At 70.3% G+C, this 57,671-nt stretch carries 49 protein-coding genes (1 of these 49 only partly in view); 17 read left to right on the top strand and 32 right to left on the bottom strand.

What is annotated here, in order from left to right; genetic code table 11:
- Positions 1–11: 11 nt before the first annotated feature.
- The 3 genes from aroA to bcp are packed head-to-tail and all read left to right on the top strand — an operon-like array spanning position 12 to position 2,858.
- Positions 12–1,334: a 3-phosphoshikimate 1-carboxyvinyltransferase gene (aroA, locus tag MRBLMI1x_RS08150; protein WP_363458020.1), complete on the top strand. Its 1,323-nt coding sequence runs from the start codon at positions 12–14 to the stop codon at positions 1,332–1,334.
- Complete coding sequence (rsgA, locus tag MRBLMI1x_RS08145) at positions 1,331–2,371, top strand: ribosome small subunit-dependent GTPase A (RefSeq protein WP_020665408.1); 1,041 nt, start codon at positions 1,331–1,333, stop codon at positions 2,369–2,371. The genes aroA and rsgA overlap by 4 nt, the downstream gene beginning before the upstream one ends.
- Positions 2,372–2,393: 22 nt before the next feature.
- The gene (bcp, locus tag MRBLMI1x_RS08140) at positions 2,394–2,858 is read left to right on the top strand and encodes a thioredoxin-dependent thiol peroxidase (protein WP_311869942.1); all 465 of its coding nucleotides are present in this window, start codon (positions 2,394–2,396) and stop codon (positions 2,856–2,858) included.
- On the opposite strand, the gene MRBLMI1x_RS08135 is transcribed toward bcp, so the two are convergent.
- Positions 2,859–3,260 carry a hypothetical protein gene (locus tag MRBLMI1x_RS08135; protein ID WP_018188705.1) on the bottom strand — a complete coding sequence of 134 codons (402 nt, stop codon included), beginning with the start codon at positions 3,258–3,260 and terminating at the stop codon, positions 2,859–2,861.
- Positions 3,261–3,468: 208 nt separating this feature from the next.
- On the opposite strand from MRBLMI1x_RS08135, the gene MRBLMI1x_RS08130 reads away from it, so the two are divergent.
- Complete coding sequence (locus MRBLMI1x_RS08130) at positions 3,469–3,717, top strand: WhiB family transcriptional regulator (RefSeq protein WP_018188706.1); 249 nt, start codon at positions 3,469–3,471, stop codon at positions 3,715–3,717.
- Between the two features lie 18 nt (positions 3,718–3,735).
- Here the strand turns inward: MRBLMI1x_RS08130 and MRBLMI1x_RS08125 are convergent, their stop codons facing one another.
- From MRBLMI1x_RS08125 to MRBLMI1x_RS08115, 3 genes are read right to left on the bottom strand one after another with little or no spacing between them, the layout of a single operon-like run.
- A complete protein-coding gene (locus tag MRBLMI1x_RS08125) occupies positions 3,736–5,229 on the bottom strand; it encodes a sensor histidine kinase (protein WP_020096771.1) in 1,494 nt (497 codons plus the stop codon).
- 44 nt (positions 5,230–5,273) lie between these two features.
- Complete coding sequence (locus tag MRBLMI1x_RS08120; protein ID WP_363458014.1) at positions 5,274–6,512, bottom strand: AAA family ATPase; 1,239 nt, start codon at positions 6,510–6,512, stop codon at positions 5,274–5,276.
- Positions 6,509–7,138, bottom strand: a complete 630-nt coding sequence (locus tag MRBLMI1x_RS08115; RefSeq protein WP_363458011.1) for an SAF domain-containing protein — start codon at positions 7,136–7,138, stop codon at positions 6,509–6,511. Before MRBLMI1x_RS08115 ends, MRBLMI1x_RS08120 begins: the two co-directional genes overlap by 4 nt.
- A 121-nt stretch (positions 7,139–7,259) precedes the next feature.
- Between MRBLMI1x_RS08115 and MRBLMI1x_RS08110 the strand changes: the two genes are divergently transcribed.
- Positions 7,260–7,508, top strand: coding sequence for a helix-turn-helix domain-containing protein (locus MRBLMI1x_RS08110; protein WP_018188710.1), 249 nt, complete (start codon positions 7,260–7,262; stop codon positions 7,506–7,508).
- 11 nt (positions 7,509–7,519) lie between these two features.
- Here the strand turns inward: MRBLMI1x_RS08110 and MRBLMI1x_RS08105 are convergent, their stop codons facing one another.
- Entirely contained in the window at positions 7,520–8,113 is a 594-nt protein-coding gene (locus MRBLMI1x_RS08105; RefSeq protein WP_363458008.1) for a hypothetical protein, read from the bottom strand.
- A gap of 141 nt (positions 8,114–8,254) precedes the next feature.
- Here MRBLMI1x_RS08105 and MRBLMI1x_RS08100 point away from each other — a divergent pair, with 141 nt between their 5' ends.
- Positions 8,255–8,692, top strand: coding sequence for an Rv3235 family protein (locus tag MRBLMI1x_RS08100; RefSeq protein WP_018188712.1), 438 nt, complete (start codon positions 8,255–8,257; stop codon positions 8,690–8,692).
- Positions 8,693–8,698: 6 nt separating this feature from the next.
- Here MRBLMI1x_RS08100 and MRBLMI1x_RS08095 read toward each other — a convergent pair whose 3' ends face one another.
- Positions 8,699–9,922 carry a pyridoxal phosphate-dependent aminotransferase gene (locus tag MRBLMI1x_RS08095; RefSeq protein ID WP_363458004.1) on the bottom strand — a complete coding sequence of 408 codons (1,224 nt, stop codon included), beginning with the start codon at positions 9,920–9,922 and terminating at the stop codon, positions 8,699–8,701.
- A gap of 72 nt (positions 9,923–9,994) precedes the next feature.
- The gene (secA, locus tag MRBLMI1x_RS08090; RefSeq protein ID WP_311857583.1) at positions 9,995–12,778 is read right to left on the bottom strand and encodes a preprotein translocase subunit SecA; all 2,784 of its coding nucleotides are present in this window, start codon (positions 12,776–12,778) and stop codon (positions 9,995–9,997) included.
- A gap of 175 nt (positions 12,779–12,953) precedes the next feature.
- On the opposite strand from secA, the gene MRBLMI1x_RS08085 reads away from it, so the two are divergent.
- Positions 12,954–14,282, top strand: a complete 1,329-nt coding sequence (locus tag MRBLMI1x_RS08085) for a hypothetical protein (RefSeq protein WP_018188715.1) — start codon at positions 12,954–12,956, stop codon at positions 14,280–14,282.
- Entirely contained in the window at positions 14,282–15,112 is an 831-nt protein-coding gene (locus MRBLMI1x_RS08080) for a serine hydrolase domain-containing protein (RefSeq protein ID WP_363457999.1), read from the top strand. Before MRBLMI1x_RS08085 ends, MRBLMI1x_RS08080 begins: the two co-directional genes overlap by 1 nt.
- A 75-nt stretch (positions 15,113–15,187) precedes the next feature.
- Here MRBLMI1x_RS08080 and hpf read toward each other — a convergent pair whose 3' ends face one another.
- The 12 genes from hpf to MRBLMI1x_RS08020 form a co-directional block, all read right to left on the bottom strand.
- Entirely contained in the window at positions 15,188–15,847 is a 660-nt protein-coding gene (gene hpf, locus MRBLMI1x_RS08075; protein WP_026303037.1) for a ribosome hibernation-promoting factor, HPF/YfiA family, read from the bottom strand.
- Positions 15,848–15,963: 116 nt separating this feature from the next.
- Positions 15,964–16,638, bottom strand: a complete 675-nt coding sequence (locus MRBLMI1x_RS08070; protein ID WP_363457996.1) for a ComF family protein — start codon at positions 16,636–16,638, stop codon at positions 15,964–15,966.
- A 95-nt stretch (positions 16,639–16,733) separates the two neighbouring features.
- The gene (locus tag MRBLMI1x_RS08065; protein WP_116228621.1) at positions 16,734–18,407 is read right to left on the bottom strand and encodes an LpqB family beta-propeller domain-containing protein; all 1,674 of its coding nucleotides are present in this window, start codon (positions 18,405–18,407) and stop codon (positions 16,734–16,736) included.
- The gene (mtrB, locus tag MRBLMI1x_RS08060) at positions 18,404–20,083 is read right to left on the bottom strand and encodes an MtrAB system histidine kinase MtrB (RefSeq protein ID WP_020665407.1); all 1,680 of its coding nucleotides are present in this window, start codon (positions 20,081–20,083) and stop codon (positions 18,404–18,406) included. Before mtrB ends, MRBLMI1x_RS08065 begins: the two co-directional genes overlap by 4 nt.
- Before the next feature lie 19 nt (positions 20,084–20,102).
- On the bottom strand, positions 20,103–20,783 hold the full coding sequence (mtrA, locus tag MRBLMI1x_RS08055; protein WP_018188721.1) for an MtrAB system response regulator MtrA: 681 nt from the start codon (positions 20,781–20,783) through the stop codon (positions 20,103–20,105).
- 147 nt (positions 20,784–20,930) lie between these two features.
- Entirely contained in the window at positions 20,931–23,270 is a 2,340-nt protein-coding gene (gene katG / locus MRBLMI1x_RS08050; protein WP_363457991.1) for a catalase/peroxidase HPI, read from the bottom strand.
- A gap of 42 nt (positions 23,271–23,312) precedes the next feature.
- Positions 23,313–23,747, bottom strand: coding sequence for a Fur family transcriptional regulator (locus MRBLMI1x_RS08045; protein ID WP_018188723.1), 435 nt, complete (start codon positions 23,745–23,747; stop codon positions 23,313–23,315).
- A 61-nt stretch (positions 23,748–23,808) separates the two neighbouring features.
- The gene (gene ahcY, locus MRBLMI1x_RS08040; RefSeq protein WP_363457987.1) at positions 23,809–25,266 is read right to left on the bottom strand and encodes an adenosylhomocysteinase; all 1,458 of its coding nucleotides are present in this window, start codon (positions 25,264–25,266) and stop codon (positions 23,809–23,811) included.
- A gap of 22 nt (positions 25,267–25,288) precedes the next feature.
- Entirely contained in the window at positions 25,289–25,495 is a 207-nt protein-coding gene (locus MRBLMI1x_RS08035) for a DUF3499 family protein (protein WP_026303039.1), read from the bottom strand.
- 51 nt (positions 25,496–25,546) lie between these two features.
- Positions 25,547–26,140: a CbiQ family ECF transporter T component gene (locus MRBLMI1x_RS08030; protein WP_018188726.1), complete on the bottom strand. Its 594-nt coding sequence runs from the start codon at positions 26,138–26,140 to the stop codon at positions 25,547–25,549.
- Entirely contained in the window at positions 26,134–26,823 is a 690-nt protein-coding gene (locus tag MRBLMI1x_RS08025; protein WP_018188727.1) for an energy-coupling factor ABC transporter ATP-binding protein, read from the bottom strand. The genes MRBLMI1x_RS08030 and MRBLMI1x_RS08025 overlap by 7 nt, the downstream gene beginning before the upstream one ends.
- Positions 26,820–27,434: a biotin transporter BioY gene (locus MRBLMI1x_RS08020; RefSeq protein WP_363457982.1), complete on the bottom strand. Its 615-nt coding sequence runs from the start codon at positions 27,432–27,434 to the stop codon at positions 26,820–26,822. The genes MRBLMI1x_RS08025 and MRBLMI1x_RS08020 overlap by 4 nt, the downstream gene beginning before the upstream one ends.
- A 52-nt stretch (positions 27,435–27,486) precedes the next feature.
- Here MRBLMI1x_RS08020 and MRBLMI1x_RS08015 point away from each other — a divergent pair, with 52 nt between their 5' ends.
- Together MRBLMI1x_RS08015 and MRBLMI1x_RS08010 are read left to right on the top strand one after the other, a co-directional pair.
- Entirely contained in the window at positions 27,487–28,113 is a 627-nt protein-coding gene (locus tag MRBLMI1x_RS08015; RefSeq protein WP_020096754.1) for a TetR/AcrR family transcriptional regulator, read from the top strand.
- Positions 28,114–28,154: 41 nt separating this feature from the next.
- Positions 28,155–28,565 (top strand): metallopeptidase family protein, encoded by a 411-nt coding sequence (locus MRBLMI1x_RS08010; RefSeq protein WP_018188730.1) that lies wholly within the window; start codon positions 28,155–28,157, stop codon positions 28,563–28,565.
- Positions 28,566–28,615: 50 nt separating this feature from the next.
- On the opposite strand, the gene MRBLMI1x_RS08005 is transcribed toward MRBLMI1x_RS08010, so the two are convergent.
- The 4 genes from MRBLMI1x_RS08005 to manA form a co-directional block, all read right to left on the bottom strand.
- Positions 28,616–30,004, bottom strand: a complete 1,389-nt coding sequence (locus tag MRBLMI1x_RS08005) for a DUF5719 family protein (RefSeq protein ID WP_363457978.1) — start codon at positions 30,002–30,004, stop codon at positions 28,616–28,618.
- Entirely contained in the window at positions 30,001–32,859 is a 2,859-nt protein-coding gene (locus MRBLMI1x_RS08000) for a glycosyltransferase family 2 protein (protein WP_363457975.1), read from the bottom strand. The genes MRBLMI1x_RS08005 and MRBLMI1x_RS08000 overlap by 4 nt, the downstream gene beginning before the upstream one ends.
- A gap of 66 nt (positions 32,860–32,925) precedes the next feature.
- A complete protein-coding gene (locus MRBLMI1x_RS07995) occupies positions 32,926–33,246 on the bottom strand; it encodes a WhiB family transcriptional regulator (protein ID WP_018188733.1) in 321 nt (106 codons plus the stop codon).
- Positions 33,247–33,387: 141 nt separating this feature from the next.
- Positions 33,388–34,530: a mannose-6-phosphate isomerase, class I gene (gene manA, locus MRBLMI1x_RS07990; RefSeq protein WP_363457971.1), complete on the bottom strand. Its 1,143-nt coding sequence runs from the start codon at positions 34,528–34,530 to the stop codon at positions 33,388–33,390.
- Between the two features lie 59 nt (positions 34,531–34,589).
- Between manA and MRBLMI1x_RS07985 the strand changes: the two genes are divergently transcribed.
- The 4 genes from MRBLMI1x_RS07985 (at position 34,590) to MRBLMI1x_RS07970 (ending at position 41,198) form a co-directional block, all read left to right on the top strand.
- Positions 34,590–35,990, top strand: a complete 1,401-nt coding sequence (locus MRBLMI1x_RS07985; protein ID WP_363457968.1) for an O-antigen ligase family protein — start codon at positions 34,590–34,592, stop codon at positions 35,988–35,990.
- Positions 35,987–37,306, top strand: a complete 1,320-nt coding sequence (locus MRBLMI1x_RS07980; protein WP_363457965.1) for a hypothetical protein — start codon at positions 35,987–35,989, stop codon at positions 37,304–37,306. Before MRBLMI1x_RS07985 ends, MRBLMI1x_RS07980 begins: the two co-directional genes overlap by 4 nt.
- Positions 37,307–37,344: 38 nt before the next feature.
- Positions 37,345–39,729: a CDP-glycerol glycerophosphotransferase family protein gene (locus MRBLMI1x_RS07975; protein WP_363457962.1), complete on the top strand. Its 2,385-nt coding sequence runs from the start codon at positions 37,345–37,347 to the stop codon at positions 39,727–39,729.
- Between the two features lie 74 nt (positions 39,730–39,803).
- On the top strand, positions 39,804–41,198 hold the full coding sequence (locus tag MRBLMI1x_RS07970) for a bifunctional cytidylyltransferase/SDR family oxidoreductase (RefSeq protein WP_018188738.1): 1,395 nt from the start codon (positions 39,804–39,806) through the stop codon (positions 41,196–41,198).
- Between the two features lie 30 nt (positions 41,199–41,228).
- Here MRBLMI1x_RS07970 and MRBLMI1x_RS07965 read toward each other — a convergent pair whose 3' ends face one another.
- The 4 genes from MRBLMI1x_RS07965 to MRBLMI1x_RS07950 are packed head-to-tail and all read right to left on the bottom strand — an operon-like array spanning position 41,229 to position 46,857.
- The gene (locus MRBLMI1x_RS07965; protein WP_116228606.1) at positions 41,229–41,942 is read right to left on the bottom strand and encodes an IspD/TarI family cytidylyltransferase; all 714 of its coding nucleotides are present in this window, start codon (positions 41,940–41,942) and stop codon (positions 41,229–41,231) included.
- Positions 41,939–43,750, bottom strand: a complete 1,812-nt coding sequence (locus tag MRBLMI1x_RS07960; RefSeq protein ID WP_363457958.1) for a CDP-glycerol glycerophosphotransferase family protein — start codon at positions 43,748–43,750, stop codon at positions 41,939–41,941. The genes MRBLMI1x_RS07965 and MRBLMI1x_RS07960 overlap by 4 nt, the downstream gene beginning before the upstream one ends.
- Positions 43,747–44,868, bottom strand: coding sequence for an NAD-dependent epimerase/dehydratase family protein (locus tag MRBLMI1x_RS07955; RefSeq protein WP_363457955.1), 1,122 nt, complete (start codon positions 44,866–44,868; stop codon positions 43,747–43,749). The genes MRBLMI1x_RS07960 and MRBLMI1x_RS07955 overlap by 4 nt, the downstream gene beginning before the upstream one ends.
- Before the next feature lie 51 nt (positions 44,869–44,919).
- Positions 44,920–46,857 carry a glycosyltransferase family 2 protein gene (locus MRBLMI1x_RS07950; protein WP_018188742.1) on the bottom strand — a complete coding sequence of 646 codons (1,938 nt, stop codon included), beginning with the start codon at positions 46,855–46,857 and terminating at the stop codon, positions 44,920–44,922.
- 81 nt (positions 46,858–46,938) lie between these two features.
- On the opposite strand from MRBLMI1x_RS07950, the gene rfbA reads away from it, so the two are divergent.
- Genes rfbA through MRBLMI1x_RS07935 form a run of 3 tightly spaced genes read left to right on the top strand, consistent with a single transcriptional unit; the run spans position 46,939 to position 50,209 of the window.
- The gene (rfbA, locus tag MRBLMI1x_RS07945; protein WP_018188743.1) at positions 46,939–47,808 is read left to right on the top strand and encodes a glucose-1-phosphate thymidylyltransferase RfbA; all 870 of its coding nucleotides are present in this window, start codon (positions 46,939–46,941) and stop codon (positions 47,806–47,808) included.
- 2 nt (positions 47,809–47,810) lie between these two features.
- On the top strand, positions 47,811–48,809 hold the full coding sequence (gene rfbB / locus MRBLMI1x_RS07940; RefSeq protein ID WP_018188744.1) for a dTDP-glucose 4,6-dehydratase: 999 nt from the start codon (positions 47,811–47,813) through the stop codon (positions 48,807–48,809).
- Positions 48,806–50,209, top strand: a complete 1,404-nt coding sequence (locus MRBLMI1x_RS07935; protein ID WP_363457950.1) for a bifunctional dTDP-4-dehydrorhamnose 3,5-epimerase family protein/NAD(P)-dependent oxidoreductase — start codon at positions 48,806–48,808, stop codon at positions 50,207–50,209. The genes rfbB and MRBLMI1x_RS07935 overlap by 4 nt, the downstream gene beginning before the upstream one ends.
- 21 nt (positions 50,210–50,230) lie before the next feature.
- On the opposite strand, the gene MRBLMI1x_RS07930 is transcribed toward MRBLMI1x_RS07935, so the two are convergent.
- The 5 genes from MRBLMI1x_RS07930 to MRBLMI1x_RS07910 form a co-directional block, all read right to left on the bottom strand.
- Positions 50,231–50,980, bottom strand: a complete 750-nt coding sequence (locus MRBLMI1x_RS07930) for an ABC transporter ATP-binding protein (RefSeq protein ID WP_018188746.1) — start codon at positions 50,978–50,980, stop codon at positions 50,231–50,233.
- Positions 50,980–51,870, bottom strand: a complete 891-nt coding sequence (locus MRBLMI1x_RS07925; RefSeq protein WP_026303043.1) for an ABC transporter permease — start codon at positions 51,868–51,870, stop codon at positions 50,980–50,982. The genes MRBLMI1x_RS07930 and MRBLMI1x_RS07925 overlap by 1 nt, the downstream gene beginning before the upstream one ends.
- 93 nt (positions 51,871–51,963) lie before the next feature.
- The gene (locus tag MRBLMI1x_RS07920) at positions 51,964–55,053 is read right to left on the bottom strand and encodes an SH3 domain-containing protein (protein WP_363457945.1); all 3,090 of its coding nucleotides are present in this window, start codon (positions 55,051–55,053) and stop codon (positions 51,964–51,966) included.
- Between the two features lie 92 nt (positions 55,054–55,145).
- Positions 55,146–56,255: a glycosyltransferase gene (locus tag MRBLMI1x_RS07915; RefSeq protein WP_018188749.1), complete on the bottom strand. Its 1,110-nt coding sequence runs from the start codon at positions 56,253–56,255 to the stop codon at positions 55,146–55,148.
- Between the two features lie 19 nt (positions 56,256–56,274).
- Positions 56,275–57,671, bottom strand: the 3' portion of a protein-coding gene (locus MRBLMI1x_RS07910; protein WP_020096742.1) for an LCP family protein. It continues 64 nt past the right edge of the window; the window shows 1,397 of its 1,461 coding nt (coding positions 65–1,461); its start codon lies beyond the right edge, outside the window; the stop codon is at positions 56,275–56,277.

The following is a 57,671-nucleotide window of genomic DNA, read 5'->3' as shown; positions in this document are numbered from 1 at the left end:
GGCTGGACGCGATGAGCGACGCCCCTTCCTCCCCCGCCACCACCGCCGCGTCCGGGTCGTGGCCGGCTCCCACGCCGACCGAGCCGGTCCATGCGCGCGTCTCCGTCCCGGGGTCCAAGTCTCTGACGAACCGCGAGCTGGTCCTCGCGGCGATCGCCGACGGCCCGAGCCTTGTGAAGGGCGCGCTCCACTCCGACGACTCCGCGCGCATGATCGAGGCGCTGCGCGCCCTCGGCGTCTCGATCGAGCCCGTCCCCGGGGACTCGCCCTTCGGTCCCGACCTCGACGTCACCCCGCCCGCCCGCTTCACGGGAGGAACGACGATCGACTGCGGTCAGGCCGGGACGGTCATGCGTTTCGTCTCCCCCATCGCCGGTCTCGCGGTCGGGGACGTGCACGTGACGGCGCACCCCACCGCGATGCACCGCCCGATGGGCGCGATGATCCACGCCCTCCGCGAGGTCGGCGCCGACATCGATGACGCCGGAAGCTGGTCGCTCCCGTTCGAGGTCCGTGGCCATGGCCACATCCGCGGCGGCGAGGTGACGATCGACGCGAGCCAGTCCAGCCAGTTCGTCTCGGGCCTGCTCCTGGCCGCGGCCCGGTTCGACGTGGGACTCCGCCTGATCCACGACGGCGAACGCCTCCCGAGCCTGCCGCACATCGAGATGACGGTCGAAGCCCTCGCCCGCCGGGGTGTCCACGTCGAGCACCCGACTCCGAACGAGTGGGTCGTCCCCGCCGGGCCCGTCCGCGGCAAGGATGTCGCGATCGAACCCGACCTCTCGAACGCCGCGCCGTTCCTCGCTGCGGCGATCCTGACGGGAGGGTCGGTGACCGTGCCCGGATGGCCCGCCCACTCGACGCAGCCCGGTGCCCTGCTGGCCGACATCCTGCCCGTCATGGGCGCCCACGTCTCGCGCCGTGCGGGCGCGCTGACCGTCACCTCCGGCGACCGCATCGCGGGCGTCGACCTCGACCTCTCGGCCGCGAGCGAGCTCACCCCGACCCTGTTCGCCCTCGCGGCGTTCGCCGATGCTCCGACGACCTTCCACGGCATCGGGCACATCCGCGGTCACGAGACCGATCGCATCGCCGCTCTCGTCGCGAACCTCCGCGAGCTCGGTGGCGAGGCGGAGGAGCGGGAGGACGGCATCCACATCGCCCCCCGTCCGCTCCACGGCGGCGTCTGGCGCGCACACCACGATCACCGCATCGCGACAGCCGGAGCCGTCATCGGGCTCCGGGTGCCGGGAGTCGTGGTCGACGACATCGGGACGACGGCGAAGACCATGCCCGAATTCCCCCAGCTGTGGGCGGACATGCTCGCGTGAGCTGGCTCAACGACGACGACGATGACGACCTCGATTTCGACGAGGCCGACATCCGGATGCGCCCCAATCCGAAGGCCAACCGGCCTCGCACCAAACGCCGACCCGCTCACGCCGATGCCCGGATCGCCCGCGTCCTCGGCGTCGACCGTGGCCGCTACACGGTGCTCGTCGACGAGGACGGCCCCGACGAGCACCAGATCCTCGCCTCCCGGGCGCGGGAGCTCCGCAAGCAGCCGATCGTCAACGGCGACCGCGCCCGCGTGGTGGGCGACACGTCCGGAGACGACGGCACGCTCGCGCGCATCGTCGGCATCGAAGAGCGATCCTCGCTCCTGCGCCGCAGCGCGGACGACACCGACCACATCGAGCGGATCATCGTCGCCAATGCCGACCAGCTGCTCATCGTGGTCGCCGCCGCCGACCCCGAGCCGCGGCCGCGGCTGGTGGACCGCTATCTGATCGCCGCGTTGGATGCCGGGATGCATCCCATGCTCGTCGTCACCAAGACCGACCTCGCCGATCCGACCGCGTTCCTCGGCCATTTCGAAGGTCTCGACGATCTCGAGGTCTTCACGAGCGGTCGCGACGCGATGCCCGTGGATCTCATCGGCGAACGGCTGTCGGGCCACTCGACGGTCTTCGTCGGCCACTCCGGCGTCGGCAAGTCCACGCTCGTGAACGCCCTGGTCCCGGATGCGCTCCGCGCGATCGGACACGTGAACGAGGTCACCGGACGCGGGCGTCACACCTCGAGCTCGGCGGTCTCGCTGCGATACGCGGGTGAGAACGGCCGCGGATGGGTCATCGACACCCCGGGGGTCCGCTCGTTCGGCCTCGGACACGTCGACCCCGCCAACATCCTCCGCGCCTACACCGATTTGGCCGCCATCGCCGAGGAGTGCCCGCGCGGGTGCACGCACCTGCCCGACGCTCCCGATTGCGCGATCGCCGAGGCGGTGGCGGAGGGACGCCTGGGCGAGCGCGGACCGGCGCGGCTGGATTCCCTGCAACGGCTGCTGGCGACGTTCGCGACCTGATCGCCGCGCCTAAAATGGACGGATGCCGCGACTGACCACCGGATCCCCCGCCCCCGACTTCTCCCTCGTCGACCAGGACGGCCGCACCGTCGCCCTCGCCGACTTCCGCGGGACGCGTCTCATCGCCTTCTTCTACCCCGCCGCGATGACGCCGGGCTGCACGACCGAGGCCTGCGATTTCCGCGACAGCGTCGCGCCGCTACAGGCCGCGGGCTACACGGTGGTCGGGATCTCCCGCGACGAGCCCGCCAAACTCCAGGCCTTCCGCGAGCGCGACGCGCTCCCCTACGACCTGTTGAGCGACCCCGACCATGCCGTGCATGAGGCGTACGGGGCCTGGGGCGAGAAGATGAACTACGGCAAGGTCGTCGAGGGCGTCATCCGCTCGACCTTCGTCATCGACGAGGACGGCTCCGTCGCGCACGCGCTGTACAACGTCAAGGCGACCGGGCACGTCGCCCGCGTCCGCAGTCTGCTCAGCGTGTGATCAGACCTCGTCGACGGGGGTGTCGCGGGCCCTCCGGCCCGCCGCTCGTGCGGCGGCGATGAGGACGACGAGTCCGACGATGGCGGGGACGGCGATCGTCGCGGCGAGACGCGTGTCGGCTCCCTCACCCGTGAGGGTGCCGAGGGCGATCGACAACACGAGGAGTTGAGCAACGACGCCGCCGGATCGCCCCCAGGAACCATCGCGCCAGACAGCGACGGCGAACGCCCCGAGGGCCGCCGCGCCGACCGCGGTGAGGACCAGGAGGGCGATCGAACTGCCCACGCTCCCGCTGTCGCCTCGAAGGAGGGCCACGAGCTCCCAGACCACGAGGATCAGGATGCCGAGTGCCTCGAGCGCGAGCCAGCCGGCCGCGATCCTCTCGATGCGAGTGGTCCGCACGATGACTGCTCCTCCTGGCCGCCGGGGCACGGCGAGGCGCCGAAATACTCCGTTAACCCTTGATTCACATGCCCGAGCATGGGAATATTGACGGGCAAGTGTGCTCCCACAGCGGCGTGGGGCGAGCATCTGCTCGCACACCACCCAGGTTAGTCGACGTCGCCCGGCGTCGCATCCCGACTTCCGATCCCCTATTAGGAGCACCGCTATGGATTGGCGCGACAAAGCTGCCTGCCTGACCGTCGACCCCGAACTGTTCTTCCCCGTGGGGAACACCGGGCCCGCCGTCGACCAGATCGAGAAGGCGAAGTCCGTCTGCGCCCGGTGCACCGTCACCGAACTCTGCCTGCAGTACGCCCTCGAGACCGGCCAGGACTCGGGCGTCTGGGGCGGCCTCTCCGAAGACGAGCGTCGCGCCCTCAAGCGCCGCGCCGCCCGCGCCCGCCGCGCGTCCTGACGTCGCCGCGCGCGGGCGTCAGGCCCGCGCGCGCTCGATGTATCGCATCGGGATCTCGATCGTCACTTCGGTGCCACTGCCCATCAGGGTGTGCCAGTCGATCGTTCCGCTGAGCTCTCCCTGGATGAGCGTGCGCACGATCTGCGTACCGAGACCGCGGCCGACCTGACCCTCGGGAAGGCCGACCCCGGTGTCGCGCACGCGCACCAGGAGCTGGTCCTCATCGCGCTCGGCGATGATCTCGACCTCGCCCTCCTTGTCGGCGAGGCCGTGCTCCACCGCGTTCGTGACGAGCTCGGTCAGTGCGAGCGCGAGCGGCGTCGCGTACTCGCTGGGAAGAGTCCCGAACGTGCCGGTCTTGACGGTGCGCGCCCTCGTGTTGGGGGCAGCCGCCACCTCGGCGACGAGCTTCAGGACGCGCTCGAAGACGTCGTCGAAATCGACGCTCTGCATCAGTCCTTCCGACAGGGTGTCGTGGACCACCGCGATCGCGCTCACGCGCCGCATGGCCTGCGTGAGGGCGTCGCGCCCCTCGTCGGAGTGCGTGCGACGCGCCTGGATGCGCAGGAGCGAGGCGACCGTCTGCAGGTTGTTCTTCACCCGGTGGTGGATCTCGCGGATCGTCGCGTCCTTCGTGATGAGCTCCTGCTCCTGGTGCCGGATCTCGCTGACGTCGCGGCAGAGGACGATGGCGCCGATGCGGTTGCCGTTCTCGCGCAGCGGGATGGTGCGGAGGGACACCGTCACGCCCCGCGCCTCGACGTCGGCACGCCAGGGCGCCCGACCGGCCATCACGATCGGGAGCGACTCGTCGAACTGACGGGATGCCGGCATGATCGTCGTCGCCACCTGCATGAGCGACTCGCCCTCGAGCTCGTCGTCGAAGCCCAGACGGTTGAACGCGGACAGCGCGTTCGGGCTCGCGAAGGTCGTGATGCCGTCGACATCGAGGCGGATGAGGCCGTCCGATGCGCGGGGAGCGCCGCGGCGCGGCGATGTCGGCGCGGTGAGGTCGGGGAAGTCCGCCGACGCGATCATGCCGAACAGGTCGTCGGCGCAGTCGTTGAACGTGATCTGCTGGCGCGAGGGGGTGCGCGCCTCGCCGAGGTTGGTGTGACGTGTCACCACGCCGATCACCCGCGTCTCGCGACCCTCCCCCGCGCGTTCGCGCACGATCGGCACGGCCCGCACCCGCGTGGGGGTCTCCTCGAACCAGTCCGGGGATGCCGAATCGACCATTCGAACCTGCGTGAACGCGTCCTTGACCTGCGTCCGCCACTGCGGGCGCACGGCGTCGCCGACGATGTCCCGGTAGAAGAGGGTGGCGGCGCCGCTCGGCCGCGTGTGCGCCACCGCGATGAACGAGTCATCGGGTGTCGGCACCCACACGACGATGTCCGCGAACGCCAGGTCGGCGAGCAACTGACCATCCCCCGCGAGGCGGTGGAGCCATTCGACGTCCTCCGCGGTGGAACGGCCTTGGGCGTAGACGAGGTCGCTGAGGGTGGACACGCCTCCACCCTAATCCTCCGCCCGACCTCTCCCCGGTGGCCGGGTCAGGCGGTCCGCGCCAGACGACGCAGCGAGTGACGCGTCGTCGCGGGTTCGTCGGCGGTCCGGGGTGCGAGGGACTCGGCGACGAGTCGACGCACGGCTGCCGGCACCGCCGAGCGCGGCGCGACATGGGCGATGGGCCGCGCGGCGAGCATGGCGGCATCCGTTCCCCGGGCATCCCACGGCACGAAGGACACCTCCGTCACGCCGGTGTAGCGCTCGAGCGTGCGCCGCACCTGCCCGCGTGCGTCGACGCCGAGAGCCGCGGCGCGGATCTTGTTCACCACGACGCGGACGGGGGTGGTGCCCGACGCCGCACGCAGGTCCGGCCAGGCGCGGACGAACCGCGACACCCCGACGGGGTCGGCGGCGACGACGGCGACGATGACATCGGCGGCCTCCAGCGCGGCGTGCGTCGCGGCGTTCCGGCGAGGAGCGTCGAACAGGTCGCTCACGATCTCCTCGTCCCGCTCCAGCGGCGCGGCGATGTCCACCACGGTGTCGTCCGCCCACCCTCGACACGCCTCGAGCGCGGAAAGGACGCGGGGGTGTGAGAGCTCCGGCCATCGGCCGGGCCGGTTGAGTCCCGTGAGGACGTCCACGTCCCCAAGAGTGGAAGAGATGCGGCTGAGTTCCGCCACCGTCAGTCCTCCGCGTTCGGCTTGACGGCACGCCGCCGCGAAACCCGGGCCCTCGTCGGCCAGCCCTGTGGCCAACGCCACCGAGGGGGCGTGCGAGTCCGCGTCGATCAGAGCCACCTTGCGCGTCGGGCCCGACAGCGCGCACGCCAGCTCGACGGCGATCGTGGTCCGCCCCGGTGCTCCGTGCGCACCCCACACCGTGACGACGCGGCCGCGGACGGGCTCGACCGGTACCGATGACGACGGCGCGGCAAGGAGCTCGGCCGCCGGCGCATCGGGCTCGTGCGGCAGGAGCCCCAGGGAGGCGGCGAGGCGGCGGTCCGACGTCCGGGCCGACAGCGGCACGATCCGGACGGACATCCGATCGCACGCAGCGACGAGCTCGGTGGTCAGTGCTGACGGCCGGCCGTCGACGATGAGGATGTCGGCGCGCGCCAGCTCCGCGAGGAGCTCCGCCGCCTCCGGCGCGGACATGGCGTCGAACGCCGCATTCGCGGGCGCCGAGGCGGGGACGACCGCCCGCACATTGGCATCCTCCTCCCGCAGTCGACGAGCGAGGTCCTCGCCGCGGCGTCCGTCGACGGCGACGACGACTCTCACTGCGCCTCCCCTGCGACCGGCACGACCGACATGTTCGCGCCGTCGGCGAGCGCCGCGAGGCTCTCGGCGACGTCGGCGCGCGGGATGACGATCTCGAGAGACACGTCCGTGCCCGACACGACGGCATCGTCGCGCGTGACGCTGACGACGGTCGCCGATGGGACGAGGATGCGAGGCTCCCCGAAGGTGCCGCCGTCCTCGGCCGGGGCCGCCCACACCTCGACGACCGATCCCGCCGCCACCGAGGCGGAGACATCGCCCGAGGTCCGGATGACGATGGTGGTCGTCGTGGCGGCATCCGCGTCGTCCACGGCCGCCTGCGGGACGAGCTCCCCCTCGAGGATCGTCCGCGTCGCGATGACACCCGGCTGCAGGGATGCCGGTGACACATAGGTCTCGCCGGCGGATCCCAATGCGACGTCGACCACCCGGAGGTCGTCGGCCGTCACGGTCTGTCCCGGGACGATCGTCCGGGCAGCGGCGAAGACGGGGGCGGTCTGCCGGGCCGACGCGACGACGAGCCAGACGCCTGCGACGGAGGCGATGATCAGCGCGATCCCGAGCAGGAATCGCGCGTCGGCCCAGAAGGCGCGCGGCGCGGGCCGGACGGTGTCGGGAGTGGTCATGACGTCATGGTGACCGAGCCGACACCGCCGCTGCCGGGATTATCCACAAGCCGGACAGGCTCCGGATGGGTTCCGCCATCGGGCCCATAATGGCCTCATGCCCGAAGGAATGCCCGCGCGTATGCTGACGCCCTCCCAGGTGGCGGAGATGCTGCAGCTGGAGGTCGACGAGGTCGTCGCCCTCGTGCTCGACGGCCGCCTGCGGGGCGCCCGGCTCGGCTCGCCCGCCTCCTGGCGCATCGAGGCTGCGAGCGTCGAGGACTACCTCGACGACCAGGCGGAGGATGCCCGTCTGCACGCGCTGTGGCGGGAATCGAACGCGGCGAGCTTCCCCGAGCTGTGGGGGCGTGGACGCCGCGGCGGCGAGTAGATCCGCACCCGTCAGGCGAGCGCCACGGGCGATTCGAGTCGGATGCCCGCGATCGCCGCGAACGGCACGATCCGGTGGCCGCTCACGAGATCGGCACGCCGCGGTGCGCCGCGATCGTGGAGCGCGAGGTCGAGATGGTCGGATGCCGCCCGGTCCACCGTGCCGCCGTACTCGCGACCATCCACGGAGTGGATCGTGACCGGGACGCGACGCCGGGCGAGGTCGCGCAGGACGAAGCCCAGCGTCATCCGCTCCCGCAGACGACCGGGCGGTCCCCCGCGCGCGCTGCGGAGGAGGTCGGCGTGCGAGGGGCCGAACGCGATGACGGCCGCCAGCGGGACGAGGACGGCGCCCCGGGGAGCGCCGTCGTCGAGGGCGACCCAGTCCGGTCCGGTGGCCATTGGTGTACCGGTGACGGCGGATCCTCCGAGGAGGTCGACGACGATGTCGCCGTCCGTCGAACCGGTCAGAGCGGTCAACCGCTCGAAGAGCGAGAGGCGGGCCAGACGCAGTCTCTCGGCCTCGGTGTCGAGGGCAGCACGCTCGGCCTCCCATTCGGAGTCCAATTGGTCCTCGAGGTCTTCGAAGAAGCGATCCCAGCGCACCCGGCCGACGGTAGACCACCTCGCACACCCGGGCGCACTTTGTCCACAGGTTGGAGTATTCTCATCCACCCGCTGACGAGGGTGTGCTGTACTCATGCCGTTCACCGCTCCGCAGACACCTGTCGCCCGAGAGGAATCGACATGGCCCTCGCCGTCTCTGAAGACCACCGCATCCCGCGGTCGGGAAGCTCCCTCGAGGTAGCCGAGTACTTCGCGCCGCAACGCACGTCGTCGGACGACCTCCCCGATCCCCTCCCGCTCGTGAAGAACCTCACGATCGGGGTCCTGGAAGTCCTCGCCGGCGTCCGCGACGTCGACCAACTCGCCCGGTGGCTGGGTGAGGACGCCTATCGGGCGCTCGTGACGCGAGCGAACCTGTCGGCCCGGGCACGAAGCGCACGCGGGATCGCCGCCGTCCGCCCCGCCCACCGCATCCTCACCGAACGCACCTGCGTCCCCGCAGACGGCGTCATCGAGGCGGTGGTCGTGGTGAGCGGGCCGGTCCGCACCCGCGCAGTGGCGATGCGACTCGAGGGCTGGGACGGGCGCTGGCGCGCGACGTCGCTCGCGCTCCTGTGAGACGCGTTACTGGCGGTATGAGGCGAGAAAGTTGCCGAGTCGCTCGATCGCTTCGGTGAGCACCCGTGCTTCGGGCAACGTGACGATGCGGAAGTGGTCGGGCGTCGGCCAGTTGAAGCCGGTTCCCTGCACCAGCAGGACGTGCTCGGCGACGAGGAAGTCGTAGACGAACTTGGCGTCGTCGTGGATCTCGTGGACTTCGGGGTCGAGACGGGGGAAGGCGTACAGGGCGCCGTGCGGCTTGACGCAGGTGATGCCGGGGATCGCGGTAAGGCCCTCCCAGGCGGCATCCCGCTGCTCATGGAGCCGACCGGTGGGGGCGATGAGGGCGTCGATCGACTGCACGCCCGACAGCGCCGCCTGCACGGCGAACTGCGCGGGGACGTTGGGGCAGAGGCGGGTGGAGGCGAGGAGCTGGATGCCCTCGAGGAAGCCGGAGGCGTGCTTCTTGGGCCCGGTGATGACCATCCAGCCCGAGCGGTAGCCCGCGACGCGGTAGGTCTTCGACAGGCCGTTGTAGGTGAGGCACAGCAGGTCGGGAGCCAGTGTGGCGAGCGGGATGTGGGTCGCATCGTCGAACAGGATGCGATCGTAGATCTCGTCCGAGAGCAGCAGGAGCTCGTGTTCACGGGCGATCTCGACGATCCCCTGCAGGGTCTCTCGCGTGTAGACGGCGCCGGTCGGGTTGTTCGGGTTGATGACGACGATCGCCTTGGTGCGCGGGGTGACCTTCGCCCGGATGTCGTCGAGGTCGGGCTGCCAGTCGTTTTCGCTGTCGGCGAGGTAGTGCACGGGAGTGCCGCCGGCCAGGCTCGTCATCGCCGTCCAGAGCGGGTAGTCCGGAGCCGGGATGAGGACCTCGTCGCCCTCGTCGAGGAGGGCCTGCATCGTCATCGTGATGAGTTCGGAGACCCCGTTGCCGAGGTAGACGTCGTCGGGATCGAACTTGGGGAAGCCCGGCTCCTCCTCGTACCTTGAGACGATGGCGCGGCGCGCGGACATGATGCCGCGGGAATCCGAGTAGCCGTGCGCCTGCGGTACCGCCTCGATCATGTCGCGCACGATCTGGAACGGCGCCTCGAAGCCGAAGACGGCCGGATTCCCGGTGTTCAGCTTGAGGATCGTGTGACCCTCGTCCTGCAGCCGGTCGGCCTCGACCAGGGCGGCACCGCGGATCTCGTACAGGACGTCCTTGAGCTTGGATGACTGGTCGAGGGTGCGCGGGGTCATCGGTTCAGGATAGCGAAGGCCGACGGGGCCAATGACGAGTCCGTGGACCGCCCGACGCCCGTCGGCCCGCCGTCACTTCTTCTTGCCGGACGCCCGTCGCTGCGCGCGGTTGCCCGCGTCCGTCGGTGCGGAACCGGCATCCATCTGCTGCCCGAAAGCCCCCCGCGGCGCGTCGGCCGGAGCTTCCTGCTCGGCCTCGCGCTGACGGGCCTTGCTGGTCGCGGCCTGCTGCACCTGACCGCGCTCGTTGCGCACCTCGACCTCGCCGGCGTCGTTGGGCGCCGTGTACTGGAGCTTCTGCGCGTCGATGTCGGGCGAGGCGAGACCCTTGGCCTCGATGTCGCCGCCCTCGGTCTGGCGCACCTCGACCTCGAGGTTGAAGAGGAAGCCGACGGACTCCTCCTTGATCTGCGCCATCATCGACTGGAACATCTGGTACCCCTCGCGCTGGTATTCGATGAGGGGGTCGCGCTGGGCCATGGCACGCAGGCCGATGCCGTCCTTCAGGTAGTCCATCTCGTAGAGGTGGTCGCGCCAGCGGCGGTCGAGCACCTGCAGCACGACGCGACGCTCGAGCTCGCGCATGGCCGGCTCGCCGAGCGTCTCCTCGCGCGAGCGGTAGGCGATCTTCGCGTCCGAGAGGAGTTCGCGCTTGAGGAGCTCGGGCGTCACCTTGCCCTTGCTGCCGCTTTCGGCGACGACCTCGTCGATCGTCACCCCCACGGGGTAGAGCGTCTTGAGTTCCGCCCACATGGCGTCGAAGTCCCAGCTCTCGTTGTGCCCCGAGCCGGTGTGCTCGTCGATGATCGCCGCGATGGCGTCCTCGATGAAGTGCTCGACGCGGGACGAGAGGTCGTCACCCTCGAGCATCTGGCGACGATCGGCGTAGATCGCCTCGCGCTGACGGTTGAGGACGTCGTCGTACTTGAGGACGTTCTTGCGGATCTCGGCGTTGCGGGCCTCGACCTGGGACTGCGCGCTCTTGATCGCCCGCGAGACCATCGTCGACTCGATGGCCACGTCGTCGGGGAAGTTCGTGCGGGCGAGGATGGCCTCTGCCGCGCCGGACTGGAACAGGCGCATGAGGTCGTCGGTCAGCGACAGGTAGAAGCGGCTCTCGCCCGGGTCGCCCTGACGTCCCGAGCGACCGCGCAGCTGGTTGTCGATACGCCGGGACTCGTGGCGCTCGGTGCCGAGCACGTAGAGTCCACCGGCCTCGACGACGCGGTCGGCCTCTTCCTGGACCTTCTCCTTGACGGCGCCGTAGACGTCCTCCCAGGCCGACTGGTACTCGTCCGGCGTCTCGACGGGGTCGAGGCCCTTCGCTTTCATCTCCGACACGGCGATGAACTCGGCGTTGCCGCCGAGCATGATGTCGGTTCCACGACCGGCCATGTTGGTCGCGACGGTGACGGCGCCGTAACGGCCGGCACGGGCGACGATCTCGGCTTCCCGCGCGTGGTTCTTCGCGTTGAGGACCTCGTGCTTGATCCCCTTCTTCGCGAGGAGGCGCGACAGGTACTCGCTCTTCTCGACACTGACGGTTCCCACGAGCACCGGCTGGCCCGACGCATGCCGCTCGGCGATGTCCTCGACGACCTGCGCGAACTTCGCCTGCTCGTTCTTATAGACGAGGTCGGACTGGTCCTTGCGGATCATCGGCTTGTTGGTGGGGATCGGGACGACGCCGAGCTTGTAGGTCGACATGAACTCGGCGGCCTCGGTCTCGGCGGTACCGGTCATGCCCGAGAGCTTCTCGTACAGACGGAAGTAGTTCTGCAGGGTGACGGTCGCGAGGGTCTGGTTCTCGGCCTTGACCGCGACGCCCTCCTTCGCCTCGATGGCCTGGTGGATGCCCTCGTTGTAGCGACGACCGACCAGGATGCGGCCAGTGTGCTCGTCGACGATCATGACCTCGCCATTCATCACGACGTAGTCGGTGTCGCGCTTGAACAGGGCGAGCGCCTTGATCGAGTTGTTGAGGAAGGAGATGAGGGGCGTGTTCGCCGACTCGTACAGGTTGTCGATGCCGAGGTAGTCCTCGACCTTCTCGATGCCGGGCTCGAGCACGCCGATGGTGCGCTTCTTCTCATCGACCTCGAAGTCCACGCCCGCCTCGAGGGTGCGTGCGATCTTCGCGAATTCGGTGAACCAGCGGTTCGCCTCGCCCGACGAGGGGCCCGAGATGATGAGCGGCGTACGCGCCTCGTCGATGAGGATCGAGTCGACCTCGTCGACGATGCAGTAGAAGTGGCCGCGCTGGACGAGGTCTTCGCTCCGCCACGCCATGTTGTCGCGCAGGTAGTCGAAGCCGAACTCGTTGTTCGTGCCGTACGTGATGTCGGCCTCGTACTGCTGCCGGCGCACCTCGGGGTCCTGACCCGACACGACCGTGCCGGTGGTCATGCCGAGGGCTCGGTACACGCGCCCCATCAGCTCGGACTGGTACGAGGCGAGGAAGTCGTTCACCGTGATGACGTGCACGCCCTTGCCGGCGATGGCGTTGAGGTAGGCGGGCAGCGCCGCGGTCAGCGTCTTGCCTTCACCCGTCTTCATCTCGGCGATGTTGCCGAGGTGAAGGGCCGCGCCGCCCATGACCTGAACGTCGTAGGGACGCTGGCCGAGGGTGCGGCTCGCGGCCTCGCGGACGGCGGCGAAGGCTTCGGGCATGAGCTTGTCGAGGCTCTCCCCCGCTTCGTAGCGGGCGCGCAGCTCGGCGGTCTCGCCGCGGAGCTCCTCATCGGTGAGGTGCGCGTAGTCCTCTTCGAGGGCCGACACGGCCTTCACGACCTGCTGCAGCCTGCGCAGAACGCGGCCTTCACCGGCACGAAGCAGTTTCTCGAGGGGGTTCGCCACGGAGGATCTCCATCTGTCGATTCGGCATTCCGACGAGCGATGTCGGGATGCCGGTGCGCGGGACGCGCAGACATACACCGCCATGTTATCCGCCCGTGACCTACGAGGTTGCTGGAGGTCGCGGCATCCCCCGCCGAACGCCGCCGCAGGCGCCCCGGCCCGTAAGATCGGGCGCATGGCGGGATTCTGGGGAAGACGCAAGCGCGAAGACGCGGAGATCGAGGCACAGGATGCCGAACTCAGTCGGAAGGCCGGCGCTGCCCTCGTCGCCGCCGACGAGCGCATCCGCGTGACGGACGACGAACTCGCGTACGCCGAGATCGAGCTGGGTCGCGACGCCACCAAGGACCTTCGAGACGCGCTGGCCGCCGTGCGTCAGCACATGGGCGAGGCGTTCCAGCTGCATCAGCTCAACCACGACGAGATCCCCGACACCCCCGAGGAGCTCCGCACCCGCAACGCCCGCATCGTGCAGCTGTGCGAGTGGGCCGAGGACCTGCTCGACGACCGCACCGAATCTCTCGCCGAAGCCATCGCCCGGGCCCGTCGCGCACCCGAGATCATCGCCGGGATCCGCAGCGACGTGGCTCGACTGCGCGAGCGGCTCCCGGCCCTCACGGCGAGCCTCGAGCGCCTGTCGACGCGCTACTCGGATGCCGCGATGCGGACGGTCCTCGGCAACGCCGCGGAAGCAGCCCAGCTCCTCGACTTCGCTGAGCACAGCTCGGAGGTGTCGGAGCGTCGCCGCGACGCCGGCCAGCGCGAACAGGCCAACCTCGCACTCGAGACCGCGATCGAGGCGTCACGCCGTGCCGGCACCCTCGTCGAGGCCGTCGACACCTTCGAGATCGAGGCGCTGCGTGCGGAGTCGACGCTCGCCGCGATCGTCGACGACTCCCGGGACGACCTGATCGTGGCGCAGCCGCTGCTGTCGACACCCGCCGTGGCTGCGGCCGCCGCCGACCTCGAGGCTGCGCTCCGGTCGCTGACGCCCGCCGGCAGCAAGCCCGACCCGTTCGCCGAACTCACCCGGCTGCGCACGGCCAATGCGGCGCTCGACGCCGCCGTCGACAAGGCGCGCGAGCGCGCGGCGCGTCCCGTGCCCTCCGAAGCCCACGTGCACCACGCCATCGACGACGCCGACCGGCAGATCGGCGTCGCACGCAGCGTCATCTCGGGTCACCGCGGCTGGATCGGTGCGGACGCGCGCACGCGCCTCGCCGAAGCCGAACGCGTCCGCGGCGATCTCGTGCGCTACGCGGGGCCGATCGACGAGGACGACCGCGACGAGGCGATGTCGCTCGCCCGCCGCGCCGCTCACCTCGCCGGCGAGGCGCTGCAGCTCGCACAGCGCGACATCGACTCCTCGCGACCGGACGACTGGGGCTCCGGCGGCGGGTACGGCGGCCGCGGCATGGGCGGTGGCATGGGCGGGGGCAGCCTCGCCGGCGGCCTGCTCGGCGGGCTCGTGATCGGCGGCCTCCTCGACGGCATGTTCGACTGATGACGGCGCTCGACGAGGCGGTCGCCGCCTCGCAGGACTGGGACGTCCCCCACGCCTCGGTCGCGGTCGTCACCGCGGACGGTGCCGTCGCGGCATCCGCCGGGGATCAGGATCGTGTCTACCGACTCGCCTCCGTCACGAAACTGCTGAGCGCCTACGCGGCGCTCGTCGCCGTCGAAGAGGGCGCCCTGGCGCTCGATCAGCCCGCGGGGCCCCCCGGGGCGACCGTCGAGCACCTTCTGGCCCACACGGCCGGATACGACTTCTCCTCGTCGACACTCCGCGCCGCGCCCGGCGAACGACGCCTCTACTCGAACACGGGCTTCGAGGTGCTTGCCGACCTGCTCGAATCCGAGACCGGCATCGCCTTCGACGCCTATGCGCACGAGGCGGTGTTCGCGCCGCTCGGGATGTCGCACACGACGATCGGCGATTCCGCCGCGGCGGGCGGTTCCTCGACGAGCGCGGACCTCGCCCTCTTCACGGCGGAGCTGCAGCGGCCACGCCTCCTCGATCACGCGACGCTCGACCGCGCGACGGGGGTGTCGTTCCCCGGCCGACGCGGCGTGCTGCCGGGCTTCGGACAGCAGGCGGAGAACGACTGGGGCCTGGGCCTCGAGATCCGCGGGACCAAGAGCCCGCACTGGACGGGATCGCAGAACTCCCCCGAGACGTTCGGGCATTTCGGTCAGGCCGGGACGTTCCTGTGGGTCGACCCCCGCGCCCGTGCGGCGCTCGTGGCGCTCACCGATCGCCCGTTCGGCCCGTGGGCCGCCGACGCGTGGCCGCCGTTCAGCGACGGCGTGCTGGCTGCGCTCGCGGCCGACTGAGACTCCCCCGCCACGGAAACGAAGAGAGGGTGGATGCCGCGCGGCATCCACCCTCTCTCGTCAGGTCGTGTCAGGTCAGGAGGCGAGCTCCGCCGGTGCGGCCGTGGTGGTCAGGGAGATGACGCCGTAGTCCCAGCCCTTGCGACGGTAGACGACGCTCGGCTGGTCGGTGCGGGCATCGATGAAGAGGAAGAAGTCGTGACCGACGAGTTCCATCCGGTCGACGGCGTCTTCCACCGTCATCCACTCGGGGTCGAACCGCTTGGTGCGGATGACGACGGGTGTGTACTCCTCTTCGTCCTCGGCGCCCGTGATGATCGGCACTTCACCGGTCGCCACGGCGCGGATGACGTCGACCGAGGCGGGCTGCACGTCGATGCCCTGGAGCGTCCCGGTGCCCTTCTCGAGCTTGGCGCCGCGGGGGTGGTTGCGGAGGTCGACGCGCTTCTCCTTCGCCCGGCGGATCTGCTCGCCGAGCTTGGTCATGGCGAGATCGAGAGCGGCGAACTTGTCGCCGTCCACCGCCTCGGCGCGGACGACGGGACCCTTGCCGGTGAGGGTGACCTCGACGGTCTCGTCCTCACGGCCACCGTTGTGATAACTGCGATGCGTCACCTTGATGTCGAGCCGCTGGGCCCGGGGGGAAAGGTGCTCGATGCGGGCGGACTTCTCCTCGACAACGGAGCGGAATCGGTCGCTGACGCTCACTCCCACGCCGACGATACTGATCTCCATCGTGACCTCCTTGTTCCGGTCCACCCGGTCAAGGGCGGACCTCGGTTCGCCTTGTGTCCCCCCACCGTAGTGCCGCACCCGCCGCGTGTCACGACCTGATCACGATGAATCGCCCCTCAGCCGCCTATGGCGCGGCGGAGGGGCGTCGCGGCGACCGTCACCGCCCCCGCCACCGTGACCCCCCGCGCCCTGAGGGCCCGAGCCGCCTCGTCCAGGGTCGCCCCCGTCGTCACCACGTCGTCGATCAGCACGACGGACCGGCGCTCCAGTCGACGCGCCGCGCCCGCGCGCACGCTGATCGCGCCCGCCAGGTTGGCCGCGCGCTCGGCGCGGCTGAGCACGCGTTGATCCGCCGTCGCCCGCGCAACCGACAGCAGCGGGAACGGCCGCCAACCGGCCCGGCGGCACAGGAGGTCCACCGGCGCGTATCCGCGTCGGCGAAGCGACGCCCGGCTCGCGGGGACCGCCACCGGCACCGCGTCGACGCCCGCCGGCCACGCGCTCCGCAACGCCGCACCGAGCGGCCGGGCGAGCCCGGTCCTGCCGTCCTCCTTGAACGCCCGGATGACGCGGGCAGGGATCCCCTCGAACACGAGGGCGCTCCGCACCTCGAATCCGGTCGGGAGCCGTCGCGCACGCGGGACGGGGTTCACCTCCTCCCGGCATCCCTCGCAGAGGGTCTGATCGGGCAGGTCGCACCCTGCGCACGAGACCGGGAAGACCACGGAGAGCGCCTCGTCGAGGGCGAGACGCAGGCGAGACGGCGAGCCGGGGACGGCGGGATGCGGCATCCCGCCATCGTGCTCCGGTGCCGGAGCACGGGGGGTCCTCCCATCGTCACCCGCGGACACGGGTGGCACTGCGGGCGCCTGGGGAGGAGGAGGCGTCAGCCGGGCTGACCCTGCTGCACCGCCAGCACGCTCACGTCGGCGGCGAGCACCTGCCACGATCCGCGCTGCACGTACAGGCTGCCGTCCTTCGTGAGCAGCCGGACGCTGCCGCTCTGGTTGCCGCCGGCGATCGCCACGACGCCGTCGGGCGCACGCACCTCGGTGCCCAGCCCGCCGACCGTCTGCTCGCGCACGACGCGCTGTTGACCGTCCGCGAACACGAGAGCCACCGTGGAACCGTCGATCCAGGTGAGGTCGATCCCCCGACCGCCGATGTTCGCGACGACGAGGGGGTCGCCGATGGACGTGGGGGCGCCGTCCTTGTCGCGGATGATCCCAGCGACCCAGACCGACCACCGCCCTCCGGCGCGGACCAATGCCGCCACGCGGGCGCCGTCGCGCGAGACCCGCATCGCCGTCACCCCGGCGGCGCCGACCCAGCCGGCGGGGATCTTCTGCGCACTGCCGTCCCGGCCGTACGCGACGACCTCGGTCGGCTGATCACCCGGGACGGTCCAGATGTATCCGTAGGGGTCGATCGAGGGCGCGGTCATCCCCGCGCGCGTGTCGAGTTCGGTCCGGGTGCCGTCGGAGTCCACGCGGAGGATCGCCCCCGAACGGGTCCGCACCGCCGCCGTCGTGCGCGCGGCATCCGTCTCGACCGCCTCGGCCTCGACCTCGGAGAACGCCTCGCCGAAACCGACCACCTGGTCGATGTCACTGCCGGAGAGGAACCCGAACGTGCCGTTCTTCAGGACGAGGGGTCGGGTGTCGACCGCGGTCGACCGGGTCGTGCGTGCCGTCACGTCGAGGGGTTCGTCGCCGACGAGCATCTGCACGTCGAGGATGCCGGCCCCCGCCAGGCTCGCGTCGAGCTGAGCCTTCATGCGGGCCAGGGTCTCGCGGGAGAGGTCGCGGATGGACGGATCGAACGAGATCTGCGCAATGCCGGACTCGACGGGCACGGACGGCTGGGTGAGGGTCACCTCGCCCGTGAACGCCGAGCGCACGGATTCGCCGAGCCAGGGACTCTGCGTGCCGGAGACGAGCGCCGCGGTGATGCGCGTGGCCGGATTGGTCGAGGGGAACCACCGCACGTCGGGGATCAGCACCCGCCAGGACGGATCGAAGTACGACAGGTCGTAGCTCTGGAACACCGACCCGAAGCGGTTCGCGTCGAGGACGATGCCGTCGGGCGCCTGCGAGATGCGCCACTGCCCCCGCTCCTTCTCGAGCGAGAAGGTGAACGGGATGCGCCCCGCCTCGGCGGGCTGGTAGGAGCCGGTGGCGTCGACGTTGGCGACGGGCTGCACCGTGAAGACGATCTCGTCGTCGGCCGACGAGGAGATCGAGCTCTCCCCGGGGGTGTACACGGTGACGCCCGCCTGCGGCTGCCACTTCTGCTTGAACGAGCTCGTGAGGAACTCCTGGGCGACCTCCCAATTGCCCCGAGGTCCCGAGCCTGCCGCGATGAACCCCTCGACGATCTGCTGGGGCGTCGCGTCGCGCCCGGGCCCGTCGGGGACGTAGGAGAAGTCCGGCGGGCCCTCGACCTCGTCGATCGCCTTGCCCACGTGGACGGGGCCGCCGACGGGCAGACCGGCGCAGGCCGACAGGGCGAAGGCGAGGATCACCGCGACCGCAGTGGCGAGTCCGCGACGAAGGGTCATGGGGTCTCCTCCCGCGGGGGCAGGGTGATCGGCTGGGTCAGTCCGAGGTTCCCGAGCGCTGCGTCGTCGCGCGGGTCGAGCTCGATCGGCGAGCCGCCGGAGAGATGCTCCCCCACGCGGCGCGGCAGGGTGAGGACGAAGTGGCTCCCGCCGCCGAGCTCGGACCACACCTCGAGGGTGCCGCCGTGCAGGCGGGCATCGCCGAGAGCGATCGACAGGCCGAGTCCGGTTCCGCCGATCGTGCGGCGTCGCGAGGGATCCGCACGCCAGAAGCGGTCGAAGACGCGCTCGGTGTCGGCCTCGCTCATGCCGAGTCCGAAGTCGCGTACCCCCAGCGCCACGGCGCGCTGGTCGCTGTCGACGGTCACCACGATCGGCCTGCCCTCACCGTGCTCGATGGCGTTGCCCAGAAGGTTGCGGACGATCCGGCGGATGCGGCGCGGGTCCATCTCGACCGGCGAGTAGCCGCCGGGGGCGACGAGTCGGACGTCACTGCCGTGCTGCTCGGCGAGCTGGGCCATCGACTCGATCGTGTCCTCGGCCAGGTGGGCGAGGCTCGTCGGCTCGACCTCGAGCTGCACCGACCCCGCGTCGTAGCGGCTGATCTCGAGGAGGTCTGCGAGAAGGACCTCGAACCGCTGAACCTGGGCGTGGAGGAGTTCCGCTGCCCGCGCCGTCGACGCGTCGAAGTCGTCGCGCTGGTCGTTGATCATGTCGGCCGCGAGACGGATGGTCGTCAGCGGCGTCCGCAGCTCGTGCGAGACGTCGGACACGAACCGCTGCTGGACGAGGGAGAGCTCGGCGAGCTCCTTGATCTGGCCCTCGATGCTGTCGGCCATCGCGTTGAAGGAGCGGCCGAGCGTCGCGAACTCGTCCTCGCCCCGGACGGGGAGTCGCACGGCGAGGTCGCCCGCCGCGAGCTTCGCGCTCGTCTCCGCCGCCTGCGCGATGGGGACCGTCACCGACCGGAGGACGAAGAGCGAGATGCCGCCGATCAGGACGAGGAGCGCGAGCCCGACCACCCAGAGGGTGACCTGGACGAACTGCAGGGTCTGCGCCTCCGAGCCGAGGTCGTACGCGAAGTAGACCTCGTACGCGCCGGCTTCGGGAACGATGAGCTGCTGCCCGACGATGATGCCGGGCGTCTCGCCGCCGTCGGATTCGGGGATGCCGATCGACTGCCACCACTGCCGGTCGGCCGACAGCCGCACGCTCTCGCGCAGCTCGGGCGAGATCATCGACTCCTCGAGCCCGCCGGACTCGAAGTTCTGCGGTGCGATCGCCGAGGGCTCGTCGTCGATGCGGAAGACCGCGAGCATCGACGTCCCCGCCTGGCGAGACAGGATCTCGCGGCGCACCTCGTCCATGAGCACCTGGAGCGCCACCTCGTCGCTGTCGACGACGGCCGCGTCGAAGGTGCTCTGCGCGGCCTGCGTGGCGCGCTGAGCGGCATCCTGCACCTGCTCGGCGCGGGACTCGTACAGATCGGTGAGGATGGCGAGCGACATCCACACGAGCGCGACGAGGATCGTCAAGGCCGTGAGCGTCAGGGTGACCGACAGGGTGCGGAAGCGCAGGGATCGGCGCCACAGGAAGCGGATGCGGCGTTGCCACGACTTCCAGTCCCGCCAGGGCGGGACGACCGTGTGGGTGCCGGTGCGCGCCGTCACCGACACGATCGGATGCTCCGCCCGGTCACACGGCCGCGCCGGCGCGGTACCCTACGCCGCGCACCGTCGTCACGATCTGCGGGTTGTCGGGGTCGCGCTCGACCTTCGCCCGCAAGCGCTGGACGTGGACGTTCACGAGACGCGTGTCGGCCTTGTAGTGGTAGCCCCAGACCTGCTCGAGCAGCATCTCGCGGGTGAAGACCTGCTGCGGCTTCGAGGCGAGGGCGACGAGCAACTCGAACTCGAGCGGGGTGAGGGCGATGACCCCGTCCGCGCGGCGGACCTCGTGAGCGGCGACGTCGACCGTGAGGTCGCCGATCCGCAGATTCTCGGACTGGGCTTCTGCGGTCGGCCGCAGCCGGGTGCGGATGCGGGCGACGAGTTCCTTCGGGTTGAACGGCTTGACGATGTAGTCGTCGGCGCCCGATTCGAGCCCTCGCACCACGTCGGCGGTGTCGGTGCGAGCGGTCAGCATGATGATGGGCACGCCGGATTCGGCGCGCACCCGCGTGCACACCTCGATGCCATCCATCCCCGGCAGCATGAGGTCGAGCAGGATCAGATCGGGGCGTTCGTCGCGCCACGCGTCGACGGCAGCCGCACCGTCCGCGCAGAAGGCCACGTCGAAGCCTTCGGTGCGCAGCACGATGCCGATCATCTCTGCCAGGGCGGTGTCGTCGTCGACCACCAGGATGCGCGATGTCATAGAGCCGATGTCGTCCTTCAAGGGTGGCGGATGCCGGTGCTCCGCCCACGGGTGAGTCCACAGTAACCGACGTGCGGCCGGTCCCGCCCGGACGACGCACGGCCCCTCCCGTGAAGGAGGGGCCGTGCGTCGTGACGGCAGCGCCGGTCAGGCGTGCAGGTCGAACCGGTCGAGCTCGGTGACCTTCGTCCAGGCGGCGACGAAGTCGCGGACGAACTTCTCAGCGGCGTCGTCCGAGGCGTAGACCTCGGCGATCGCGCGGAGCTCCGAGTTCGAGCTGAACACGAGGTCGGCGCGGGTGCCGACGCCGATCTGCGAACCGTCCGCCGTGGTGCCGCGGAAGGCGTGCGAGCCGGGGTCGAGCGGCGTCCAGGTCGAGCCGAGGTCGAGCAGGTTCACGAACACGTCGTTCGTGAGCACGCCCGGTCGGCCGGTGAACACGCCGTGGGCCGAACCGTCCCAGTTCGCGCCCAGTGCGCGCAGGCCGCCCACGAGCACCGTCATCTCGGGGGCGCTGAGGGTCAGCAGGTTCGCCTTGTCGATGAGGTGGTGCTCCGCCGGGAGGAACGCGTTCGGTCCGTAGTAGTTGCGGAATCCGTCGGCGACCGGCTCGAGGTAGCCGAACGACAGCTCGTCGGTCTGCTCCTGCGAAGCGTCGGTGCGGCCCGGACGGAACGGCACGGTGACGTCGACTCCGGCATTCTTCGCGGCCTTCTCGACGCCCGCGTTGCCCGCGAGCACGATGAGGTCGGCGAGCGAGACCTTGGTGCCGCCGGTCTGCTCGGCGTCGAAGGCGGCCTTCACACCCTCGAGCGCGGCGAGGACGTGCTGCAGCTGCTCGGGGTTGTTGACCTCCCAGTCCTTCTGCGGCGCGAGGCGGATCCGGGCGCCGTTGACGCCGCCGCGCTTGTCGCTGCCACGGAAGGTGGATGCTGCAGCCCATGTCGTCGAGACGAGCTGGGCGACCGTGAGACCGGTGGCGAGGATGCGCTCCTTGAGCGCAGCGGCATCCGCGTCGTCGATCAGCGCGTGGTCCACGGCGGGCACCGGGTCCTGCCAGATGAGCTCCTCCTGCGGAACCTCGGGCCCGAGGTACCGCGCGACGGGGCCCATGTCGCGGTGCGTCAGCTTGAACCAGGCGCGGGCGAACGCGTCACCGAACGCGACGGGGTCGTCCTTGAAACGGCGCGAGACCGCGTCGTAGGCCGGGTCCATCCGCAGGGCCAGGTCGCTCGTGAGCATGCGCGGCTCGCGACGACCGTCGGAGTGCGCCAGCGGCACCATGTCGGCACCGGCGCCGTTCTTCGGGCGCCACTGGTGGCCGCCGCCGGGGCTCGTCATGAGCTCCCAGTCGTAGGCGTACAGGATGTGGAAGAACTCGTTGTCCCAGCGGGTCGGGTGGTAGGTCCACGTGACCTCGAGTCCCGACGTGATGGTGTCGTCGCCCTTGCCGGTGCCGTGGTTGTTCTTCCAGCCGAGACCCTGCTGCTCGAGGCCGGCGGCCTCGGGGTTGTCCTCGATGTTCGTGTCGGGGGCGGCGCCGTGGGTCTTGCCGAAGGTGTGGCCACCGGCGATGAGGGCGACGGTCTCCTCGTCGTCCATGCCCATGCGGCCGAAGGTCTCGCGGATGTCGCGAGCGGACTTCAGCGGGTCGGGCTCGCCGTTGGGACCCTCGGGGTTCACGTAGATGAGACCCATCTGGACCGCCGCGAGGGGCTTCTCGAGGTTGCGGTCGCCGCTGTAGCGCTCGTCGGCGAGCCATGTGGTCTCGGGGCCCCAGTACACGTCGTCGTCCGGCTCCCAGACGTCGGGGCGTCCGCCGCCGAAGCCGAAGGTCTCGAAGCCCATGGTCTCGAGCGCGACGTTACCGGCGAGGATCATGAGGTCGCCCCACGAGAGCGCCTGGCCGTAGGTCTTCTTGACGGGCCACAGCAGGCGCCGCGCCTTGTCGAGGTTGACGTTGTCGGGCCAGCTGTTGAGGGGCGCGAAACGCTGCTGGCCGGTGCCGCCGCCGCCGCGACCGTCGGTCGCACGGTAGGTGCCGGCGGAGTGCCAGGCCATGCGGATCATGAGCGGGCCGTAGTTGCCGAAGTCGGCGGGCCACCAGTCCTGCGACGTGGTGAGGACCGCGGCGATGTCGGCCTTCACGGCGGCGAGGTCGAGGCTCTCGAAGGCGGCCTTGTAGTCGAAGTCCTCGCCGACGGGGTTGCCGACGGACGGGTTCTTCTTGAGGATGCGGAGGTTCAGCTGGTTCGGCCACCACACCTGGTTGGCGGTGCCGACGGTGGGATGCGGCTGGCCGCCGTGGTTCGCACGGTCGGCGCCGGGTGCCGCGTGGATGACGGGGCAGGCGTCGGCGGTGTTCTCCCGCGGCCGCGTCTCGCCGTCGCCGCGCTCATCGACCGGGGTGTCGATGGGGGTGACGGCGTGGTCGACGTCGGTGGCCTCGGCGCCGAGGGGCTCGGCCTGGGGGTCACGGTCGCTCATGGTGATCCTTCCGTTCGGGGTGGTGAAAGAGGGCGGATGGGTTCAGGCGGCGGCCTCGGCGGCGCACGCGCCGCAGAGACCCCAGTAGGTGACCTCGGCGGAGGCGATCCGGAAGCCGTGATCGTCCGACGGATGCAGGCATGGCGCGGCGCCGACGGCGCAGTCGACGTCCTGGACGCGGCCGCAGGACGTGCACACGAGGTGGTGGTGGTTGTCGTCGACGCGCAGCTCGAACAGCATGGGTTGACCGGCGGGCTCGATGCGGCGGACGAGCGCGGCATCCGCGAAGTCGTTCAGCGCGTTGTAGACCGACTGACGGCTCGCCTTGGGGAGTTCGCCCGCCACGTCGGCGAACACCGCGTCGGCGCTCGCGTGCGGATGGGCGGCGAGGGCGGCGAACACCGCGAGCCGCGATTCCGTCACCCGGAGCCCGGCATCGCGGAGCGCGACGGCAGGGTCTGCGGCGAGGTCGGTCATGCGATCAGCCTACGCGCTCTTTTGATCCATTCAAAAGAAAATGCGCTCGGGCGTGTCGGCGTCAGTATCGGTAGTGGTCGAGCTTGTAGGGGCCGTCGACGGGTACGCCGATGTAGGCGGCCTGCTCGTCGGTGAGCTGCGTCAGCCGCACGCCGAGAGCCGACAGGTGCAGGCGGGCGACCTTCTCGTCGAGCGCCTTGGGCAGGACGTACACACCCGTCGGGTACGCGTCGGTCTTCGTGAAGAGCTCGATCTGAGCGAGGACCTGGTTCGTGAAAGACGCACTCATGACGAAGGACGGGTGCCCCGTCGCGTTGCCGAGGTTCAGCAGGCGCCCCTCCGACAGGACGAGGATGCTGCGCCCGGTCGGCAACCGGAACTCGTGCACCTGCGGCTTGATCTCGATCTTCTCGACGCCGGGCAGAGCCTCGAGGGCGGCCATGTCGATCTCGTCGTCGAAGTGGCCCACGTTGCCGACGATCGCGAGGTGCTTGAGCGAGCGGAGGTGGTCCACCGTGACGACACGGGTGTTGCCGGTGCCCGTGATGACGATGTCGACCTGGTCGGCGACGTCCTCGAGGCGTGCGACCTGGTAGCCGTCCATCGCCGCCTGCAGCGCGCAGATCGGATCCACCTCGCTCACAATGACGCGGGCGCCTTGGCCGCGGAGCGCCTCGGCGGCACCCTTGCCGACGTCGCCGTAGCCGACGACGAACGCGACCTTGCCGCCGATGAGGACGTCCGTGGCCCGGTTGATGCCGTCGGGCAGCGAGTGGCGGATGCCGTACTTGTTGTCGAACTTCGACTTCGTGACCGAGTCGTTCACGTTGATGCCGGGGAAGAGCAGCTTCCCGGCGGCGTGGAGCTCGTAGAGGCGGTGGACACCGGTCGTCGTCTCCTCGGTCACACCGAGCAGGCCCCTGGCCAGGCGGGTGAAGCGCTGCGGATCGCGGGCGAGGCTCTTCCGGAGCGTGTCGAGGACGATGCGGTACTCGCCCGAATCGCCCGTCGTGGCGTCCGGAACAGCACCGGCGGCTTCGAACTCGACGCCCTTGTGAACGAGGAGGGTGGCGTCGCCGCCGTCGTCGAGGATCAGGTTCGGCCCGTCGAAGCCCTCGTCCGACCAGTCGAAGATGCGATCGGCGAGCTCCCAGTACTGTTCGAGGGTCTCGCCCTTGAACGCGAACACCGGCACGCCGGCGGGCTCGGCGACGGTGCCGCCAGGACCGACGACGACCGCTGCCGCCGCCTCATCCTGGGTGGAGAAGATGTTGCAGCTCGCCCACCGCACCTGCGCGCCGAGGGCGACGAGCGTCTCGATGAGGACCGCCGTCTGCACCGTCATGTGCAGCGAACCGGCGATCCGCGCTCCGGCGAGGGGCCGGGAGTCGCCGTACTCCTCGCGGAGGGCCATCAGACCCGGCATCTCGTTCTCGGCGAGGCGGATCTGGTGACGACCGGCTTCCGCGAGCGAAAGATCGGCGACGACGTGTTCGATGGTCTTCACGGGAGTGGGCACGCGCCCATCCTGCCACGCAGGGTCAGACGCGGAGGGTCTCGTGACGGACGACGACCCAGCCCTTCGGGACCGACATCCGACCGGTGTGGATGGCGCAGAGATCGTGGGCGTGCGGGTCGTTCCCGCCGCCGAGCGGACCGAGGACGGCCATCTGGTCGCCGTAGTCGTAGGTCAGCGTCGTCACGGCCTCGCGGGCACAGCCCACCTTGGAACACAGTCTCTCTCGCATCGCGTCCACGCTAGCCGTGGAGGCGGGCCGCGACACGGAGCCGCGCCGGGCTCAGCGCACCCCGCGGGCGGTGAGGGCGTCGCCGAGATCGTCCGCATGGCGGAGCGCGAGGACGAGGAACGGCACAGCGAAGACACGGATGCCGCGGGCTCCCCGCGCCCGCTGCGCCGCGCGGACCTCGCCCGCGAGGCGCGCGAGGGTGGGAACCGTGCCGAGTGCGACGACGAGCAGGAGCGCCGCGCGGGCGGCATCCACCCCGATCACGCGCAGCGGGCCGAGCGCCCGTTCCGCCACGTCGAGGAGGGCGGTCACCGGGGTGGTCGACGCGAGGAGCCCAGCGAGGGCGACCGCGGCCACGATGCGGACGGTGCCGACGGTCGCCGCCTCGACGCCGAGGAAGATGCACGGGATGCCGAAGGCCACCACGACGAGCCACCGGAGCGACCAGACCTGGCGGGCGAGTTCACGGAGTCCGACTCCCGGCACGAGATAGCAGACCGCGCACACCGCCGCGGTGATCGCGGCGGTCGGCCACGCCGTGGGGAGGAGGGAGACGGCGAGGACGAGGGCGAGCAGGATCGCCGCCTTCGAGCCCGCGGGTATCCGGTGCCACGGCCCCTTCCCGGGCCGGTACAGCGTCAGCATCGCCAGCTCGCGGCGTGGGCGGCCACGATGTCGGGCGCGGGCCCGACCCGGGCGACCTTTCCCTCGTGCATCCGGACCGCGACGTCGCACCGCGCCGCGAGGTCGAGGTCGTGCGTCACGACCACGAGCCGGTGGCCGGAGTCGGCGAGCAGGTGCGCCGAGATCAGGTGGGCGTTCCGTCCGTCGAGGAACGCGGTCGGCTCGTCGGCGACCACGAGGTCCGGCTCGCGGACGAAGGCGCCGCACAGGGCGAGCAGCTGCTTCTGCCCGCCGGACAGCTCGTACGCCGGCCGGTCGGCGAGGGGGGCGAGGGCGAACCTCTCGAGCGCGGCGGCGACGCGGGCATCCCGCTCGGCGCGGGGCAGCCGATCCGCACGGAGCGAGAAAGCGACGTCCTCGGCGACGGTCGGCATGATGATCTGGGCGTCGGGATTGCTGAAGACGATCGCGACGCGGCGGCGGAGGGCGGCGGCATCCTTCTCGGCATCGAGGCCGAGCACCTCGACGCGGCCCTGCGTGGGCCGGATGAGTCCGCCGATCAGCCGCGCGAGCGTCGACTTGCCGGAGCCGTTGTCGCCCACGACGGCGATGCTCCGGGCGTCGAGGGCGAGGTCGACCCCCTGGAGGACGTCGACGTCGCCCAGGCGCACCGAGACGTCGGCGAGCCGGAGGGCGCTCGTCACCGTACCGGTGCCGCCTCACGCGCAGCGCCGCGCGGCGCCCACATGCGACGGAAGGCGCGCGGGTACCCCCGGACCAAGGCGCCCACGACGAGCGTCGCGATCACGGCCTTGACCAGGTCGCCGGGGACGAAGGCGAGGTTCGCGATCAGCGCCTGATCCATTCCGATGCGCATGATGAGACTCTGGACCGGGATGCCGCAGGCGTAGACGACGAGGACGCCGCCGATGACCACGCCGATGAAGGTCCGCCACCACACGGGCCGGCGTCCGCCGAGGTGCACGATCAGTCCGATCACGACGGCGCCCGCCAGCCATCCGACGAGGTAACCCGCCGTCGGCCCCACGAACACCGCCGCTCCCCCGCGACCGCCCGCCAGCAGCGGGAGTCCGATCGCGACGAGCGCGAGGAGGGCACCGACCGAGACGGCGCCCACGAGAGGGCCGAGCACGGCGCCGGCCAGCATCACCCCGAGCGTCTGGGCGGTGATCGGCACGCCGCCGAGGACGGAGAAGGAGCCGGGAAGGCCGAGGACGGCGATCACCCCGGCGAAGACGGCCGTCCGGGCGAGGTCGGTCGTGTCGAGCCGGGGTGTCGGGCGCGAGCGGGTCATCTCATCCTCCTGAACAGCGTTCACGTGAACACCGTTCAGGTAGGGTAACGCCATGACTGCGCGCGATCCAAACCCACCCTCCCGGGGTCTCCGGCGCACCAAGGACGACGTCGTCGACGCCGCTCTGTCCGTCCTCGATCGGGTGGGCCTCCCCGACCTGTCGATGCGGCGCCTCGCGGAGGACCTGGGTGTCCAGCCGAGCGCCCTGTACTGGCACGTCGCAAGCAAGCAGGAGCTCCTCGCGGCTGTGAGCGCGCGCATCCTCGCCCCCGTCGCGCTGCGCCCGGGTGACCCGACCGACCTCGGCCGGGCGGCCGTCACCCTGGGGCACCGCCTGCACGACCGGCTCCTCGCCCACCGCGACGGTGCCGAAGTGGTGTCGAGCTCCCTCGCCCTCGGCCTCGTCGACTCACCCGTCCACGACGCGCTGCGCACCGTCGAGGACTCCCCCGCCGCCCGCGTCGTCGCCGACGCCGTGACCCACTACGTCGTCGGCGTCACCTTCCACGAGCAGCAGCGTCGGTCGGCGGATGCCTGGGGCACCGCGGCGTCCGAGGTGTCCCTGACCGCGGCATCCGTCGACTCCACCGACGACGGGGGCTTCGCCGCCGCGCTCGCACTGATCGCGGCGGGGATCGCGGCATGGCAGGAGAGCGCCGGGCGCCCGCTCGACGCCTAGGATGGCGTCATGCTCAGCAAGGTGGACCCGTGAGGCGACGCGTGCGCACGAGTGTCCGCCCCGACCGGCACGGTCGACACGGCCGCCTCGACCGGAGCTCCGTCGTCCGGCCCCCGCTTCCCGCGATCGAGACGCGCGCCGAGAAGTTCGATCTGACGGTCACGACGGCGGTCGAGTTCCTCCGGAGCGCATGGCCGGAGCTGCGTGAGGTCCGTTTCGACATCGGCTGGATGCCGGACGCCGCGGACGACGACGGCATCCCCCGGTGGGCGGTGCAGACGGAGCAGAAGCGCATCGTCCTGTTCCGACTCCCCATCGAACGGCTCGCGAGACTGCACCGCAACGACGAACTCCACCGCCGGATGATGATCGAGAGCTGCGTGTTCCGCGCCGCCGCCGAATACCTCGACCGCGACCCGTGGGACCTCGGGCCCGACCGGTTCCGATTCTGAGGCGCGAGCGGTTCTGAGCTTCTGCTCGCGCGACGCACTTCCGTGCGCGATCAGCGCGGACGGACGACCACGGGTGCCGCGGCGGCGTCGGCAGGGGCCACGGCGTAGCCGGCAATCGCATCGGATGCTGTGAAGGTCACGCCCGCGCGCAGGGTGCCCCCCGCGGGGTCGAGCCGGTAGAGCTCGCCGGCGCGCAGGTCGACCGAGACCGAACCGCCCGCGGGGACACGCACCTCGCGCGGCTCGCCGGCGCCCGCATCCTCGGTCAGGACCGCGGCCACCTCGGAGGCACCGGGGTTCACGAGCGCGAGCTGCGGACTCGGCCCGTCGGCGACCGCGAGGAGGGAGGGCACGCGGATGTCGTCCGCCGTGCCGTACCAGGCGAAGTCGGACCCGGCATCCGATCCCGTCGAGGTGTGGACCGAGGCGACCACCGGTGCACCCGCGTCGACCTCCACGCGATAGCGACCCTGGGGAAGCGTGTCCAGATCCACGTCGACGGGCACGCCGGCCGCGAGGGTGAGATCGGGGAAGGAGGCAGCGGTGGTGCGTCGCCCGACGGGCGACACCGTCACGGTCGCGGTCGTGTCGTCCGAAGGGGCGAGCAGCCGCACCACCGTGTCGGTGGGCTCGTCACCTTCCGCGACGCTCGAGAACGCGGGGATCGTCTGCTGAGCCCTCGGGAGCCCGGTCGCGCCGCCCTGGTCGACGCCGACCGGGACGAGCGTCCGGGTGAGGCTCGACTGCAGGACGGCCTGCACGGGTGCCTGCGTCGCCGAGACGAGCACGACGGGGCTCGCTTCGCCGAGCGCGAGCGAGGCGAGGGGCACGACGCGCTGCTGGCCGGCGGGGATCAGGATGTCCGCACCCGCATCGGGGGCCACGCGGCCCCCCGAGGCGAAGACCGTCAGATCCACGCGGGCCGCGACATCGCCGGGGTTGGCGAGGATGACGAGATCCGCCGCGCCCGTGAGGCCGCTGCCTCCGGCGAGCCAGGTCTCCATGGCAGGCGGGGTGCAGGCGGAAGCCGCGAACCCGGCGAGATCGTCGGCGTCGACACGCGACGACCCCGCCGCGGCCAGGTCGGTGCGCATGCGATCGACCGGCTCCGCCGAGAACGACGCGATCGGCGGGGCATCCGGGACCGCGGAGGCGATCTCGCCCGCGACGGGTGCGGGCGCACCGGCGACGGTTCCCGACACCACGTTCTGCGGGGCGGCGACCTGCAGCGCGCCGACGTCCTCGGTATCCCGCCCGACGGCGAGCACCGGGCCCGCGCACGAGAGGAGGGAGGTCGCGGCTTCGGGCCGTGTCGTCAGCGAGAGCGTCGACCGCTCGACGGTCGGCAGGGTAGCGGTCGCGATGAGGAAGGTCCCCGCCACGACGGCGAGGCTCAGGGCGGCGCCGACGCCGCGGCGGATCCGGCGGGCGGTGGTCACGAGGCCGACCTTTCTGCGAGCCCGTCCCGCTCCCCGATGATGCGGGGGTGACGCCTGCCGGCCCGGAGGCTGGCGCGCGTCGGGACTGCGAGCAGCAGCGCGACGGCGATGACGCCGAGCTGCAGCAGGGCGACGCGGACCGAAGTGGGCCCCGAGGCGTCGTCGACGGTGCGCTCGGCGATGGTCCCCTTGACGCCCCACAGGACGCCGCGGGCCGTCTGCCCAACGCTCACGAGATCGGCTCGCTGATTGAGGAGGTTCTGCGCCCCGAGCCGCGCCGCACGGGCGCGGTCGCTCTCGCGGGGGGCCTGTTCGAGGAGGACGTACGCGATGCCGTGCCGACCGAGCTGGGCGACGACGTCGCCGGTCACCGTGGAGACGAGGTCGGCCGTCACGTGGGCCAGCTCGCGGTCACCGGCGGTCAGCTCGGGGCGCGTGGACTGCAGCGTCGTCTGCCCGCCGAGGGTCTCGCTGGCGCCCCAGACCACGGAGGCCGAGTAGGCGGCATCCGCCTGCACGGTCAGGACGAGGGTCGCCGTCTGCTCACCGTCGCGCTCACCCTCGCTGCCGGCGGTCTGGACGTACGCGGGGAGTGTGCTGGACGGCCCGTCCTGCAGGGCGGAATCGCCGCGGACGACGGCAGTGAGCGCCGGAACGGCGCCGACGGCGAGGAAGGCGATCACGACGGATGCCGCGACGGGGACGAGGGCGTCGACCCGGCGGAACCCGTCGAGGCCGGTGACGGCGGCGAGGATGAGGCCCGCCCACGCGAGCGAGAGCGCGCTTCCCGGCCAGATCGAGACGGGCCCGGACATGCCCGCGGTGAGGGCCACACCCGATCCCAGGGCCGCGGTGGCGACGCCGAGGACGGCGGCGACGAGCGCCACGGATGCCGGGAGCAGCCGCCCGACGACCGGCGCCAGCAGGGCGAGCAGCACGACCGGAGCCGTGAAGGCGGCGACCCACCAGGCCCGCCCGTCCTCACCGAGGAACTGCGTCCAGCCGACGCCGTCGGTCGACGGGTAGCCGAACGCGAACAGGACCTTCGGCAACAACCCATCGGGGTTTCCGCTCAGCGCGAGCGGCCGGCCCGGGTCGGCGAGGATCGCGAGGGGGTCCCCCGTCGTGAGGTGGTACCACCCGAGGGGCAGGAAGATCGCCACGGACGGGATCATCAGCCAGGCGATGCGGCCGGCTCCCCGCCCGCGTCGCATCGACACGGCCAGGACGATGGCCACGAGCCACAGCACGATCAGAGCGGGTGCCAGCGAGGGCGCGCAGGCGAGCACGACGACGAGGATGATCGAGGCGAGCCCGGCGCCGCTCCACGACCGTCGCGCGGCCGCGGCCGTGTAGATGAGCCACGGCAGCGCGAGGTGCAGGATGACCGCGGTCGGTCGCCCCTCGATCAGTGCCGCGAGGAAGGGAGGTGCCACCGCCCATGCGAAGGCCGCGGCGCAGCGCAGCACGGACCTCTCGGTGACGCGGGTCGCTGCGAACCATCCGCCGAGCGCGGCGAGCGGCAGTGCGAGGAGCCAGAGGATGACGATCGCGCGCGAGGGCGCGAGGGGCGACAGCGAACCGACGAGGGCGACGACCGACGCGAAGGGGTCGGCCGGCCCGACGGTGTCCCAGCCCAGCGCACGCGGGCCGTACGCGGCATCCGTCCACAGCGCCACGACGCCGCTGCGCAGCGGCGCGAGACCTCCCCCGCCGAGCACGGGCCACGCCAGGAGCGCGCTGAACGACAGCGCGGAGGTGGCGAGGGCACCGAGGACGACCCAGGCGCCGCCGCCGCTGAAGAAGCGGAGGTCTTCGCGCGGAGCCGCTGCGGCATCCGCTTCGTCCTCGAGCCGCTCACGCAGGTCCCGTCGGCCGATCCGCAGCTGCGCCAGGGACAGCCACGAGGCGGTCCGGTTCCGCCGGATGGTGCGGCGCGCGCGCACGACGGCCGCGAACGACACGAGCACCGAGAACGACGCCGCCCACTCGGGTCCGATGCGTCCCGGAGTCTTCGCGACCAGATGGCCGAGGGTGCGCCACAGGGCGAGGGGCAGGAGGGTCAGCCAGTGCAGCAGGACCACGGGAGCCGGGGCATAGGCCAGGCGACGGTGGAGCTCGGCCTTCCGCGCGGCGTAGAGACGGCGGCCGCGCGCGCCGGCCGAGCGTCCCGCCGGGGTTCCCGCGACGCCGTCGCCGGCGACGGCGACGAGCGCGGAGGGCGTCAGAGCGACGCGACCGCCGGCGAGGCGGGCGCGGATGCCGAGGTCGAGACCCTCGTCGGCGCCGGCCAGACCCTGGTCGATGCCCCCGAGGGCGTTCCAGACCTGCGCGCGGACGAGGACGCCGCGGATGTCCGATCCGAGGACGTCCTCGGAGGCGTCGTGCTGCCCCTGGTCGAGCTCGCCGTCGGCGAGACCGACCGTGCGCCCCGTGTGGGTGAGGGTGACCCCGAGGGAGACGATCCGACTGGGGTCGTCCCAGGAGACCAGCTTGGGCGCGGCGAGCGCCACCGAGGGGGCGGTCTCGAGCGCTCCGGCGAGCCGTGCGAGCGCGTCCGGGGCGGGCGCGGTGTCCTGCGCGAGCAACCAGACGGCGTCGCCGGTGATGCGCCGGCTCGCCAGGCGGAGGGCTTCGGCGAAGCCGGTCCCCCGGCCTGCGACGATGACCGCCTCGGCTCCGGACTCGGACGCGAGCTTCTTGAGGGTCTCGTCGGGTCCGCAGAGGACGACGGTGAGCGCGTCGGCACGCCGCGTCTGGGCGGCGAGCGCGCGCAGGGTGCGGCTCAGGTGGAGATCCGTGGGGCCTCGTCCGTGGGGGCGGACGACGAGGATCGCGTGTACTCGGGCGGGCATGGCCAGGTCAGCCTAGGTCGCGACTCGGGCGACGCGGGGAGGACGGGCGGGGTGGCGCGGATCGCGTCAGGAAGCGCGCCGCTTGAGCTTGCGTCGCTCGCGCTCGCTCAGACCGCCCCAGATGCCGAAGCGCTCGTCGTTCTGGAGGGCGTATTCGAGGCACTCGCCTCGGACGTCGCACGAGGTGCAGATGCGCTTCGCGTCACGCGTCGATCCGCCCTTCTCCGGGAAGAAGGCCTCCGGATCCGTCTGTGCGCACAGGGCGTCGGCCTGCCATGCCAGCGCGGTGTCCTCGTCGGTGTCGACGCGGCGACGGACGCCGGGGACACCGAGGTTCACCGGATCGACGAACCAATTCTCGGGAACGCCGGAACGGTAACCCGTCATCTTGCTCTCCCACCTGTAGACACTCGCCGCGGTGCGGCCGATGCCTAATTACACCCGTGTGATTCGCTCGGGTCAAGTCGCAGATCGTAAACCCTCAACCCGATATTGAATCTTCTTGAGGCTCCCCGGCGTGTCGCGACCTCAGCCCTGCACACCCGGCCGGGCCAGGTAGGCGACCCCGGAGCCGTCCAACACGAGCTCCGACTCGTCCTGAGCGTAGGCGGCGGTCCCCGGCGTGAGATCGATGCGCCGCCCCCCGGCGGACACGATCACGCGGCCTTCGGTCGCCAGCACGATAGCGGGTCCGTCGAGCCCGACGTGCAGCGGCGTGCCGGTCGGTGCGTACCGGGCGAGGCGGAAGTCCGCGACTCCGGCGTCGAACAGCTCCCCCGCATCGGCGGGCACCGGGTCGAGCAGCGGCGCCGCGCCGGGCTCGGTGTCGACGATGCGCATGAGCTCCGGGACGTCGATGTGCTTCGGGGTCAACCCGCCGCGCAGGACGTTGTCGCTGGCCGCCATGAGTTCGACGCCGAGACCGTCCTGATACGCGTGGAGCACCCCGGCAGGGGCGAACACGGCCTCACCGGTGCGGAGCACGACGAGGTTCATGAGCAGGGCGACCACGATGCCGGCATCCCCGGGGAAATCGCGCACGACGGCCCGGAGGACATCGACCTCTTCGGCGAAGTCCGGCACGACGGCGTCGGCGAGCGCCGCGGAGACGTCCGAGACGATGTCGTCGGCGCGCCCGCTCAGCACCTCCTCGATCACGGCTCGCAGTGCATCGGCAGGGGCGGCGGCGTCCAGTGCCGCGCGAAGACGTCGGACACCGGATGCCTCGCCGAGGCCACCGAGCAGGCGCTGCGTGTCCTCGACGGGCCGCAGCCCGACGAGGGCTCGGAACCGCTCGCTCAGCGCGACGATGATCTCGGGCTTGTGGTTGTCATCGCGGTAGATGCGTTCGGCGGCGTCGCGGGGGACGCCGGACGCCTCCTCCGCGGCGAAGCCGGCCCGCGCCTGCTCGAGGTCCGGGTGCGCCTGGATCGACAGCGACGACGACGCCGCGAGGATCTTCAGGAGGAACGGGAGCGGCGGCGCCCCGGCATCCGTCCTCGCCTGCATCAGCGAGCGGCCGTCGCCGAGGACGGCGGGGCTGCCCGGGTGGTCGCCGAACCAGACCTCGGCCTCGGGCGCTCCGCTGGGGGTCCGCCCCTGGAGGGACGGGATGGCGGTGGGGGAACCCCACGCGTAGTCACGGGGTTCGTTCGAGAGCGTCTCCAGCACGCGAACAGCCTAGGGCGTGGGGCGGAACGCACGGGGCCGCGCGATACCCTTCTGTCACCATGGCCGTCCACTCCTCGCACCCGGTCTCGGCGCCCCCGGCAGCCCCGCCGCGTGAGCGGACGAGCCACATCCTGCTGCGCGGCTGGTGCATCGTCCTGCTGGTCGTCACCCTGTCGGGGACGGCCCTGCCGCTCGCCTTCGGAGTCGGTGTCGCCGCCGCCATCGGCGTCGCGAGCTTCCTCGTCTCGGTGACCCTCTGGCTGACGACGCGGCCGCGGGTGCAGTGGCCCCGACTCCCCTGGTACGCGCTCACCTATCTCCTGTGGGCCGTCGCCTCGACGATCTGGACCCACTGGATCAACGCGACCCTGCTGACCGTCGCGCTCCTGATCGTCACGACGGTGGGCGCCCTCTTCGTGGGGGCGGTCCTCACCTGGCGCGAGATCGTCCGCGCCCTGGCATCCGCCCTCAAGTGGATCCTCTCGCTGTCGATCCTCTTCGAACTGTGGGTGAGTCTCGTCTGGGACGGCCCGATCCTGCCGCAGTTCGTCCGCCCCGAGGGCCGGGTCGCCGACCCCATCGTGCTGTGGTCGCGCGACAACCTGTTCGACGGCGGCCGCATCCAGGGGATCTTCGGCAACTCCAACGCGCTCGCGTACGTGGCGCTCCTCGGGATCGTGGTCTTCGCCATCCGCATCGCGTCCAAGGCCCCTCGTCGCCCCGTCCTGGTCCTCTGGATGCTCCTGGCCGCGTTCCTCTTCGTCCGCGCCGGATCGGCGACCGCCACCCTGTCGGCCGTCGCGGTCGTCGTCGTCCTCATCACGGTCCTCGTCATGCGGACGACCACGCGCGCCGGTGAGAGGACTCGTTACTACGTCCTCTACGGCGTCGTCGCCGTCGGCGGCCTCGTGGCGGCGTGGGCACTGCGCGACCGGGTGTTCACGGCACTCGGCCGCTCGAGCGACCTGACCGGACGCGAATCGATCTGGCAGAAGGTCCTGGAACGCGCCGTCGAGCACCCCGTGATCGGATGGGGCTTCTCGACGCCGTGGATCCCGACCGACCCCGCCTTCGACGGCTGGATCATCGACCACGGGCAGACGGTCATGCAGGCCCACAACATGTGGGTGGACGTCTTCCTGCAGCTAGGCGTCGTCGGGATCGTCCTCATCGCGGCGGCGTACGTCGCGTTCATCTGGCGTTCCTGGTTCTTCGCCGTCGACCGCCCGCGATGGGACCTCGTCTCGGACCGGCCCTACACGGCGGTCACTCTGCTGCCGACCCTCACCGGCGCCATCCTCCTCGTGCAGGGCCTCGCGGAATCGACACCGCTCCTGAACTGGGGGTGGTTCCTGCTCATCCTGTTCGCCTTCAAGATCAAGCAGGCACCGCTGGTGGGACGCGGCCCGTCGGAGGAACGCCTCATCGGCGAACAGGGCGACAGGCCGTCCGAGCGATGAGCACCCCCCGCGCACTCCCGCGACTGTCGACCGCCCTGCAATCCACCGAGGTCGCCGCCGTCTACTCCCTCGTGACCATCGGCGCGCTCTTCTCGACGCACGCCCTGCGTCAGCTGATGGGCGACGCGGGCTACGGCGCGATCCTGACCGGGCTGTGCGTGATCGGCGCGGGGATGATGCTCGCCCGTCGGGCGGAGCTCCGCGTCATCCATCTCATCCCCACGACGCTGCTGGTCCTGCTGGCCTGGCTGCTGATCACCGTCGGGTGGTCGGGCTCACCGGAGGCAACCCTCTCCGGATGGCTGCAGCTCGCGGCGCCCACCTTCCTCGCCGTCGTCGTCGCACAGTTCCGCGACACCCTGCAGACCGTGCGCGCCACCGGAGACGTGCTGCGGATGCTGCTCGCCGTCTCGTTCGGACTCGAGATCCTCAGCGGCATCCTCCTCAACCTCCCCATCAGGTTCCTCGGCATCGCGGGCAACATCGCCTACGGCGGCCCGATCCAGGGGATCTTCGGCACCCGCACGGCACTCGGGCTCGTGACGATCATCGCCCTGCTCACCTTCCTCGTGGAATGGCGGACCCGGTCGGTGAGCGCCGGCGTGGCGATCGGCTCCGTCGCCCTCGCCGCGACCCTCGCCGTGTTCACCGCGTCGCCCATCGTGCTCGGCATGGTGCTCATCTCGGGGACGGCCACCGGCGCCCTCGCGATCCTCCGGCGCGTCCGCCCCAGCGTCAGGCCGGTCCTTCAGTGGGTCCTGTCCGCCGTCGTCGTGGTCGGGCTCATCCTCGTCTACCTCTTCCGCCGCCCGCTCGTGTATTGGCTGAACGCCGAACCCGACTTCTTCACGCGGTCACGACTGTGGAACGTCATCCTCGACATGTCGGCACTGCGGCCGGTGCAGGGATGGGGCTGGGTCGACACCTGGCCCGACCACCTCTCCCCCTACACCTACATCCGCATCGTCGCCGGCCGCTCGCACGCCTCCGCGCTCAACGCGTGGATGGATGTGCTGATCCAGGCGGGCACGGTCGGCGTCGTCCTCCTGGTCGTGTTCGTCGGTCTCGCCCTCGCCCGAGCCTGGACGTCGGCGAGCGAACGCAGGTCGACCGTCTACGTATGGCCCGCCCTCGTCATCATCGTCCTCCTGACGGACTCGATCGTGACCAGCTCGCTGCTCGGCGGCTCGGGGTGGTTCCTCCTGGTGCTCTGCGCGACCCGGGCATCGCTCGTGCGGGGGTGGCGACGCGAACGCCCGCTCGCCCCGGACGCCTCCATCTCCCCGGACGCATTCGGGCCAGGCGCACCCGCTTAGAATCGACCGATACCCGCCACGATCCAGGAGGTTCATCCGTGCGATTGCTTCGCAGGCGTCTGCGAGGGAACGCCTTCCTGCAGAGGTGGCGGTTCGGGCTGTGGATCGCGCTCTACGCGGTCGCGTCCCGGCTCGTCCGCGTGCGGGAGGGCCGCACCCTCTTCCTGTCGGATTCCCGTACGGACTTCTCCGGCAACATCGCGTTCCTGCGCGACGAGATCCGCCGACAGCGACCCGACGCCCGCATCGTGGGGATCTTCAAAGCCGGCCTCGCCGACCGCCGTCCGCTGCGGGACTCGCTGCGCCTGCCGTGGGAGCTCGCCCGGGCGCAGACGATCGTGCTCGACGACTACTACCCGATGATCTACCCCCTTCATCTGAGGCCTGAGACCCGCCTGCTGCAGGTCTGGCACGCCGCCGGCGCGTACAAGAAGGTCGGATGGAGCCGGGCCGGCCTCCCGGGCGGACCCCTCCCCGGATCCGTCGCGCACCGCAACTACACGGATGCGACCGTCAGCTCCGAGGCGATCCGCCCCGACTACGCCGAGGCGTTCGCGATGGATGTCGCCCGCGTGCACGCACTCGGAGTCCCCCGCACGGACGTGTTCTTCGACACCGAGCTGATCGAGCGCAGCCGTCGGGACGTGCGGGCGCGGCTCGGCATCCGTCCCGACCAGCGCGTCGCGGTCTTCGCCCCCACCTTCCGCGGCAACGGGCAGCTCAGCGCCCACTACGACATCGACGCGGTCCCGTGGTCGGAGCTTCCGGACGACCTCGGAGAGGAGTGGGTCGTCCTCGTCAAGCTGCATCCCTTCGTCGCTCGCAAGGGCGCGGACATCCCCTCGCACGAGCGGATCATCGACGTCTCCGCGGAGCGCGAGCTCAACGAGCTGATGATGGCGGCCGACGTCCTCATCACCGACTACTCCTCGGCCATCTTCGAGTTCTCGTTGCTCGGTCGGCCCATGGTGTTCTTCTGCCCCGACGTCGAGGTGTACGCCGCCGAACGATCGTTCTACCACCCGTTCGAGGACTACCTCGCCGGCCCGCTCGTGACCGACGGCGCCGATCTGGCGGCCGCGATCCGCGACGCGCGTGCCGGCGACGACCTCGAGGCGTTCCGCGAGCGCTTCATGTCCGCCTGCGACGGCCACTCCACCGAGCGCATCGTGCGCGAGATGATCCTCACCCCGCGTCAGGTCGACGAGCGTCCGAAGCTGCTCGACGATCCGCCCGTGCAGCCCACGCGCATCGACGGTCCCGTCGGTCGTCACCTGCTCGCCGCGCACGTGCTGCGCACCGCCCTGCGCGCCTGCTACGCACCGCTGAAGCTGCTGCCCACGCGCCGCAAGGTCGTCATGATCAGCCGCGAGCACCCCGAAGAGACCGACGACTTCATCGATCTGCGAACCGCGATCGCCGAGATGGACCCCACCGTGAGGGTCGTCTCGCTCGTCAGGATGGTCCCACCCGGACTCGTGAGGAAGCTCGGCTACGCCGCACACCTGCTCGTCCAGCTGTTCCACGTCGCGACCGCTCGGGTCCTGATCGTCGACACCTATTCGATGGTGGCGAGCATGCTGCGCCACAAGGACGACCTCGTCGTCATCCAGATCTGGCACGCCCTCGGCGCGTTCAAGAAGTTCGGACTCAGCATCCTCGGCACGGGCGAGGGGCGCGACGAGCGGCTGGCCGACGCGATGCGGATGCACGCGGGCTACGACCTCGTGCTCGCCAGCGGCGACGCGTGCCGTGCGCCCTACGCCGAGGCCTTCGGAACGGACGACAGCCGCATCGTCGTGGCCCCGCTCCCCCGGGTCGACCGGCTGCGCGACGACGAGCTGACCCGGCAGACCCGCGAGCGCATCTACCGCCGGCATCCGCACCTGCGCGGCGCGAGGATCGCGGTCTTCGCACCGACCTTCCGGATCGAGGACACCGCGATGGCCGCGCCCGACGACGTCGTCGCCGCCCTCGAGGCGGTCGGTGTGCACGTCGTCGTGAAGCTGCACCCCCTCATGACCCTGCGCGGCAGCGACGTCGACACCGCCGAAGGCTTCTCGACCCAGGAGATGCTGACCGTCGCGGACGTTTTCATCACGGACTACTCCTCGACGCTGTTCGAGGCGGCGGTGCGGGGGGTCCCCACGTACTTCCTCGCCCCCGACCTCGACGAGTACCTCGCGACCCGCGACTTCTACCTCGACTACCGGCGCGACCTGCCCGGCCCCGTCTGCGCGACGGTCGACGAGCTCGCGACAGCCGTCGAAGCGGGTGCCGCGAAGGCGACGGATGCCGCAGCCTTCGCGCGTCGCTGGGTCGCCGAGTCCGAGAGGACCGGCGCCCGCCCGTGCACCGACCGGATCGCCCGCCTGGTGCTCGACCGGATCGACGGACCAGGCCGAGCCGGCGCCCTCTCATAGGAGCGGGGGCCCTCGCATAGGATGGTGCGGGCGTGTCAGCACACGTCCGCACCGACTCACGAGGAGCTCTCGCCGTGACCACACCCCGCACTGTCGCCGTCGTCCTGGCCGGTGGCATCGGAGTCCGGGTGGGCCTCGGCATCCCGAAGCAGCTCATCAAGATAGCGGGCAAGGCGATCGTCGAGCACACCCTCGAAGCCCTCGAGGGCAGTCCGCACATCGACGAGATCGTCATCATGATGAACGCGGCGGCCATCGGCGAGCTCGATCATCTGCTCGACAGCGAGCGCTTCGCGAAGCTGACGCGCATCCTCCCCGGCGGCGAGACCCGCAACGACACGACCCAGCTGGCGATCGCCGCCCTCGAGGGCGACGACACGAAGGTCCTCTTCCACGACGCCGTCCGTCCTTTCATCGACGACCGGATCATCGAGGACTGCGTGCGCGCGCTCGACACGTACGAAGCCGTCGACACCGCGATCCCCTCGGCCGACACGATCATCCAGGTGGATGCCGATCGCCTCATCACCGGCATCCCGGACCGCTCCTTGCTGCGACGCGGCCAGACGCCCCAGGCCTTCCGCCTCGGCACGATCCGCAAGGCGTACGAGATCGCGGCGACCGACCCGTCCTTCCGCGCGACGGACGACTGCGGTGTCGTCTTCGCCTACCTTCCCGAGGTCCCCATCTACGTCGTGGACGGGACCGCCGAGAACATGAAGGTCACCGAGCCGATCGACGTGCACATCGCCGACAAGCTCTTCCAGCTGCAGTCGGCGAGCCTGTCCCTCGAGAGCATGACGACCGTCCCCGACCTCTCGGGCAAGACGGTCGTGGTCTTCGGCGGCAGTTACGGCATCGGCGAGAGCATCGTCCAGCAGGCGACGGATGCCGGGGCCACCGTCCACGAGTTCAGTCGGTCCTCGACGGGGACCGACATCCGCTCCGGCAAGGCCGTCCGCGCTGCGCTCGGAGAGGCCTATCAGCGCAGCGGCCGGATCGACGTCGTCATCGTCACGGCCGGGGTCCTGCGCATCGCGCCGCTCGTCGAGAGCCGCAAGCGCGACCTCAAGGACACGATCCAGGTGAACCTCATCGCGCCGGCCATCGTGGCCCGCGAAGCCCACCCCTACCTCGCCGAGACGGGCGGACAGGTCGTCCTGTTCACGTCGAGCTCGTACACGCGCGGGCGGGCCGGCTACAGCGCCTACTCGGCGACCAAGGCCGGCGTCGTGAACCTCACGCAGGCCCTGGCCGAGGAATGGGAGCTGTCTCGGGTGCGGATCAACTGCATCAACCCGCAGCGCACGCGCACGCCGATGCGGACGCAGGCTTTCGGCGAGGAGCCCCTCGACAGCTTGCTCGACCCCGCCGATGTGGCGCGGGTCACCCTGAACGTGGCGGCATCCGATCTGACGGGTCAGATCGTGACCGTCAACGTCGCCGCGATGCGCAACGCGGCGGGCTGACCCGCCGCGTCACAGCCCGCCTCAGCGGGCTCAGCCGCCGATCTGATTGCGCTCGATGACGTCGAAGAACGCGCGGCAGATGTAGTAGTCCTCCGCCGTTGTGATCTTGATGTTCGAGCGGGGCCCGTCCACGCGGTACAGGGTGTGCCCGTAGCGTCGGAGAAGGCTGCAGGTATCGATGGAGTCGTTCTCCCCGTCAGCGACGGCCTGGTCGTAGACGCCGAGGACGGTGTCGAGCCGGCCGCTCTGCGGCGCCTGGGCGACGTAGAGGTGGTCGCGCGGGATGACCTCGTCGACCGCGCCGTCTGCGGAGGTGATAATCGTCTCGTTGAACTTCGTGCTGGTGATCGCGGGGCCGTGGGCGCGGACGGTCTCGATGTTCGCCGAGATGACGTCCGCGTTGATGAGCGGACGCACGCCGTCGTGGAGCAGCACGACCGTGTCGGCGGGCGCCTCGTTCGCCACGGCCCGCAGCGCCCGGTGGCGCGACTCCTGGCCGGTGGCGCCGCCGTCGACGATCCAGTTCACCTTCGTGAGCTCGTACCGTGCGACCAGCCGCGCGAACCGGTCCCGCCACTCGGGCAGGATCGACACCGCGATGCGGTCGATCTGGGGGTGGTCCTGGAAGTGCTGCAGCGTGTGCACGATCAACGGAGTCCCGTGGATCTCGAGGAACTGCTTCGGCAACGTCGCCGACGACATGCGGGAACCGATCCCGCCGGCGAAAATGATGGCGATGTTCACGCGATCTCCTCTTCTGGAACGTCCTTCTCACTGGACTCTGCGGTGTTGGACGAGGACTGCGCTGTCGGCACCGGGCTCTCGGTGATCTTCTCGGTGTCGGGGTTGCCGATGATCAGCCAGTCGATGACGCGATCGGCCGCACCGGTGTCGACCCGGTCGAAGTTGAGGCGTCGGAACTCGGCGACCTTCTCCTGCTCGAACTCCCCCGTGCGGAGCGCGTCGATCACTTCGTCGAAGGTGTCCGCGACGCGACCGGGGGCGGTCTCGCCGTAGTCCCGGTGGAATCCTCGCGTCGCGGCGTAGTTCACCCGGTCGGGAGCGAAGAACAGCATGGGACGGTCGAGGAGCGAGAACTCGTAGATGATCGACGAGTAGTCGGTGATGAGCACGTCCGTCGCGTGCAGCAGGTTCAGCCCATCGGGGTAATGGGTGAAGTCGAAGAACCGGTCGCGGTACTGCTCGGGGATCTCGATCGGGTTCTTGACGAAGTGGTGCATGCGGAAGAGGACGACCGTGTCGTCGCCGCAGGCGTCGTAGAGCGCGTCGAAGTCGATCTGGCTGTAGTCGTAGAACGCGGTGTAGATCGAGCGGCCGCGGAACGTCGGTGCGAACAGCACGACCTTCTTGCCGGCGATCTGCGGGTACTCGGCGGCGAAGTCCTCGAGGAACTGGTCACGGCGCTGCGGATCGAGGAACCAGTCCACGCGCGGCAGGCCGGTCGGGATGACGGCGGCCTCTTCGATGCCGAACGCCTCGGCGTACACGTGTCGGAGGTGTTCCGACCCCGTGATGGCGAAGGTGTACTGGCGGTGCGGGTGCCACAGTTTCGGCGATCCCAGATTGCCGAAACGGCTGTAGCCGACGGATTTGAACCCGCTGCCGGCGTGCCAGAGCTGGATGACCTTGGTCCGCGGATCCATGCGCAGGCTCTTGAGGATGCCGAAGTAGTCGTCGAGCAGGACGATCTCGCTGGTCGCCAGCAGGTAGATGATCCGAAGGGTCGTCCCCCACCCACCCGAACGGGGAAGCCGGAACGAGTACTTCATGTCGAAGCGGTCCTGCAGCCCGCGCTCGACGATGCGCTCCTGCACACGCCGGAGGTTGCCCTCGATGCGGACGCGCTGGTCGGAGGCGAAGAGGATGCGGCCGGGCTTGACCCCGACGGTGCGCGTGATGATCTGGTAGATCAGTCCGGCGTAGCGCTGCTTCGAGGGCGCACCGAGCAGCAGGGCCTTGAGCCGCTTGATCGGCCGGAATTTCTTCGGCTTCGGACGGGAGCGGAACAGGTGGTAGCTCCGCATGAGGAAATCGAGGCGCTCGAGGTCGACCGAGTTCTCCGCTATGCCGAACGACACGGTCGTGACGGCGCGGTTGCCGTCGTAGAGGAAGACCCGTGAGCCTTCGTCGAGTTCGCGCAGGGATCGTCCGTCGAAGCGGGCGGGCGCGACGCGCTCACCGTGGGCGAACATCACGATCCGCCAGGTGCCGTTGGGGATCGCCTGCCGGTTGCGGAACGTCGGGACGTCGACGTGCAGCTCGAACGAGCCGGGGGCCACCTCCGTGAACGGCACGGGGATGCGGCGCTTGCCGTCGATGAAGCGGAAGTCGACGGGCGGCGGCGGGATCTCGCCCCACTCGGGCTCGAGGGGGGTCCACGGGCCGACCTGCTCGACGCTGAGGCGGATGGTGAGCTTGGCGCGCTCCCAGCTCAGCGAGTCGACCGTCACGTCGAACGGCGGCCGCGGACGCACGACCTGCTCCGCCTCGACGGGTTCCACGGATGCCGCGGGCACAGCTGCGTCGGTCACGACCGGTTCCCCTCTCCGCGCTCCTCGTGCCATGCGATGGTGCGGTCCAGGCCGCGGCCGAGTCCCACGTGGGGCGCCCAGCCGAGGCTGCGGAGGCGGGTGTCGTCGAGCCCTTGACCCTTCACCGAGTTGTAGCGACTGTGGTCGACGCCCTCGGCGAAGCGCACCGTGAGGTCCTTCTCGGGCCGTGCCCGGGTGAACGCCTCGGCCAGTTCCCGGATGCTGATGAAGCCGTCGCGGTCGGAGATGTTGTAGGCGGTGTCCTCGCCCTGGAGGATCGCAGCGAACATCCCCGAGACGGCGTCGGCAAGGTACGTGTACGTGCGCCGCGCACTGCCGTCGCTGTTGAGCGTGATGTCCCGACCCGCGAGCACGTCGGCGGTGAAGTCGGCCTGGACGCGTCCGTCGTCGAGGGCCATCCCGGGCCCGTAGATGTGGCCGAAGCGCGCGATCGTGATGGGGACGCCGTGCTGCGCGTGGTAGCTCACCGCGATCGTCTCGGCGGCCCGCTTGCCTTCGGTGTACGAGGCGCGCGGGTTGAGGATGTCGACTGAGCCGTACTCGTCCTCGGCGACGAGCGAACCGTCGGACACCCGCTGGCCGTAGACCTCCGCGGACGACATCAGCACGAAGCGCGCTCCCGGCGACGCGACGCAGAGGTCGAGGAGCCCGAATGCGCCGGTGACGTTGGCGCGGATGGTGTCGACGGGGCTCGCGGCGTGGAGCGACGGCCGAGCCGGCGACGCGCCGTGGATGACGAGGTCCACGGGGCGGTCGATCTCGATCGCGTGGCGGACGTCACCGCGGACGAAGAGGAGGTCTTCGCGATCGGCGGCGGCCGCGAACTGACGGCGGGCCTTGTCGACGTCGCGGACGAGGGCCAGGACCGTGATCCCGGCATCCCGCACATCGTTGAGACCGAGGAGCGTGTAGACCGCGTAGGCGGGGATCATCCCGGCCGCGCCGGTGACGAGCACCGTCTTACCCGCGAGATCGTCCCACGGGAGGGGCTGCCCGATGATCTCGGCGACGTCGCCGTCGATGGTCGCACTCCCGGTCACGTGAGGAACCGGCGCGTGGGGTGTCGGTTCGCCGCCACGGGCTGTCTGTTCAGGCATTTTGCCGATTCTACGTCACCGGGCCTGCGAGGCCCTGAGCGACGGACGCCCTCACCGGAGTCCGAACCGGCGGAGGACGCGGCCCACGGTGCGGCGCAGGGTCGGGGTCGGAGTCGGGGCGGGCGCCGGCTTGGACGCCGGGGTCGAGTCCGTCGACGGTCGGCTGCTGCGCTCGAGGATGCGGCGGTCCTTGTCGGCACGCACGGTCCACGCGCCCGGCCCTCCCGGAGCGCGGTCACCGACGCGGACGTCGATCGTGCCGGCGCCGACGCCGGGCACGATGAGCTGCGCCGCGCCGTCGGCGATGCGCAGGCGAGCCGGGCGATCGGAGAGCTTGGACGCCCCCGCGGCCCACACGCCGACGACGGTCTCCACCTCGCCGGCGCCGTCATGGTGACCCGCGAGCTCGAGCACGAGGTCGCCGTCGACGAGAGCGGCGCTCTCGGGCGTCAACCGACGCACCGCTTCACGCTGGCCGCCGGGGATGATCGTCGCGTTCGTGCTGTCGTTCGGGTAGACGAGGTGCAGCCGGCCGTCGGTCAGCGTGACGGAGGCCGGGATCGTCGACTTCAGAGGACGATCGGTGGAGCTGTTGCCGAAGCGAGCGTGCACGTGGAGGTCCCAGTGCGTGGCCTCCTCGAGCGGGGCTCCCGAGGCGGCCGCGGCGGGGTCGACGGTGAACGACGCCGTCGCCGAGACGCGGACGGTGCCGTCGGGAAGGTCCTCGACGCGCACGTCGCTCTCGAGCGGCAGCGCCCAGGCGATGCGCGAACGACGCGAGCGCACGAGCCCCGAGACGGTGATCCCGTCGACGTCGGCCGTCATGTCGGTCGCCTCGGCGCTCACGAGGTCGCGGACCTCGGTCGGGAGTCCCTTGCGGATCCGGTCGCCGTCCCTCACCAGAGCGGGGACGGTCCCCTTGGAGTCCGCCCAGGTCACGTCGCTCGAGACGTGCAGGATGCCGCCCCGCCACTCCACCGTGGTCGCACGCGCCCACCCGGGAACGGCGGCGTCGGAGACGCAGATCTCCTCGAGAAGGTCCTGGCGATCGGCGCGGAGGAGCTCCGCGCGCACCCGCTTGGAGGAGTTCATGCGTCCCTCGAGACGCGCGAAGTCGAAGTCCCGCTGCAGCTTCTGCGCCTGCTCGAACATGAACCGCCGCTGCTTGGGCGTGCGCGTGACGTACTTGGAATCGAAGACGCCCACGAGACGGTTGCCGTACTGGTGCAGCTCGAGCTGCTCGCGCTGCAGGCGGTTCTCCTCGCCGGGGAGCTCGTCGATGATCGATTGGCAGACCCGCGGCAGCCACCGCCAGAAGTCCTCGCCGTGCTTGACGAAGGTCGAGGACCCGCTCCCCTTGGTCGTCACCCAGTGGTAGTAGGGGACGGAGGTCAGCGTCGAGATCACGCGGGCGTGGCGGGAGACCAGGACGTTGAAGAAGATGTCCTCCCACAGCACACGGGCACCCTCGATGAACCGGATGCCGTGTTCGTTGAGGAATGCGCGACGGTACATCTTGTGCGGGTTCATCGGGATCAGCGGGTGCACGTCCGTCCGGCCGATGGACTGCGGCCGGTCCTCGTCGTACGTGCCCATCCCCCACGACGCCGACGTCGTCCGCGCCTCCTTGCCGTTGACGGCGTCGGCGTTGTTCGCGACTCCGAACTCGTATGCCGCTCGGAGCGCGTCCGGGTACAGCTCGTCGTCGTGGTCCATGAACGCGATGTACTCGCCCTGGGCCAGCTCGATCCCGACGTTGCGGGGCTTGGAAGGCCAGCCTGAGTTCTCGATCGCCTCGACCCGGACGTTGCTGTGCGTCTCCGCGAGCTTCCGCAAGCGCTGCAGGGTGTCGTCCGGGGAGCCGTCGTCGACGAAGATCACCTCGAACTCCGACGCCGGCATCGTCTGCCGCTCGAGCGAGCCGACGAGTCGGGCGAGGCCCTCGACGGACGTCTTGTACGTGGGCACGACGACGGAGACCTTGATCACCCGTTCATTTTAGGGGCGGGTCCGCCGCCGACCAGGATTCGCCGTCCGGGTTCTCCGTGTCCCTATGGGACGATGGGTGCCATGAAGGGCATCATTCTCGCGGGGGGTTCGGGGACGCGACTGCACCCGATCACATTGGGCGTGTCGAAGCAGCTGATCCCGGTGTACGACAAGCCGATGATCTACTACCCGCTGTCGACGTTGATGCTGGCCGGCATCCGCGACATCCTCATCATCACGACGCCGCACGACGCGGAGCATTTCGAGCGCCTCCTGGGGGACGGGTCGCAGTTCGGAGTACGGCTCTCGTTCGCTCAGCAACCGTCGCCGGACGGGCTGGCCCAGGCGTTCACGATCGGCGCGGACCACATCGGCGACGACAAGGTCGCGCTCGTCCTGGGCGACAACCTGCTCTACGGTCCGGGCCTCGGATCGCAGTTGGCCCGGTTCGACGACGTCGACGGAGGTGCGGTGTTCGCGTACTACGTGGGCGAGCCCCAGGCGTACGGCGTGGTCGAGTTCGACGAGGACGGCCGCGCGATCTCACTGGAGGAGAAGCCGGCGGAGCCGAAGTCGAACTACGCGGTGCCCGGGCTCTACTTCTACGACAACGACGTGGTGCAGATCGCGAGGGACCTGAAGCCCTCGCCGCGCGGCGAGTACGAGATCACCGACATCAACAGCGCCTACCTGGCCGCGGGCAAGCTGCAGGTCCAGGTGCTCCCGCGAGGCACCGCCTGGCTCGACACGGGGACGTTCGATCAGATGCTGGATGCCGGTGAGTACGTCCGCACGATGGAGCGCCGCACGGGGCTGAAGATCGGGGTGCCCGAAGAGGTCGCGTGGCGGCAGGGATTCCTCACCGACGACGAGCTCCGCGCCCGTGCCGAGAAACTCGTCAAATCCGGATACGGCACGTATCTCCTCGACATCCTGAACAGGGGCTTCTGACCATGGCACACCTTCTCGTGACCGGGGGCGCCGGTTTCATCGGGTCCAACTTCGTCCACCACGTCGTCGCGCACACCGATCACACCGTGACGGTGCTCGACAAGCTCACCTACGCCGGCAATGAGGCGTCGCTGGCCGGGCTCCCCGAGGATCGGGTCGACCTGGTCGTCGGCGACATCGCCGACGCCGAGCTCGTGGACGGACTGTTCGAAAAGGCGGATGCCGTCGTCCACTACGCCGCGGAGTCCCACAACGACAATTCGCTGCACGATCCCCGTCCGTTCCTGGACACCAACATCATCGGCACGTACACGCTGCTCGAGGCCGCTCGTCGCCACGACACCCGGCTGCACCACATCTCCACCGACGAGGTCTACGGCGACCTCGAGCTCGACGACCCGGCGCGGTTCACGGAGCACACCCCGTACAACCCGTCGTCGCCGTACTCGTCCACCAAGGCCGGCAGCGACCTTCTCGTGCGCGCCTGGGTCCGCTCGTTCGGGGTCCGGGCGACGATCAGCAACTGCTCGAACAACTACGGGCCGTACCAGCACGTCGAGAAGTTCATCCCGCGACAGATCACGAATGTGCTGCGCGGCATCCGTCCCAAGCTCTACGGCAAGGGCGAGAACGTCCGAGACTGGATCCATGCCGACGATCACTCCTCCGCCGTGCTGACCATCCTCGACAAGGGTGAGATCGGCGAGACCTACCTCATCGGCGCTGACGGCGAGAAGGACAACAAGACCGTCGTGGAGCTCATCCTTCAGCTCATGGGGCACTCCCCCGACGCGTACGACCACGTCACCGACCGCGCCGGGCACGACCTCCGCTACGCGATCGACTCCACCAAGCTCCGCACCGAGCTCGGCTGGTCGCCCACCTACCGCGACTTCGAGGCGGGTCTTGCCGCCACGATCGACTGGTACCGGGCGAACGAGGCGTGGTGGGCGCCCGCCAAGGACGGCGTCGAGGCCTTCTACGCCAGCAAGGGTCAGTGAGCGTGACGGATTTCGGTAAAGCGCTCGCGCCCGTCGAGACCGGCATCCCCGGGCTCGTCCTGTGGGATCTTCCCGTGCACGGCGACAGCCGCGGGTGGTTCAAGGAGAACTGGCAGCGCGAGAAGATGACGGCCGCCGGCCTCGCCGACTTCGGTCCCGTGCAGAACAACATCTCGTTCAACGACGCCGTGGGGACGACCCGCGGCATCCATGCCGAACCGTGGGACAAGTGGGTCTCCGTCGCGACCGGCCGCATCTTCGGAGCATGGGTCGATCTGCGCGAGGGACCCACCTTCGGCACCGTGTTCACGGCCGAGCTCGACCCCTCGCGGGCGATCTTCGTCCCCCGCGGCGTCGGCAACTCGTACCAGACCCTCGAGCCCGACACCGCCTACACGTACCTCGTGAACGACCACTGGTCTCCGGAGGCGTCCTACTCGTTCCTCAACCTCGCCGACGAAACCGCGGCGATCGACTGGCCGATCCCCCTGGCCGAGGTGGAGATCTCCGCGAAGGACCTGGCCCACCCGCGGCTGTCCGACGTCGTCCCGATCCCGCCGAAGAAGACACTCGTCGTCGGCGCCAACGGCCAGCTCGGACTCGCGCTGCGCGCCGCGTACGACGGCGACCCGAGCGTCGACTTCGCCGGTCGAGCCGAGCTCGACCTGACGGGCGACCTCTCCCACGCACGCCGGTGGCGCGACTACGGCACGATCGTCAACGCCGCCGCCTATACGGCCGTCGACGCCGCCGAGACCGATCGCGCCGGCGCCTGGGCGGGCAATGTCTCCGCCGTTTCGCAGCTCGCGCGGATCGCGACCGACAACGGCATCACGCTCGTGCACGTCTCGAGCGACTACGTCTTCGACGGCGCAGCGGATGCCCCCTATGCCGAGGACGCGCCGGTCGCTCCCCTGGGCGTGTACGGGCAGACCAAGGCCGCAGCCGATGCCATCGTCGTGACCGTCCCCCGCCACTACGTCGTCCGGACGTCCTGGGTCATCGGCGAGGGCAAGAACTTCGTGCGCACGATGGCGACCCTCGCCGAGCGAGGCGTCGCCCCCTCGGTCGTCGACGACCAGATCGGACGTCTGACCTTCACCGACGACATCGCCCGCGGCATCCGTCACCTGGTCAAGACCGGCGCCCCGTTCGGCACCTACAACCTGACGGGGGCGGGAGGTCCCGCCTCGTGGGCCGAGATCGCGGGCGAGGTGTTCGAGCTCACGGGACACGACCGCGACATGGTCACCGGTGTCAGCACCGACGAGTACTTCGCCTCGGCGACGGGGCCCGTGGCGCCGCGGCCGCGCTGGTCGGTGCTCGATCTCGCGAAGATCGAGGCCACCGGTTTCGCGCCGCGCGAATGGCGCGACTCGCTGCGCGACCTCCTCGGCTGAGCCGGACGGTCGCGCGGCGGATCAGCCCCGTTCGAGTTCGGCGAAGGCGTCGTCGATGGGACCGTCGAACACGACGTTGCCCTTGCGGATGACGACGCCGCGCGAGCACAGGTTCTTCACGATGTTCTTGCTGTGACTGACGATCATCATCGTGACGCCCTGGTCGGCCAGTTCGCGCAGCTTCGCCTCGCACTTCGCCCGGAAGGGCGCGTCACCGACGGACAGCACCTCATCGACGAGGAGGACGTCGAGCTCCACGTGGATCGCGACGCTGAAGGCCAGGCGCATGAACATGCCGGAGGAGTAGTGCTTGACCTCCTGCTCGATGAAGTCGCCGATGCCGCTGAACTCGACGATCTCGTCGTAGCGCTCCTTCGTCTCCTTCTCGGTCATCCCGAGGATGGCGGCGTTCAGGAAGACGTTCTCGCGGCCCGTGAGGTCGGGGTGGAAGCCGGCGCCGACCTCGATGAGACCGGCGACACGTCCGCGCGTGAACACGCGGCCTTCGTCGGGCTCGAGGACTCCGGAGACGAGCTTCAGAGTCGTGGACTTGCCCGAGCCGTTGAGGCCCATGATCGCGACGGACTCGCCCTCCCCGATCTGGAAGGAGATGTCGTTCAGTGCCTGGAACTGGCGCGAGCGCGTCGACTGCCGCTTGACGACGCCGATGAAAGCGTCCTTCAGCGACCGCGCGGAGCGCTTGTTGAACCACTTCGAGACGTGCTCGACGATGATGCGGGGCTGAGCTTCGGTGGCGTTACGAGTCGACATCACAGGTCCTGGGCGAAAGTGCGCTCGGCGCGACGGAAGACGAACTGACCGGCGAACAGCGTCACGAGGATGACACCGACGGAGGCCACGACATGCCACTCGAACTGCGGCGGCCACCCGAGGTTGTCGGGCACCGGCGATGCGGCGTTCACGACGGGGAGCGCCCCCCAGAACGCGTGGTGGAACATCTCCACCGCGACGGCGAGCGGGTTGGACAGCCAGACGTGGAAGAGCCAGCGGAAGTTCTCGGTCCGGTGGTAGACCATCGCCCACGTGTAGAGGACGGGCACGGACCACGTCGCGATCGTCCGGATGATGTCGACCGTGTTGCTCGCATCGCGGAAGCGGACGTTCACCGCCGCGAAGAAGAGGCCGAGACCGGTCACGAAGAGGAGGACGAGCAGCATGCCGAGCAGGACCAGCCCGACGGCGGCGAAGCTCGGCAGCCATCCGAACAGGAGGCTCACGATGATGAGCACGGCCAGCTGCGGGAGGAAGTGCGTGAAGGCGCCGATGATCGCCGCCAGCGGGAAGAGCTCGCGCGGGAGGTAGATCTTGCGCACCAGGGCGCGATTGCTCACGATCGACTGCGTCGCGGCCCCGAGGGTCTCGTTGAACAGGTTCACGAGCACGAGCCCGCTGAACAGGTACAGCGGGAAGGCAGGGACGTTCTTGTGGACCTGGAGGATCTCGCCGATGACGATGTAGTAGACGAGGAACTGCACCGTCGGTCGGACATACGACCAGAACCATCCGAGGACGGAATTGCGGTAGCGGAGCGCCGTGCTCTTCCCGATCAGCAGCCGAAGCAGGTAGCGGTACTCGAAGACGTCGAGGAGTCCGCGACCACGTCCGGGCGTGTCGAAGGCGCTGTAATCGATCTGTGTCACGGGGTTCCTTGCGAAGGCGGGTACCGCGGAGCGGCGGATGCCGTTCAGGCCGTCGATCATCCTATCCGACGGTTCCTGAGCACCCTCGGATCATCAGCGCAGGAAGTCGCCGCTCACCCAGCCCGTCCTGCCCTGGTAGGTGACCTTGCGCCAGACACCCGAGGTGCCGGTCACGGTCAGTTTCGTCCCCTTCGGGATGACGCTGATCTTGGTTCCGGACGCCGACGGGGTCGCCCGGAAGTTGAGATCGGCCGTGGTCGTCTTCACGACCGCCGCCGGCGTCGACGACACCGCCTTCAGCTCGGAGTCCCGCATCCAGCCCTTCGTCGTGCCGGCGGTGACGGCTCGCCACGCACCGAAGGTGTCGGAGACGGTGACCTTCGTGCCGGCCTTCAGCGTCGTCAGGACCTTGCCCGACGCGGACGCCGTCGCACGAAGCGGTGTGGCCGCGATGCTCTGCTTGCTCTGACCGGAGACCGCCCCCGGGTTCTTCGCCGACAGCTTCGACGTGAACACCCAGCCCGTCATCCCGTCGACGGTGATCTTCGTGCGATCACCCGAGGCAGACAGCGCCTTGACGGTCGTCCCCTTGCGGAGCGTCGCCTGGATCGTCGCCGACGACACCGACGGCGTCATGTTCGTCGTGGTCGCGAGGTACATCGTCTTCGCCGCCGGAGCGATCGCGCCGAGCTCGGAGTCCCGCATCCAGCCCTTCGTCGTGCCGGCGGTGACCGCGCGCCACGCACCGAAGGTGTCGTAGACGGTGACCTTCGTGCCCGCCTTCAGCGTCGTAAGGACCTTGCCCGAGGCGGACGCCGTCGCCCGAAGCGGCGTGGCCGCGATGCTCTGCTTGCTCTGACCGGAGACCGCCCCCGGGTTTTTCGCCGACAGCTTCGACGTGAACACCCAGCCCGTCAACCCGTCGACGGTGATCTTCGAGCGATCACCCGAGACAGACAGAGCCTTGACGGTCGTCCCCTTGCGGAGCGTCGCCTGGATCGTCGCCGACGATACCGACGGCGTCATGTTCGTCGTGGTCGCCAGGTACATCGTCTTCACTGCCGGAGCGATCGCGCCGAGCTCGGAGTCCCGCATCCACCCCTTGGTCGTGCCTGCGGTGACGGCACGCCACTGCCCGTACGCGTCGTAGACGGTGACCTTCGTGCCGGCCTTCAGCGTCGTCAGGACCTTGCCCGACGCGGACGCCGTCGCACGAAGCGGCGTGGCCGCGATGCTCTGCTTGCTCTGACCGGCCGCGGCGCCCGGGTTCTTCGCCACCAGCTTCGACGAGGTGACCCAGCCCGTGATCCCGTCGACCGTCACCCGCGTGCGGTTCCCCGAGACCGACGAAGCCTTGACCGCCGCGCCCTTTCGGAGTGTCGCCACGATCACCGTCGACGTGGCCGTCGAGGCCACATTGTCGGGCGCCGAGAGGTACTTCGTGGTCACGACCGGCATGACCGCGCCGAGCTCGGAGTCCCGCATCCAGCCCTTCGTCGTGCCGGCGGTCACCGCGCGCCACGCACCGAAGGTGTCGTAGACGGTGACCTTCGTGCCCGCCTTCAGCGTCGTCAGGATCTTGCCCGAGGCGGATGCCGTCGCACGCAGCGGCGTGGCCGCGATGCTCTGCCGATCCTGGCCGGAGGTCCCGCCGGGGTTCCCGACCGAGAGCTTCGACGAGTACACCCACCCCGTCATGCCGTCGACCGTGATCTGGGTACGGTCACCCGACACCGTCAGCGCCTTGACGGTCGTCCCCTTGCGGAGCGTCGCCTGGATCGCCGTCGACGAGACCGACGGCGTCATGTTCGTCGTCGTCGCCAAGTACATCGTCGACGCCGGAGGGGCATCGTTCTTGACGGTCATGTAGTCGCTGTGGGACCAGTAAGTGGCTCCCGAGACCTGGATGCGCCACCAGACGCCGTACACACCGGTGCGCTGGTAGGTCTGCCCCCGGGTGATCGCACGCACGCCGGTCTGGCACTGCGTCGAGGGGGCCTTACGGGCATTGAGGCTGTCGGTGACGACCGTGATCGTGCCGGTCGCCTTCGTCACGCTCGACTCGGCGGGGACCGCACACGCGCCGCCGGCGGGCGCCGGCGTCGACAGGGCGGACTTCGCGACCCACAGGGAGGTGGATCCGCTCGTCACCCGCGCCCACGAGCCGTAGGTGCCCGTGAGGGTCACCTTCGCTGAGGCCTTGAGCGAGGTCGCGCCGGTGGTGCAGCCGCTGACCGGGGCAGTGCGCCCCGTGGTCGCGGTCGTGACCGCAGCGGGGCCCGATGCCGGGAGGACGTCGGCGGCCGCCGGCGCGGTGCACGCCTTGACGAGTGCCGCGGCTCCGCCGGGGTTCTTCGACACCTCGGGGGCGAACCACTGCACGTAGTAGTTGTAGAAGTTGCGGTTGCCGTAGCTCGAGCACGAGTCGCCCTGCGCGTACCCGGCGGCGAGCGCCGCCATGTTGGGGCGGTACGGCGTGTAGATGTACAGGTTCGCCGTCGCCTGGTTCTTGATGAGCACCTTGGAGCTGCCGCACGCACTGTTGGGGTGCCACTTGATCGAGTTCACCTGCCCCTTGCGGTAGCTGTACGACCCGGGGTTCTTCGCGTAGACCTGCTGCTGGCGGGCACCGAGGTAGACCTGGTTGACGAACCCGGCGGATGCCGCGCTGCACGGCGCCGTGTCGGGGCAGTTCATGCCCATCGCGGCGCGGTAGCTCCACTCGGTGGGCTTGGTGGAGGTGACGAGGCCCTGCTCCTTCTGGAGCATCACCAGGATCACCTTCGGGCTGATGTTGCACGCCTTGCCGATGGTGGCGATGATCTCCGAGGCGCGGACCTTCGTCTTCGCCGCGACCGCGTTGCAGTAGGCGTCCTTCGACTTCGGCTGCAGGTCGGCGGTGAAGTTCCGCAGGCAGGTCGGCCCTGAGGTCGCCTTGCACGAGGGGACGCGCTTCTCGAGGAACGACTGCGCCTGCGCGGCGGTCATCGATCCTCCGTTGAAGAACTCCGCGTCGCTGATGATGAAGCCGCCATCGGTGATCGACGAGGGCAGGCGGGGATCGGCCGCCTGAGCCGCCGTCGTGGGGACGACGGCCATGAGGACGCTGAGCGACAGCACGGTCGCCAACACCATCGCCATGCGCCGAAGGGGGTGTCGGGGCACGGAAGATGTGAGGCGCATGTGAACAGTGTTACTGAAGTCACGCTCTGATACCAGTCGAGACGGAAGATGTCTCGTGCGACACGCCGCTGCCACGGCGTTCACAGCCGACGTCAGAGTTCCGCGTGGAGTTGCCAGACGCGTTCCGCCGCGCCCGCCCAGCTGAACGCGCGACCCCGATCGGCTGCCAGGACGGCGAGCCGCTCGACCGTCGACGTGGACGACAGCGTGGCGGCGAGTTCGTCCCCCAGCGAGCCCGGATCGCCGGCGGCGAAGGTCGCCCCGTCGAGCAGAAGCTCTCGGTGGGTCGCACTCTCGGCCGCGACGATCGGGAGACCCAGTCGGAGGGCGTCGAGCGTCCGCCACGGGAACGCGCGCGAATCCGCGGGGGCGAGGTATGCGACGGCGCCGGCCATCACGGCGGCACGGTCGGGCGCTCCGAGGTGACCTCGCACGTGCAGGCGTCGTTCGGGCAATCCGGCCGCAGCGGCGAGCTCGGCGATCGCGGGCTCCTCCCCTTCGGGCGCGTCGATGACGACGACGGCGGTGTCCCGTCCGGACCGCACGACCGCCTCGAGCCCCGTCCGGAGCCGATCGGATGCCGCTGCCGAGCCGGCGAGCAGGACGTAGCCGTCGGGGAGGTCCAGCTCGCGGCGACGCCCGACCTCATCCGTGGGGACGCGTAGATCGTCCGAGGGCGCGCCCGCGATCACCCGCAGGCGATCACCGAGCGGGGCGAGCTCGGCCACTCGACGGGCGAGCTCGTGCGTGGGGACCACGACGGCGTCCGCGTGGCGGACAGCTCGGCGCAGCATGGCCCGGGACCAGGCGGCATCCGCTCGCGGAAGCTCGTCGGGGTCGTCCCACGGCCGCACGTCCCAGAGGGTCACGACGGTCTGATCGTGATCGTGGACGCGGTCGTGTCGGACGAGCGGGGCCGCGAGGGTCGCCGAGTGGATGAGCCCGTCACCGGCTCCCGCCCGGAGTCCGCGGCGCCAGAGAGCGGATGCCGCGGCCGATCCGACGGGCAGTCGGTCGGCGGCGGCGACCCCCTGATCCGCCAGCGTGTCGTCGCCGGCGTCGCTCGGGACGATGGCGCGCACCTCGCACCCGCTGGGGGCTGTGGCGACGAGCCCCGCCGCGAGCTCACGGGAGGCGACGACGAGGTCCGGCCCGGTCGCCGGGGCGGACGGGTCGAACACGACGCGGAGCGTGGTCGTCATCGGTGATCCCTCTCGGCCGTCACGGCGCGGTGCTCGGTGCCGGTGTCGGCGGGTGCAGGAGTCCGTCGGCCATCCCCCGGATCTTCTGCCAGTCCGCGGAGGTGGGGTTGTCGGGGTCGATGTTGACGCCCTTCGGGGTGAGCTCGAGGTCCTGGACCTTCTGATCCTTCGCCTTCGCGCCGAGGTCGACGAGGAACGGCAGCAACGAGTCGGGAATGTCGGTCTGCACGAGGTTCTTGCCCGCCGCGACGATCTCACTGAACCGGGTCACGACGGTCGACGGGGTGGCCTGGGCGAGGATCGCGGTCTGAAGTTCGCGCTGACGGCGCATGCGGTCCCAGTCGCTCGTCGTGTAACGGGAGCGTGCGTACCACTGCGCCGTCTGCCCGTCCATGTGCTGCTTCCCCTTCTCGATCCAGCCCGTCGCCCACTCCTCGGCGGGCTGGTCGTGGTACCGGGGACCCGGCCCCTCGGGAAGGCGTTCCTTGACCGTGATCGTCACTCCGCCGAGCGCGTCGACCAGGTCGGCGAAGCCGTGCATGTCGATGAAGACGTGGTACGGGATCTTGATGCCGAGGATCCCCTCGGCGGCGTCCTTCGTCGCCTCGACGGCTGGGGTGGAGTTCTGCGCCGCGGCATCCGGGTAGAGGCTCTTCCCGCGATCATCGCGGCACGTCTCGACGGCGTTCATGAGCTGGTTGATGCCCGAGGACCATCCGCAGGTCTGCCCCGCGTGCCCCTCGAACCCGTTCGGGTAGAGGTCGTGCATCGGGCCGTCGGAGAACGGCACGTGGCGCAGGTCACGCGGGATGCCGAAGATCGTGACGGCTCCCGATTCGGCGTTCACGGAGACGACCGAGATGCTGTCGAAGCGCATGGAGTCGCGTCCCTGACCGCTGTCGGCGCCGAGGAGGAGGAAGTTGTAGTAGCCGTCCGACGGGGGGACGCTGGGGCCCGACGCGAAGATCGACAGGCCCGATCGCAGCGGCGCGATCACCGACTGCGCCGTGTACGCGGCTGCGGAAGCGGGCACGAGGGCCAGGACGAGCGCCACGACCGTCGCCGCAGCGCGGGTCCGACCGGGGACACGGGGCAGCCGGACGAGGCGGAGCGTGTCGATCGTGAGCACGACCCACAGCGCCGCGTAGACCCAGAGCAGGATCTGCGCTCCGGTGAGCGTCCACGCCGAGGCCACGATCGACGTCAGCAGCGACCGCCACATCAGCCCCAGCAGCACGGCCGCCGCGAGCAGCACCCACATCACGATCGTCGCCACGAGGCCGACGCGACCGAGGCGTCGGTTGCCGGCGAGGGTCTGCGCCGAGCCGGGAAGCAGGAAATTGGATGCCACAAGCCACCACGCGCGCCGCGACATCATCGCGGGCGCCGAGTCGTCGGGGTGACGGAGCGGCCGCT

The organism is Microbacterium sp. LMI1x-1-1.1, from assembly GCF_040676205.1.
Lineage (GTDB): Bacteria > Actinomycetota > Actinomycetes > Actinomycetales > Microbacteriaceae > Microbacterium > Microbacterium aquilitoris.
This window is presented reverse-complemented; position numbering and strand designations above follow the sequence as displayed.

Coding starts and splice junctions, on each gene's coding strand:
- MRBLMI1x_RS08035 (WP_026303039.1), bottom strand. CDS start 25,495: ATGCGAGAGAGACTGTGTTCCAAGGTGGGCTGTGCCCGCGAGGCCGTG.
- MRBLMI1x_RS08015 (WP_020096754.1), top strand. CDS start 27,487: ATGACTGCGCGCGATCCAAACCCACCCTCCCGGGGTCTCCGGCGCACC.
- bcp (WP_311869942.1), top strand. CDS start 2,394: ATGCCGCGACTGACCACCGGATCCCCCGCCCCCGACTTCTCCCTCGTC.
- mtrA (WP_018188721.1), bottom strand. CDS start 20,783: ATGACATCGCGCATCCTGGTGGTCGACGACGACACCGCCCTGGCAGAG.
- MRBLMI1x_RS08095 (WP_363458004.1), bottom strand. CDS start 9,922: ATGACCCCGCGCACCCTCGACCAGTCATCCAAGCTCAAGGACGTCCTG.
- MRBLMI1x_RS08080 (WP_363457999.1), top strand. CDS start 14,282: ATGACGGCGCTCGACGAGGCGGTCGCCGCCTCGCAGGACTGGGACGTC.
- MRBLMI1x_RS08065 (WP_116228621.1), bottom strand. CDS start 18,407: ATGACCCTTCGTCGCGGACTCGCCACTGCGGTCGCGGTGATCCTCGCC.
- MRBLMI1x_RS08100 (WP_018188712.1), top strand. CDS start 8,255: ATGGCCCTCGCCGTCTCTGAAGACCACCGCATCCCGCGGTCGGGAAGC.
- MRBLMI1x_RS08020 (WP_363457982.1), bottom strand. CDS start 27,434: ATGACCCGCTCGCGCCCGACACCCCGGCTCGACACGACCGACCTCGCC.
- MRBLMI1x_RS07920 (WP_363457945.1), bottom strand. CDS start 55,053: ATGCGCCTCACATCTTCCGTGCCCCGACACCCCCTTCGGCGCATGGCG.
- rfbB (WP_018188744.1), top strand. CDS start 47,811: ATGGCACACCTTCTCGTGACCGGGGGCGCCGGTTTCATCGGGTCCAAC.
- MRBLMI1x_RS08085 (WP_018188715.1), top strand. CDS start 12,954: ATGGCGGGATTCTGGGGAAGACGCAAGCGCGAAGACGCGGAGATCGAG.
- MRBLMI1x_RS08045 (WP_018188723.1), bottom strand. CDS start 23,747: ATGACCGACCTCGCCGCAGACCCTGCCGTCGCGCTCCGCGATGCCGGG.
- MRBLMI1x_RS07995 (WP_018188733.1), bottom strand. CDS start 33,246: ATGACGGGTTACCGTTCCGGCGTTCCCGAGAATTGGTTCGTCGATCCG.
- MRBLMI1x_RS08000 (WP_363457975.1), bottom strand. CDS start 32,859: ATGCCCGCCCGAGTACACGCGATCCTCGTCGTCCGCCCCCACGGACGA.
- aroA (WP_363458020.1), top strand. CDS start 12: ATGAGCGACGCCCCTTCCTCCCCCGCCACCACCGCCGCGTCCGGGTCG.
- MRBLMI1x_RS07985 (WP_363457968.1), top strand. CDS start 34,590: ATGGCCGTCCACTCCTCGCACCCGGTCTCGGCGCCCCCGGCAGCCCCG.
- MRBLMI1x_RS08030 (WP_018188726.1), bottom strand. CDS start 26,140: ATGCTGACGCTGTACCGGCCCGGGAAGGGGCCGTGGCACCGGATACCC.
- MRBLMI1x_RS07930 (WP_018188746.1), bottom strand. CDS start 50,980: ATGTCGACTCGTAACGCCACCGAAGCTCAGCCCCGCATCATCGTCGAG.
- katG (WP_363457991.1), bottom strand. CDS start 23,270: ATGAGCGACCGTGACCCCCAGGCCGAGCCCCTCGGCGCCGAGGCCACC.
- MRBLMI1x_RS07915 (WP_018188749.1), bottom strand. CDS start 56,255: ATGACGACCACGCTCCGCGTCGTGTTCGACCCGTCCGCCCCGGCGACC.
- MRBLMI1x_RS07980 (WP_363457965.1), top strand. CDS start 35,987: ATGAGCACCCCCCGCGCACTCCCGCGACTGTCGACCGCCCTGCAATCC.
- MRBLMI1x_RS08110 (WP_018188710.1), top strand. CDS start 7,260: ATGCTGACGCCCTCCCAGGTGGCGGAGATGCTGCAGCTGGAGGTCGAC.
- MRBLMI1x_RS08070 (WP_363457996.1), bottom strand. CDS start 16,638: ATGCCGCATCCCGCCGTCCCCGGCTCGCCGTCTCGCCTGCGTCTCGCC.
- hpf (WP_026303037.1), bottom strand. CDS start 15,847: ATGGAGATCAGTATCGTCGGCGTGGGAGTGAGCGTCAGCGACCGATTC.
- MRBLMI1x_RS08130 (WP_018188706.1), top strand. CDS start 3,469: ATGGATTGGCGCGACAAAGCTGCCTGCCTGACCGTCGACCCCGAACTG.
- rfbA (WP_018188743.1), top strand. CDS start 46,939: ATGAAGGGCATCATTCTCGCGGGGGGTTCGGGGACGCGACTGCACCCG.
- MRBLMI1x_RS08115 (WP_363458011.1), bottom strand. CDS start 7,138: ATGACCACTCCCGACACCGTCCGGCCCGCGCCGCGCGCCTTCTGGGCC.
- MRBLMI1x_RS07955 (WP_363457955.1), bottom strand. CDS start 44,868: ATGCCTGAACAGACAGCCCGTGGCGGCGAACCGACACCCCACGCGCCG.